The sequence below is a fragment of the Fibrobacter sp. UBA4297 genome, assembly GCF_002394865.1.
Lineage (GTDB): Bacteria > Fibrobacterota > Fibrobacteria > Fibrobacterales > Fibrobacteraceae > Fibrobacter.
This window is the reverse complement of record NZ_DGUZ01000021.1, coordinates 1-40,737: the sequence shown is the minus strand read 5'-3', so window position 1 is coordinate 40,737 and position 40,737 is coordinate 1. Positions and strand designations below refer to the sequence as shown.

The following is a 40,737-nucleotide window of genomic DNA, read 5'->3' as shown; positions in this document are numbered from 1 at the left end:
ACATAGAACATAGAACATAGAACATCTCTCTTACCTTTAAGTATTTCTAAGCTCTGCCGACTGCGTCGTAGGTGCTAGTATGCGCCGTCGCCCTTGAACACGACCTTGAACGTCTTGAGGATGAGCTTGAAGTCATCGACTAGCTTTCCGTCTCGGCGGATGTAGTCGTTGTCGAGGCGCATCTGTCCTTCGAATGGAATATTGCTGCGGCCGCTGACCTGCCAAATGCAGGTGAGTCCCGGAGTCACGGAAAGACGCATGCGGTGCCACGGTTCGTATTCGGCCACTTCGGACGGAATAGGCGGGCGAGGTCCGACAATGGACATATCGCCTTTGAGAATGTTGATGAGCTGCGGCAGTTCGTCGAGGCTGAACTTGCGGAGGACATGACCGAACGGGTAAATGCGAGGGTCGTTCTTCATCTTGAAGGTCTTGCCGCCAGTTTCGTTCATGGCCATAAGTTCTTTTTTGCGTTCTTCGGCGTCAGCGTACATGCTGCGGAACTTGTACATGGTGAACAACGCGCCGTTCTTGCCTACGCGCGTCTGCTTGAAAATAATAGGACCTTTCGGGTCGCTGATTTTTACGGCGAGTGCGCAGAATAGAAGAAGCGGGGAAAGTACAATCAATGCTGCGGATGTGCAGGTGACGTCCACAATTCTCTTGATGATGTGCCTGAAGCGAATCTTGTGCGGGTGCACCCAGATGTCAGAAAGGTTCAAACGGTTGAGCGTGAAGAAACTTCCGTTGGTGCTGTTGAATTCCTTCAGCTTGTCATCCATTTCAAGGTTGTCCTTTTCCTGGTAGCCGGTGTAAAGGTATGCTTGGAAAATCGGAGCCTTGGGCTTGTGACGGAGCGCCTGGATAAGGCCTGCGTCGTTGAGCTTGTGTAGGATTTCTTTACGGATGTTTTCAAGCGTACTCATGTCGGAATTCAAAAGAATGATGCCGATACCGCTATTGTCGGAGAGGTACCCTAGCACGTCAATGAATCGCAGGTGCGAGAACATTGTAAGTACGCTAATTTTCCAAGTGTTTTCGACAATCTTCGAAGGGCGGCCCCAACCAAGCATGTCGAACTGGTGCGAATAAATTTTGATGAACAGGAATGGCTTGCGTGTTCGGTTGGCGCGGAGAAATTCCTCGTTCAACCTAGCCTTGAAGAGTCGGGCTGGGTAAACGATATTCTTTAGCTTTTGTTCGTTTAGAATCGAACCAATTGTCGGATTGATGTTTTCCTGTTCCATGTGCCTAAATATATAAAAATGGGGATTGCTTTTTTTGGGTGCCATTTTTTAAGCGTTGTAAATCAATGTTTGCAATACGGACTTTTTTTATTAGATTTTTCATAGAAGGATAGAAAATGATATTTAAGCTTTTAGGGGCAATTGTCTTTGCGGTAATTTTTGCGGGATGCCAATCGGATGGGGGACCAACCGAGGTTTTGCCGTATTCGGGAATGCAGAGGCAAATGTTGCTTGTCGAGGGGTCCAAGGATACTGTTATACTGGGCACAAATAAGAACGGTGCCAAAATAGACGAATCTCCGGAAATGGAAGTCTTGCTCGACTATGATTATTGGGTGGACGTCCATAAGGTAACTTGTGGTGAATTTAAGTCGGTCATTGATGAATCGGTTGTTGAAAATCGCATCGATTGTGGCCCGGATAGCTTGCCTGTTGTCAATGTGACTTTTTTTGATGCCGTTCTCTTTGCGAATGAAAAAAGTAAAACAGAAAATTTGGATACTGTCTATGAATATTCTAGCGCGGAATTTGATAAAGATGGACATTGCGTGAATCTTGCAGGTTTCTCGTTCCATCTTGATAGGAGCGGTTTTAGGCTTCCGACCGAAGCGGAATGGGTTAAGGTAGCTTCTCAAAATAATTGCTATGCAGGCACGTCTAGTACAAATGATGTCAATGAATGTATTATCAAGGGCGTAATTCCCGATGTTGCTTTTTTGGACAAAGTCGAAAATTTTTTGGTGACAATACGGGGTGCATGAAGTTCTTTTTGTGGCGGACAGTACTGGAAAACTTATTCAAAGTGTAAAAGCGCCTTATGGCTATGCTTTTGATCATCCTGAATGGGTGATTGGGCACGTGAACCAGAATGTCGTGTCGTCCGTCTTGAGGCTCCTGAAATCATTGAACGTTTAAATGGGCTGACCCAGAAATACAGCAATTTCACGTTCTTTGACCAGCACAAGATGGGGAAACACGATTATCTGAAAGGCATGAATTACGATGATGACCACCTCTGTCGTGCGGGTGCCGAGCAAATAACCCACCGTCTGGATTCCCTGTTGAAAACATTGGACTGATTTTTTCTACATTATAGCGCGTAAAATTTAAAATGGAGACGCTATATGTTGCGTATTGGTTTAATTGGCACGGGTACCGTTGGTGGTGGTGTCATTCAGATTCTTGAACAGAAGATTGCCGAATATAAGGAAAAGCTTGGCGTTGAGTTGGAACTCTCCTGCATTTGCGCCAAGTCCGAAGAAGAAGTGGCCCCGTACAAGGCCAAGGGCTACAAGGTCTCGACCAATGCCGACGAAATGATTGCTGGCGACGATATTGACGTGCTCGTGGAACTCGCCGGTGGCTACAACATGCCGCGCAAGTGGATTCTCGCTGCTCTCGAAAGCGGTAAGCACGTGGTGACGGCCAACAAGGCTCTCCTCGCCAAGTACGGTCACGAAATTTTCCCGCTTGCTGCTAAGAAGGGCTTGCATGTCCTGTTCGAAGCTGCTGTTGGCGGTGGCATTCCTATTATCCGTAGCCTGCAGGAAGGTTTCGTTGGCTCTACGGTCGAAAGCCTGAGCTGCATCATTAACGGTACTTGCAACTACATCTTGAGCCGCATGGCCGAAGAAGGTCTCGACTTCGACGTCGTCCTGAAGGATGCACAGAAACTCGGCTTTGCCGAAGCAGACCCGACTTTCGATATCGAAGGTATCGACTCCGCCCACAAGACGGCCCTCCTTGCTAGCCTTTGCAGTGGCAAGCGCGTGGACTTCGAAAAGATCCACGTCACCGGTATTTCCAAGATTACCGCCCAGGATATCGCATTTGCTAAGGAACTTGGCTGCTGCGTGAAGCTCCTCGGTATCTACCACCGTGACGGTGACCGCGTGGACGCCCGCGTCCATCCGTGCTTTGTCCCGAACACGAACTTGCTCTCTAACGTGAACGGCGTCATCAATGCTGTTTACCTCAAGTGCGACAACCTCGGCGAAACGGTCCAGACTGGAGCCGGTGCAGGCCGCCTTCCGACCGCATCTGCAGTCGTGGCCGACCTTGTGAGCCTCGCTCGTTCTACCGACCAGGGCAGCCGCAAGGCACTCCCGATGGGCTGGTTCAACGTCGAAAACTCTGCAACGCTCGTTCCTATCTCCGAAACTAGCGCCCGCTACTACCTCCGCTTCACGTCCCGTGACGCTTGCGGTGTGCTCGCCAAGATTACGAAGATCCTTGCAGACAACAACATCTCTATCGAAACGATTATCCAGAAGAACGTGAACGACCCGGGCAAGGTGTCCATCGTCGTGATTACGGAAAAGACTCTCGATAGTAAGCTTTCCAAGGCTGTCGATGCTGTGAATTCTCTTTCCGAAATCGTTGAGAAGAGCCAGGTCATCCGCTTCCTCGCTTAATTAAAGGTCGTATATGATTCGCGCAACTACTATGGAACGAATTCTCTTAATCCTCTCGGATTTTGCAGCTTTGTCGATTTGCTTCGCCTTGGCGTTTTGGGTTCAGTTCCATAGTGGCCTTATCGTAGACAAGTTCGACCCGAGCAAGACGTTCGCTAGCTATTGGCAGTACGGGCTTGTCTTGAATATTGGGTGGCTTACCTTGTTTGCCTTTGCCGGATTGTATCGTTCCTGGCTTTTGTTATCAAGAACACACCAGGTGCTGCGTGTTCTTCGCGCTGTTGTAATCGGTGTGGTCTTGATTATAGTTTGTCTATTCGGTGCCGAGTTCATGGGGAAGGTCTTTACGAACCAGCCGCTCAATGAAGGCTACCTCTATGGCTCCCGGTTCCCGTGGATTTTTATTTACGGCGGACTTGCAATTATGCTTGTCGCCCTGTTCCGTATGCTCATCTATGTCTTCTTGCGGGCTTTGCTCCGTAAGGGCTATGGGGCGAACAACATCCTCGTGCTTGGCGCTACTGAAGCGGGTAAAAAGATTGCCCGTGACTTGGCGAGGACTCCGGCTCGTGGTCAGCGTGTTGTCGGCTTTGTCGATGAACGCTACCAGGTCTTGCCGAAAAAGTTTGCGAAGGTTCCTGTTCTCGGCAAGTATTCTGATTTGCCTGCACTTGTCAAGAAGTACAAGGTGAGTGGCATTATCATTGCGCACGAAAGTACGTCTCCGCAAGAGATTATGCGCGTGCTCGTCTGGGTTTGTGAACTCCCGCTCCATATTTACATTGTTCCTGAATTGTATAGCGTTGTGAATGGACGCTTTAAGGCGAACCTTGTTTACGGTTTTGAGCTGCAGGAACTTTTTGCGTTTACAATGCCGCCTTGGCAGGTTCGCGTCAAGCGCATTATCGATATTGCTTTTGGTTTGTTCCTCGGGCTTTTGTCGCTCCCGGTTTGCCTATTTGCAGCCATTGCAATCAAGCTCGATGACCATGGTCCGGTTTTCTATTCGCAGGAACGTATTGGTCTTTATGGCAAGCCGTTTACGGTCTACAAGTTCCGCACGATGCGTACCGATGCCGAAAAGTTCGGTGCCCAGTGGGCGACCAAGAAGGACCCGCGCATTACACGAATTGGCCGCTTCTTGCGCAAGACCCGCATTGATGAACTTCCGCAGATTCTTTGTGTTTTGAAAGGCGACATGAGCATGGTGGGCCCGCGTCCGGAACGTGCCGTGTTTATTGGTAAGCTCCGTGAACAGATTCCGTTCTACATCAGCCGCCTCAAGATGAAACCGGGCCTCACGGGCTGGGCTCAGGTTTGCCACCATTACGATACGAGCATCGAAGACGTGCAAATCAAGCTCCAGTACGATATGTACTATTACGAGAATATGAGCTTGCTTTTGGACTTCCAGATTCTTGTACGAACAGTTTACGTTGTTTTAACCGGAAAAGGCGCACAGTAATGTACGGCGATAATTCTACTCCAGTATTCCCAACCGAAGATGCTTTGACCATGATCCGCCTCGCGCTTGCCGAGGACGTTCGCACGGGCGATGTGACCAGCGAATGGACCATCCCTGCAGACCAGAAACAGCATGCCCGCCTCATCGCAAAAGAAGATGGCGTGCTCGCCGGCCTTCCGATTATCGAACTCGTGTTTCAGGAACTCAAGGCAAATGCCAAGGTGACGCTCCACAAGAAAGATGGCGACGTTGTGAAGAAGGGCGACTTGATTGCTGAACTCGATGGCACGACGCACGAACTTTTGACGGGCGAGCGCACGCTCCTGAACTTCATCCAGCAACTTTCCGGTGTGGCAACGGTTGCCCACACGTTCCAGGAAGCTTTGAAGGGCGGCAAGACCAAGGTGCTCGATACCCGCAAGACGATTCCGGGATTCCGCACTTTGCAGAAGTACGCCGTTCGCGTCGGTGGCGGTTCCAACCACCGCATGGGCCTCTTCGACATGGTGCTCGTGAAGGACAACCACATTGCGGCTGCCGGTGGCGTTCTCGAAGCTCTTGAAGTCGTCAAGAAGAACAACAAGCAGGGCTTGATGGTCGAAATGGAAGTCGAAAACTTCGACCAGCTCCGTGCACTCCTCAACAAGGGTGTCGATGTCATCATGCTCGACAACATGAGCAACGAAATGATGGCCGAAGCCTTGAAGATTATCAAGGAAAGTGGCGACAAGTGCCTCGTGGAAGGTTCTGGCAACATGACTCTCGAACGCGCGAAGCAGATTGCAACGCTCGGTCTCGACTTCATCTCTGTCGGTGCCCTCACGCATAGCGTCAAGGCCCTCGACATCTCAATGAGAATTTAATTCGAATTTGTTATGGCGGGCGTTGCCCCGCCATCTAGCTGTCATGCTTACAGCAGAATTGTCATGCCCGCCACCGAGCGGGCATCTCCTTTATTATTCTCCTTTACTATATTTCCACTATACAGACGCTTTATGGGAGTTTTTATGCGTTGTTTAGTTACTGGTGGTGCTGGATTCTTAGGAAGTCATCTTTGCGAAAGACTTTTGAATGACGGTCACGAAGTCATTTGCCTAGACAATTACTTCACAGGCCGTATGGCTAACGTTGCCCACCTGCGCGACAACCGCAACTTTGAACTCATCCGTCACGATGTGACCGAACCGATTCTTTTGGAAGTGGACCGCATTTTCAATTTGGCATGCCCAGCAAGCCCGATCCATTACCAGTTCAACCCGGTAAAGACCATCAAGACAAGCGTCATGGGTGCTATCAACATGCTCGGTCTCGCAAAGCGCGTGAAAGCCCGCATCTTACAGGCGAGTACCAGCGAGGTTTATGGTGACCCGGCTGTACACCCGCAGACCGAAGACTACTGGGGAAACGTGAACCCCATCGGCATCCGTAGCTGCTATGACGAAGGCAAGCGCGTCGCCGAAACGCTCTTCATGGATTACCACCGTCAGAACAAGGTCGATATCCGCATCGTCCGCATTTTCAATACGTACGGCCCGCGCATGCTCCCGAACGACGGTCGCGTCGTTTCGAACTTTATCGTCCAGGCGCTCAATGGCGAAGACCTCACCATCTACGGTGACGGCAGCCAGACCCGCAGTTTCTGCTACGTGGACGACCTCATCGAAGGCTTTGTCCGCATGATGAACCAGGACAAGATTATCGGACCGGTGAACATCGGCAATCCTGGCGAATTTACGATGCTCGAACTCGCCAAGGAAGTGCTTGAACTCACGGGTTCCAAGAGCAAGATTGTCTACAAGCCGCTCCCGGGTGACGATCCCAAAATGCGCCGTCCGGACATTACGCTTGCCAAGAGCGCTCTCAAGTGGGAACCGACAATTCCGCTCCGCCAGGGGCTCGAAAAGACAATCGTCTACTTCGATAACTTGCTTAAGTCGAAGTAACCATTTATCTTAAATATTTGACGTTCATTCTCTACTTTAGAGGAGCCGTCGAGACTCCTCTTTAATTTTTTCAATAAAGTCTTAACTTTGGTGTAAAAGAGAGAAATATGATCCGCAAATTATTGATGGTACTTTTGTTTTGTTCGTTCTATACTTGGGGTGAGGAATTAAATCCGGTGCCACAAGGCGTCGTTCCTTTGTTTTCTATCCCCCCGCAGGAAACCCCTTACGATTCTGTCAATATCGGATACACCATTACCAACACGACATTTGCAGATACTCTCGAAAACGATGTCTTGAACAAGCCTAAAGAAGTTTATCCGTTTTTTGTCTTGGGCGAGGTGTTCGGTTTTAACGGCTTTATCTGGGCGTGGGACCGCTATGTTTTGGACAAAAGTTACGCGCGCACGGGGCCGAAATACTGGAAACGCAATTTTAAGGAAGGATGGCAATGGGACCACAACCATTGGGCGATTAATTTTTATGGGCACCCGTATCAAGGGGCTACTTATTACAACTTTGCGCGTGGCGCGGGTTATGGCTTTTATGGTAGCCTCTTGTTTGCCGCCCTCGGTAGCTACACGTGGGAAATGTTTGCCGAGACGGAATACCCCTCCATCAATGACTTGATTGCAACTTCAATTGGCGGCGCTGTCTATGGCGAAGTCCTTTACAGGCTCTCGCGAAAACTTTATGGCGTTGATGAATCTCCCTGGTACAATCAGGTTGGCGCGTTTGGAATGGCGCATTCTGCTTACTTACAAAGGAAAATGTTCGGCAACCGCGATGTCTTTACGGGCAACACGCCGATGGATTTCTCTATTTTCTTGGGAACGGGCTCGCATTTCGGGAATATCTATCGCTACGGTGGCCGCAATGAGGATGATTTGGACCAACGCTGGGACGATAAGCATGTCATGTATGGCGCCGAAATTGAATATGGCAAGCCGTTCCGGAAGGTCAAGCGACCGTTTGATTATTTTACTTTGCTCACTCGCGGTGAAGTTGGTCCCGATGGGACGCTTTTTCAGCTTGATGTGACGGGGAAACTCACGAACGCCGGTGTGCATGGCCGTGGCCACTGGGTGGATTTTGCAACGTATTTAGACTATTGTACGTTTTATGGCGACTTCGCAACGGTCGGTACAATCTCTATCGGTACGGGTATTGACTTTTCACTTTGGCTTTTGCCTAAGTTGCGGTTCCGCATGTACCACCAGATTTATTTCATTTTGCTCGGCACGACGGATATGGGCTATGACGACTTGATTCGTGAGGTGCATCCAGAATATGAATCGGACATGGACAATTACCAGTACAATATGGGGGCAAAGTACGTGCTTGGGGTTGAAGTCTCAATCGGGAAAAAGTTCCGGTTCAAAAACAAGATGATAGTCGATGTGCTGCATACGATTCCGGGCTCGTTACCGCACTATGGTGCTGATGGCTGGGATATGTTGCTGATGAACTATACCTCGGCAGAATACGATTTGACAAATAAAATTGCGTTGGGCGGTCGTTTTGATACCTATGCCAAGGTTGCCGCTTATTCCTCGGAATTTTTTGAACCCATGAGTCGCGGCGTATTTGCATACACTCTGTACTTCTGCTACAAACTGTTTTAAAAATCTAGCCTTCTTGTTGTTACTGTCTTTTGTCGTCCCGGACTTGTTCTCTTTGACCACTTAGAGCTTCAGCTCTTATGTGGTCATGATCCGCGAATGGGGACGGAGCGGAATCGCCATCTTGTAATAAAAAATTACTTCCTTCATCAATAATTGACATTCATTCTACTTTTTACTAAGATATCAATATAATGAATGACCTTCCTTTTCATAAAAATGCGAATATCCGCACTGCGGATTTTTCGATGCTGAATTTTTTGCGTCAAGCAAACGTGTTGCCCGATAAAATTGCCATGTTTACCAGTCTTAAGGAATTCGGGCTTGAAAATTATGTAAAAGTCCAGGCGGCAGTGCTCCTCTTGGTGAAACGCGGTTCCGTGGACGTTGAACTTGACCTTAAAACCTACCACCTCGAAGCGGGCGCCTTGTTTGTCGTGTTCCCGGAACAGGTGCTGCGTGCCAAGAATGCTTCTGCCGATTTTGACCCGGAGTGCATTGCTTGCTCCAAGAATATGATTGATGAATTGATCATTCGCTTTGATGACAATACGCGATTGATTTTAAGGTTCCGTGAAAATCCGCTGCAGCATCTCGACAAGGGAAAGTTTGAACAACTGAATTCAAGCTTTGAATTTTTGAAGAAAAAGTTTGAAACGACGGAAACCAGCGCTTGCCGCTTGCAAGTTCTCAAGAATCATCTGATAGGACTTTTGTACGAATGCATCGGCTTTGTCGAAGAACCGATTACGACGGATGTCGTCAAGAGCCGTGGCCAGGTGCTGTTCTCGCAGTTCATTGACCTTGTCGTCGAAAAGCATCGCGAACAACATTCCGTGAAATTCTATGCCGATGAACTTGGGATTACGCCGAAGTACCTCTCAGCCGTTGCCGAAGAGCAGACTGGTAAAAATGCCAAGCGCTGGATAGACGAGCATATCGCTCTCGATGCAAAGGTGCTGTTGCGCTCGTCGTCCCGAGACATCCAGAAAGTCTCCAAAATTCTGAACTTCCCGGACGTTTCTTTCTTTGGAAAATTCTTCAAGCGCCTCGTCGGAGTCTCGCCCAAAGCCTACCGCAAAACCGCTGAATAAGTTAGCTAAACCAATGTTGTCATGCCCGGCCTCGACCGGGCATCTCCTTTATTTACGATAATTTAACAGATTGTCTATAATCAATCTCCTTCGTATGTTGTAATTTGCAGGAAGAATAATTTTAAATTGCGATCTGATTATGAAATTCCGAAAAGTCATCTTATTCACATTGCTTTTTGCTTCACTTTTCTTCTTCGTCGCCTGCGACAAAGAAGTTTTCTCGCGTAAAGAATATTACGATAGTGGTGAAATAGAGTCTATAACAACATTAGATCAGAATGGCAAAGAGGATAAGTTTATCTCGTATTACAATAATGGGAAAATAAAACAAAAAGGACAATATAAAGCAGGTCGAAAAGAAGGCCCCTGGAAAACATGGCACGAAAATGGAAAATTAAAATTAGATGAATACTATAAAATTGGTCTTATAGAGGGACTATTGAAAAAATGGTTTGCAAATGGACAATTGCAATTAGAGTGTATGTATAAAATCGGTATTTTGGATGGCATTTGGAATGAGTGGTATGATAGTGGAGTGAAGGCTATAGAAGGGACTTATGATGATGGAAAAAGGAAAGGAACCTGGAAAACGTGGTATGGCGATGGTACATTGAAGGATGAAAAGCTATATGAAGAAAAAGAAAGGTTAGGATTATGGAAATCTTGGTTTCCAAATGGCCAAATCATGTTCGAAAAATATTATGCAAATGGTCTGATGGATGGTGTTTGGAAAGAATGGAATAGTAATGGACAACTGTTGTCAGAAAAGAAATATAAAGCAGGAACATGTGATGGTGTTTGGAAAGAGTGGTTTGAAAATGGCCAGTTGAAAACAGAAAGACATTACAAGGATGGCGCTTTAGACGGTGCCAAGAGGGAATGGTTTGAAAATGGTCAGTTGAAAACGGCAGAGTATTATAAATCGGGTGAGCCTAATGGCGTGTGGAAAGTATGGTATAAAAATGGTCAATTGGCGTCTGAAATAAATTACAAATTCGGTAACATGGATGGCTTATGGAAATCTTGGTATGAAAACGGGAAAATGGAACTTGTCGAATATTATAAATCAGGTGAACCTAATGGCGTATGGCAATCTTGGTATCCAAATGGACGATTGAAATCTGAGGCATATTACAAGCACGGAAACAAGGAAGGTTCTTGGAAAGAATTGTATGAAAATGGACGATTAAAAGAGCTTACGTCGTATAAATCCGATATGAAAAATGGTGTATTCAAATCTTGGTCTAGAGATGGACAATTGGAATGGATCAAAAATTATAAAGCAGATATGCTTGATGGTGTTTCGAAACAGTTCCGTTCAAATGGAAAAGTGGCGTATGAAACTACTTATAAATTAGACAAACTCGATGGTCTCTGGAGAGAATTCTATGAAAGCGGAGAGTTGAAGAAAGAAGGTAACTATGAAGTGGGATCGTTGGATGGCGTTTGGAAGGAATTTTATAAAAATGGACAAGTTTCGCTGATCGGACAATATTTATTTGGTAGGAAGGCTGGTATATGGAAAGAATTTTATGAAAGCGGACAATTGAAAAGAGAAGGTAAATACGTAGCGGGTGAGTTAAATGGCGTCTGGAAGGGATGGCGCCCAGATGGAAAAATTGCTTTTGAAGGATCTTATACTTCTGACGGTAAAGATGGTTTGTGGCGCGTATGGTATAAAAGCGGAGGAGTTGCTATCGAAGGGTTTTATAAATCGCACGCCAAAGATGGCCTTTGGAAAGTCTATCTTGAAAATGGTCAATTGGCGTTTGAAGGCTCTTACGAAAATGGCAAACCCAAAGGAATTTGGAAAGAATGGCTTAAAAATGGACAACTGAAAAGAGAGTTTGATTATGATGCAGTAAAGAGAAATTTTGGAAACGAAAGATTTGCAAATAATCAATCGAAAACCGCAAAACATCAAATAGAAAATAATCAAGTGGTGATGCCTTTGAATGTTGTAAACGAAGAATTTTATCGAAATGAAAAAAAGATTAGGCCTCGTCCGATGCGAAAAAAAAATAATGAGTAATAAACCAATGGGCTCAAAGGAACGTAGGACAAAAGATAAATTAATGAATGTTTTACCATGGAACTTTTACCCATCCACCTTATTCAAATTAGAAGAATGAGTGTCTTTAAATTACAGTCTAATTATGAAACTAAAACTATATCTCTCGATTGCAATCCTTATCGGCTACAGCTTATTCCTTGCTGCAACCTATAATAATGTACGTAAGGAATACGATGATGGCGAAATAAAATCTATAACAACGTATCGTTGGAATGCTAAAAATGGTAGGTTTATCAGCTACCACAGTAATGGTCTTGTCGAAGAAGAAGGTCAATATAAATATGATAGCCTTGACGGAATATGGAAAAAGTGGAGCTTTGAAGGAAGATTGCTAGAAGAAAAAAGTTATAAAGCCGGTCACCGCGATGGCGTATGGAAAATGTGGGATATATATGGAAATTTGCAAAGGGAGGAACAATATAAAGATGGCGAACTTGATGGCGTGTGGCGTTCGTGGAATGAAAAAAATGTCTTAGAAACCGAAGGCTTCTATAAATTAGGCAAAAAAGAAGGTCTATGGAAGATGAGGTACGGAAATGGAATATTGAAAGAAGAAGGACTTTATAAGGACGGTAAACGCGAAGGTCTATGGAAAGAATGGTTTTCGAATGGACTATTGGAGTCTGAAGGATACTATAAAGAAGGTCGTAGAGAAGGCGTTTGGAAAATGTGGCCTCAAAAAAACATATTGTGGCCGCTAAGTGGAAATACGAGGTGGAGAAAAATTGGTGCCTATAAATCTGGTGTGAAAGATGGCACTTGGAAATTATGGGATGATGATGATAAATTGATAAGAGAGATAAACTATAAGGATGGTATTCTTGACGGTGTATGGAAATCTTGGTATGAAAACGGACAATTAGAATCGGAAGGAATCTATAAACTTGATGAACCGGAAGGAATCTGGAAATCATGGTATAAAAATGGAAAGTTACAGGCTGAAGGTTGTTTTAAAACGGGTTTACTGATTTCTTATAAAAGTTGGTTTAAAAATGGAAATCAAGAAATGGTGGAATATTTTAAGGGGAAAAAAAGCTATAAAGAATTTTATTTAGGATGCTTATATCGTGCAAAACTCAATTTGAATCTTCCTATTTATTGTGATGATGAATTTATTCGTGATGGCGAGTATCAAGAATGGTATGAAAACGGTAAAATGAAAGAATTTGGAAACTATAAATTCGGTAAGCAAGATGGTCTCTGGAAATCATGGTATAAAAACGGAAAGTTGCAAGAAATGGGAACATATAAAGATGGTTACAAAGATGGCGTATGGAAAACTTGGTGTGAAAATGGAAAATTGGAATCGACTTGGCAATATGATGCAGAAGTGGAAAAAAGACCAAAGAAATATTTGGGGGGGCTTTCTAGGCCCCATAAGATAAAAATGTAGTCATTCCCGCGCCTGCCCTCGCGCCTGTCCTCGCTTGACGGGGATGACGGGGAAAGGCGGGAATCTCCTAAAAGAATTTATAAACTTGCAATAAACGACTTTGCCTATGAACCACAAAACTTTTATTTCCTTTATAATTCTTTTCTTCCTCGTCGCCTGTGGTGTCGAAGAGCATAAAAAATATTACGATAACGGTGTATTAAAATTCGTTACAACTTTTTCTAAAAATGGCATGGATGGCAAATACATATCGTTTTATGAAAATGGAAATCAAAAAGAAGTTCGTCAATATAAGGATGGTGTGCCGAGTGGAACTTGGAAGTGGTGGCTTGAGAATGGACAACTAAAAGAAGAAAGATTGTATGGAAACGGTGTGCAAAATTTTGAGAGGAAAGAATGGAATGACGATGGAAAACTTGTCTTAGAAGAGAACTATAAAAATTGTATTAAAGATGGTGCTTGGAAGGAATGGTATGCAAACGGAAAAATAAAACAGGACGGCTTTTATAAAGCCGGAAAAATGGAGGGTGTGTGGAAATCGTGGCGCGAAAATGGGCTTTTGTGGTATGAAGAGAATTATAAGTCTGGTAGGCTTGATGGAATTTCGAAAGTATGGTATGAAAATGGAAACTTGAAAGAAGAATCGAACTATAAAGCTGGCGAACAAAATGGCTATACCAAATGGTGGCATCCAAATGGACAATTAAGAGTAGTTGAATTTTATAAAGATGATAGGAGAGTTGAGGAAGATTCATCAATATCATGGCATGCAAACGGGAATGTGGCTAGCAAAAAAATTTGTAAAGAAACAAATTGCGTGTATCAAGAATGGCATGAAAATGGAAAACTTGAAGAAGAGGGGAATTATAAATATGGTAAGAAAGAAGGAATTTGGAAAACTTGGCATAATAATGGCCAGCTTGCAGGCATACGAAAGTTTAAATCAGGTGAAACGGATGGACCTTACAGATTTTGGCATAAAAATGGAATGGTAGCATATGTAGGAACTTATAAGAACGGAATGGAAGTGGGAACATCAAAAGGATGGCATTCTAATGGTCGTCTGAAAGCAATAGGGTTTTACAAAAATGGAGATAAGGTGGGAACATGGAAAGAATGGTATTCGAATGGCCGACTGAAATCAATAGATTTTTATAAAAAAGGCGAAAAAAGCGGAATCCATAAAGAATTGTATGAGAATGGAAAATTGAAAGAACTTGGTTTTTATAAAAATGGTGAGAAAAATGGATGCTGGAAATCTTGGAACGAAAAAGGGCTTTTGATAGAAGAAGCAAATTATGAGTTTGATAAGTTGAATGGAACTTGGAAATGTTGGTATGAAAATGGCCAATTGAAGGAAGATGGTTTTTACAGTTCAAGCAAAAAAATGCAACGCTGGAAATATTGGCATGAAAATGGTATGTTAAAGGAGGAAGGACGGTATCATTTAAACAGAAAGAGTGGTTGCTGGAAGTCTTGGAATGCAAACGGAGAATTGGAATCAGAATGGTGTTATGATGGAGGAACGAAATTAAGTAAAAGCGAATATAAAAAACGAATTAAAAAGTATCAAAATATGTCCTTAATACCAATTCAGTAACCGATAGGTGATATTTATTGGTAGGTCTGGAACGAAACTCATGTCATGGCGCTTGTCACCCCAGTCACTGTGCCGGGGACGGCATCTCCCAAAAGAAGTTTATAATTTGCAATAAACGATTGTTTCTATGAAAAACAAAACTTTCATCCTCTTCGCCATCCTCCTCTTCTCTCTCCTCGCGGCTTGTGTCGAGAAGCGCAAAGAGTATTATAGCGACGGTGTGCTTAAAGAGATAACGACGTATCGCAAAGGTGTTAAAGATGGCCCGTACATCTCGTATTATAGAGATGGAAAAAAACAAAAAGAAGGCTTATATAAAGATGACAAGCAAGATGGAGTTTGGAGAGAATGGCACGAAAATGGGCGCTTGGCATTTGAAGGTTTTTATTATGCAGGGATGCGTGACAGTGTCTGGAAATGGTGGCATAGCAATGGACAATTGTCGAAAGAAGAGTTCTATAAAGGTAAAATTTATAGTTATTGGGTGCAGAATTGTCGAAAAATTTCGGACTGCAAAGAAAACTTTATTCGTGATAGCGTGAGCCGGGAGTGGTATGAAAACGGGGTGTTAGAATCGGAAAACCATTATAAAGATGGTGTGCAATTAGGTGTTAGTAGGAAATGGAATCGTGATGGCTGTTTGTCTGTTGAAGGGCATTTCAAAGAAGGAAAAAAAGACAGCATTTGGAACACGTGGTCTAATGGATATTTGTTTTCGGAAGCAAGTTATAAACTAGGCCAAAGAGATGGAACTTGGAAAATGTGGAATGTTATAAATGGGCAATTGCGAAGCGAACGAAAATACAAGTCTGACAAAAAAGAGGGGTCTTGGAAATCTTGGTATGAAAATGGACAACTAGAGACTGAATCTTTTTATATATCAGATAAACTTGATGGAACGAGTAAAAAATGGTTTAAAAACGGAAAACAGAAAGAAGAGAGTTTATACAAGTCGGGCTTGCTTGATGGTGCTTGGAAAGCGTGGTATGAAAATGGACAATTGAAAGATGAGCGATTCTATAAAAATGGTGAGTTTGATGGAATATGGACGGAGTGGTATAGCAATGGTTGCCTAAAATCGAAGGTTATTTACAAGGACGGTAAGCGTTATGGAACTTGGAAATGGTGGTACGAAAATGGAAAATTGCAATGGGAAGATAATTACGTATTAGACAGAGCTCATGGTGTATGGAAAAGGTGGTATAAAAGTGGAAAATTAAAATCCGTATTTTATTATAGAGACGGCAATTTAGAAGGTGTTCGGAAAGCGTGGCATGAGAATGGAAAAATCGCCGAGGAAGGACATTATAATGCAGGAAAACTGGATGGCGTTAGGAAAACGTGGCATAAAAACGGGCGCTTAAAGGCAGAAGAGTATTATGAAGATGACATGCCTGTTGGCGTTTGGAAAGTGTGGAATGAAAATGGAGAATTGAAAGAGGAAGAAACCTATAAAGATGGCTTTAAAACATCTGTTCTCGACAAAACCGTTGCTAGCGATGATGAACGCGGGCTAAAGAATGCTAGAAGACGTTCTGCTCCAATGGGACCTGCTATAATGAGAGTATGGAAAATTCCAGAAGATTCCCTGAAAATTCAGCAGTCTAGGAAATCTCGTCCTACAGGAACTTTAAGGACGATTCTGGAATTAGAAAAAAAATAAAATCTGAATGAATCTCTACACCTTCATCACATCGATTTGATTGACGATTGCAGTCACGGCTTCGATGTGCTTGTTGATGTTTGATATAATCACATCGTTGTCATTGGTCATATTAGGAATGCGCACGCCCGGGAACATCTCGTAAACTTGTTCGTGACTCTTGGGGTAGTTTCCGGTCGCAAGGAAATAAACACCGTAAAGCAATGGCAAGAGCGTCGGCATAGAACGCACGTAAATCACGTGCGGATTGCGTTCTTCCTTGAGGTAAAGGAATGCACGGCGCAAGTGCACGAGCAACCCGCGCAGTTCGCGTTCGCATTCGATGCGCAGTTCCGCGAGGTTCGGGTAAAAGTCTGCAAGCGGCGCTTCGCCACAAATCGTTACATTTCGGCTCTTGATATGCAAAAATTCCAGCGGGAACACGTCTTGTGAAGTCTTGATTTCGTAACGGGTAAACACATGGTTGAACTCGATGTTTTCACGCTTTGCCTTGGCTGTGAGCTTTTGCAGCGGGAGCAAGTCTTCGACGGAATTGGACTTTAGAATAAAGCTGACGGTCCACGTGGATTCCAGCGCAGAGAACCCTTCCATAAGGCAGTCGCCGTGAATGAACGCCGAAACGAGGTTGTCGCCGAGCGCTTCTTCAAAAAGCTTCGGCCATTCTGAATTCTGAAATTCTGCAACGCTTAAAATCTTTCTCATAAGGGAACCTCTAAATTACCAGCTTCCGCCGGAGCCGCCACCGCCAAAGCTGCCTCCTCCAAATCCACCGCCGAAGCCGCCCCCAAAGCCGCCTCCGCCAAAACCGCCAAAGCCCCCGCCGAAGCCGCCGCGGTGGTGGCCGCGACTGCTGTTGCTGAGCGCGTTTCCTAGCAGGAACCAAAGGCAACCGTTTCCGCGTCCGCCGCCGTTTTTCGAAACGAGCAAGAACAGAATCACGAAAATCACGAGTACTAGCCCAAACGGGTTGTTTTCTTCTTCTTGCGGAAGCTGGTCGGTGTTGACCTCAAGCGTAATGCCTTTTTCTTTAGCAACGATTTGCGCAATTTCCCAGGCGAGCGTTATGACTCCTTGGCCGTACTTTTCAACTCTAAATGCTGGGACAATTGTCTTTTGCTGGAGTCTTTCCACGAGCACGTCGGGCAAGTAACCTTCAGCGCCGTAGCCGACTTCGACACTGCGCTTGTGCTGTTTCATTGCCGCAAAAATCAAGACGCCTTCGTTCGATTTGCCGCCAATGCCCCAACTTTCGGCAATGTTCAAGGCATAATCTCTAAAGTCCGCAAAGCCAATGTCATGGATAAGCGCCACCGCAAGTCCAAAGCCAGCCTTCTTGTAAAGCTCTTCAGAAAGTGCGTTGATGAACTGCACTTCTTGCTTCGTGAGCAGGCGGTCTTCATCGTACACGTAACTGTTTTGCGGACGCTTTGGGAGCCCGGCCTTGTTTACGCGAAAACCTGCCGCAACAGGTATTGCGAGCAACAGAATGAACAGTATCGATAAAATTCTTTTTTTCATAGAAAAAAGCCGCCAAACAGCGGCTTTGTAAAGATACATTTATAAATTGTCTAAAATTGCATCTGTTGGTTTTGTGACCACGTGAATTCCATCAATTATTTGCAGAGCGGCAACAGCTGCTTCTGGAGAGGGCTAAAGTCCGTCTTCTTGATAGCGCTGATGGTTGCATCAACTTCATTCTTGCCGACACCTTTTGCCGTTGTGAAAAAGTTGACCTTGTCGCCTTTGATTGAAATGGTAAAGTCAAAAGACGAAATGAACCCGAGCCTGCCTCTAAAGGTGTTTTCAATTTCTACGCTGAGCTCCGGTGCTGCAATTTCTTCATCGTCTGTAGCAAAGATGGATTTTTTAGAAAGTGCGTTTTCAAGAGCGTTGCAAGTATTTGCAATCATGTCGCAGTTGAGCTTGACTTCGCAGCGGGAGATTCGCACGCGGTAAGGAACTTCAAGCGCGTTCTTGAGGCCTGCCTTTTTCAAGATTTCGTACGGGAGGTTCGGCTCCACGGTGATGACATACGGGCCTTTGTCAAAGTTTACGTTGCGCAACTTGAACGTTGCAATACCGTTTTTCTGAGTGCGGCGTTCCGAAAGCGTCTTGCTTTGGCGAGCAACAAGCGGAAAACTTGGTACAGGGCCAATCGAATCCTTGACAATCACATTCCAGGAAGGCATTTCTGCTTTGGTCAGCTCAAAGTTCGGTTCGGTTGTCGTTGTAATCATGATGTTGGAAAGCCGCTCGATAAGAGTGTTCTCGATTTCCGGAAGGCCGTGCTGCAGGCGGTGACTGTCGTTGAGCGGATAGACATCGGCGAGCTGGAGCAAGTAGAAGTTGTATTCGTTGACCTTGTCTTCGGCCTTTGCCAAGTCGTTGGCTGCGTTGATATAAACGCGCGTGTTGATTGCCTTGCGGGCGGATTTTTCAAGCTTGGCAATTTCCTGCTGGAGCGTTTTCAAACGGAACTGAAGGCTTGCTGTGAACTCATCCATATCGAGCGTTGCCGTTGCCTTAAAGCCTTTATCCATTTTTATGGGAACAACCTTGACGCCCTTAAGAACGACGTTGCTCTTCACATTGCTTTTGGACCTGTAAGTCTCGCCAAGGACGCTTTTGCCGTCGTTGATGTCTTCGTACTTGGTCAAAGTCTGGGTGGCAGAAACTTGCGACTTGATTTGCTTTGCAACACCTGCCATGGCTGAATTGTTCGCATCTTCTTGCGATACCGTGGAAGTCGCTGTGTAAGTGACGATTTTTCCGGCCAGTGCGGGAACTACGGCGAAACAGGCGCAGAGGATAAGGCTTTTAATATTCATTACTAGTTCAGCTCCATCAAAATCAACTTACGTGTGATGTTGTTTTTCTTGGTCTCGGCGATAGGCTTGAAAATCTGACGGATCTTGGAATAGACTTCCTGGGAATCCTTGTACTTCAAGGGATTGGCGTAGATGACGAAATCCAAGGTCTTTGCGGTCATGACGTTTACCTTTACAGAGCTGAAGTTGCTCTTGAGACCCTTCATGATGGCGTCGTGCAAGTCTTCGGTCTGGCTGTCGGAGTATTCGCCTTTGATATTGACGACCACCTTGTACTGGGTGCCCTTGGCGAGGTCCATTTTCCAGTAGCCGAGAATCTTCTGTTCGAGACCGGGCATGGCCTTGCGGACGGCGGCTCCGATGTTTGAGTTGATGTTGATTTTGGAGGTGTGTCCGTTGTTGCGCACGACAGAGGACTGTGAACCGAGGAGACGGGCGGTCGAGGTTTCGTAGGCGGATACTTCAACGGAGACTTCGTCGTTTGTTACTTCCGGAGTGTACTTGATATAGATGTCTGCGTCCAGGGCGACACTTGCGAGGTAAGACAAGTCGTCCTCGGTATTGGCGATGTCGCTTTGCATCTGGAGAATGCTGTTCAGTTCGGCTTGTCCATTGAGCGACTTGACTTCGTAGTTCTTTTTGGTGAGGTAGCCGTTAATGGCTTCTGCCGTGGTGCGGGAGTACGGGCTTTCGGCGGAAAGGTCCGGGACTCCGTCCTTGAGCGTCAAATTTGGGGAAACCATGATAATCGGTTGGCCAATATCCTGGATTGCACTTGCGTTTGCGTAAGTTTCTGTCGCAGCTTCAGTTGCAGCCGTTGCTTTTTGGCCCACAGCCTGGGCTGGAGCGCTTGCGTTGAACGCAGTGGGGGCGGTTGTAGCCGATTTTGCGGAGGTCGTGCCAAATCCGTCCAGTTCGTTGTAGGCACTTTCTGCTCTTTGACGCGTGGCGGCATTCTTTTGACGGATGTCGGAATCGTTTTGTTTTACGGCATGCGGCGCGGAACAGGCGGTTTCGGCCAAGAGAAGTGCTAAGCAGAGTGATGGAATCAAGTGTCTCATAGAACTAATGTCTCTTTAAATGTTTTCCTTCTTTTTATACAAATAATATACAATGTTTTGTCTTCAGAGGCGAACAAATCGTACAAATTGTAAAATACTTTTTTTTAAAGTTGCTATCAAAGAGAAATTAGGATATATATACCTATGGGGCTACATTTATTTGTAGTTTAAAGAGAGTGTTAGTAGGTTCTTCACATGAGTGAGGTTGAATATGAGCGAAAAATGGATCTGGTTGCCCGACTGGGCCTCAAATCTCGGGATTTGGGAAGACGATCTGATGGACGTAGCTCCTTCGGCTATCCATAACTATGTGCAGTACGGCCAAATGGCTGATTTTTTGGAAAAACCGGAAAATATTCCGGAATTTAAGAAGTCTTCGACCGTTGTTGCCTGGGGACTAGGCGCCTTGTCGCTTATGTGTTCAACGTCGGGACCGCAAAAAGGGCAAAAGTGGATTTTGCTTTCTCCGTATGCCGATTTTTGTGATGAAATAGGCAACTGGACCGTTCCGAACCTTCATTTTATGGCTCACCAGCTCGAAACTACGACAGAGCCTGCGCTCAAGGCTTTCATGGAGCTTTTTGAGGATGACTTTGGCGACTGGCAGGACGACTGGTTTAGGGAGGCGAAAAAGTATAGCGCGGAATCCCTTGCTAAAGGGCTAATGTTCCTCGCATCGCACCGCGTTGAGTCGGTCATCCCGAATAGTGAAAATATACAGGTGCTTTACGGGCGACTGGATACGACCGTTCAGCCGGAATGGACGCTTAAGCTCAAGGAATTTTTGCCCAACGCCGAATTCAAGGAGCGCCCCAAGGCCGGTCACTGGCCGCCGATGCTGTTGCTATGAGAAGTCCTTAGTCATTGGTCAATGGTCACTGGTTTTATAATCGCACCAACGGTGCCAAGCTTTAGACTATTGACTGATGACCAACTACTAATAACTCATTTAAATTTTTTCTGAATTCTTGATAATGCAAATAGCGCTACAAGGTAAATTACAAGGAACCAAAGCAACGCTTTCTCAAAATTTTCGCCTACAGATGTGTAGAACGTGCTCCTCGTCTTGAGGGGCATTTTTCTTTGGATGACACGCGTTTCAAAAATGTCCGTGTTCTGGTCGTAGTGACCGTACTGGTCGATGAAAGCCGAAACTCCGCTGTTCGCAAGGCGTGCGACCGGATAACCGTATGTGACTGCCAAGTGGCGTACGATGTTCAGGTGCTGGAAGGGGGCGGTGCTGCGTCCGAACCAGCCGTCGTTGGTAATGTTCACCATCAGTCTAGAACCTGCCTTGATGGCGTCTCGGATGAGATCTCCGAAAATGGCGTCGTAGCAGATGTACGGTGTCCAGTTATAAGGCCCGTAAACGGGAGTCTCTTTTCCGGGAACAAAGTCGCCTTCGCCAAGGTCCACGTAATTGAGAATGGGGAACACGTCGTCAAACGGAATGCGTTCGCTAAAAGGTACGAGATGTTTTTTGATGTAACGCTTTGGGAAGTATGGGTCGTTTGGCGTAAAAAGAAATGATGCGTTGTAAATTTCGAATCGGCGAGGGTTGTTGATGTCGGCTGAAACGCGCTTGTAGTCGAGTGCTCCGGTAAGGATGCTTGCGTTCTTGTTGTCCGCCATCTGGTGCAATCGGTGAATGACTTGCGGCTGCCTGCGGATGTGGTCCGGGATTGCGGTCTCGGCAAGGAGTATGAGATTTGTGCCATTGGGAGTGCTGTCCATCGCCATGCTGAACGTCTTGGTGATGATGGAATCAAAGCGGGCTTTGCTCCACTTGGCGCCTTGTGCAATGCTTGGCTGCACCATCGCGATAGAAGGATTTTCTGGAGCGTTTGCGTTGTAGTACGGGGCTGCTTCTGGTGATGAAAGTACGCAACTGCCGTGTATCAGGAGCGCAAGGAAAATGACAAACGGAACCGCGAAAAGTGCGAGCTTCTTGCGTCCTTTTTGCAAAAAGGCATAAGCGACAACCTGGTTCGATGCAATGATTAGAATCGTGTAGCCAAATATGCCGATGATGGAAAGCGCTTGAATGAGCTCAATGTGGTTTCCGAGCGTGTAACCGAGATGGTTCCATGGGAAGGCGAAGTCGCCTGTAGTGCGATGAACTTCGATGGAGGCGTAAAAAACGGGGAACAGGATTAGTAGATATGCCTTGCCCTTGATTTTTAGATTCTTGGCGGTGCTGTAGGCGAAGGCCGCGAGAATGTTGAACAGGCTCAAGTAGGCGATGAGGAGGATGAGCCCAAGGAAAATAAGGCCCGAGGGGGCCGTTTCCACGTTCATCACATTGCGGATCCAATAGTAATTGACGGCATTGTAGACCATGCTTGCCCAGAATGTCGCAAATACAGCCGTTTCGCGATTGTACTTGTTGAGCATGATGAACCAGGGCACAAGCAGTACGAGAATGGCGGGGCCGAGCGGGAGCGGCGGGAATGCGAATGCGACAAATCCCCAGGAAATCGTGGCGAGTGCAAGTGCTATGCGTGCGTCTTTTTGCTTAAAGAGCTTCACGTTCCAGCGAGCAAAAAGCGAGAACCAGTAGAGTGCCATCGGAATGAATGTCGCTACGATTTGGAAAAGTCCGGCATGGCTGCGCGTGAGGTAATCGAGCGCAAGGAACGCAAAGACGATGATGCCGTACGTGTTCATGAATCGCGCAAAGGGGCGGCGTGCGTTTTTGAAAAACAGAAACGGGAGGGCGGCAATGATGGGCAACAACTGCGGAATCTGAACGTAAAGCCCAGGCGTGTCGGGACGCAACAAGAACAATACAAATTCAACGGCTACAAGAATTGCAGTGTAAATCTTGTACGCACGCGGAAGAGTTTTGAGGTTGTTTAGTAACTGGTCAATGGTCATTAGTTATTAGTTGGTAGAACTCAGAGCTTAGAACTTAGTGAATAAAGACTACGGCTACTTTCGTCTCTCGTCTGTAGCCGCAACGCGGCGTTCTTTCGTCTATTTTACAGTCCGCTTTTATCTTGGGGATTGAACACGAGCACGAATTCGCCTTTGGGCGGGTGCGATTTGAAGTGCGCAGAAATCTCTGTCGGCGTTCCGATGAGATGTTCTTCGAACTTCTTGGTAAGTTCACGCATGAGTGCAATCTTGATATCGCCAAAGACAAGCTTGATTTCTTCGACGAACTTGTCGATGTTGTGCGGGCTCGCGTAGAAAATCTGGGTCGCTTCTTCGTCTTTCAGCTTCTCGAGCAAGTGGATGCGTTGGGCGCTCTTCTTTGGAGAGAAATACTGGAACGTAAAGTGGTCGGTCGGCATGCCGCAAGAGACGAGTGCGGTAATCATTGCGCACGGTCCCGGGATGGCGCGCACGTCAATTCCTTCGCGGACGCATTCGCGCACGAGGTTGAATGCCGGGTCTGCAACGCCGGGCGTTCCTGCATCGCTTACGAGGGCGATGTCGCCGGTGTTCTTCAAAAAGTCGACGTACTTGGGCGTGACCTTTTCTTTGTTGAAGTCATGGTAGGCTTCCATGGGCGTCGTGATGCCGTAATTGTCAAAGAGAATTCTCGAATGGCGGGTGTCTTCGGCAAGGACGAGGGGAACTTCCTTAAGGATGCGCACAGCGCGGTAGGTGATATCTTCCATGTTCCCGATGGGAGTCGCTACGATGTATAAAGTATGCATATTGCTCTATAAAATAGTAAATAGAACTTAGAGCTTAGAACTTAGAGCTTAGAACTTTGCTTTTTCCTCTAAGTTCTGCCAACTAAGTTCTAAGAGCGAAGCGGGCTAAGTTCTGCCAACTGCGGCGAAGCCGCTAATAATCGCTCACGCTGTTTAAATCTGTGAGTCTGTTCCCGTTGAGTTCAAATGCCAGGCGCTGTACAAGCTTGCGGTGCATTTCTCGGGACGCTTTGTTCACGAGGTCTGCACGGAGACGCCCATATAAGATTGCGTTAATGTCTTGCTGTTCAATGAATTCCACGTGGCGTACGAGAGTCCCGTTGCAAAAAACGCGTGCCGAAAGTTCGTATGTCCAGGATTCGTTAACCGGGAGGATGGGCCAAAGCGGGATGAGGACTCCGATATTCCAGGCAGAATTTGGTTCGTTCTGTAGGACTGTCGCCTTGATTCTGGCTTCGCCACGGCATGTGTTGCGCGGAAATTCTGTTTCGCTGGCGGCCTTTGTGTATGCTCGGAGTAAATCTTGCGAGAGCTCTAGCGTGTCGCCCCCGTATATAAAGGGAATGTTCCCGAAAAAGCTGAACTTCTCGTCTGTCAGGGGGACGCCTTCAAGATCGCCCTGCGTGAGTTTCATGGCGCATCCTGATAAAAATGCCGTGAAAGCGAGGGCTGAACATAAAAACTTGACGATGGAGCGCATGTCTCAAAGATATAAAAAAACGAACAGTATTGATTTTATTATGATTGAACCCATGAACTTGCCCGCTTATTTTATTAGTGACGCTCATTTAGGAATCGACCCGCCAGGTGCAGTCCCCGACAGGGAGCAAAAATTGATACAGCTTTTGTCTTTTTGGAAAGGGAAGGCGAGCCATGTCGTTGTGGTGGGCGACCTTTTTGAATTCTGGTACGAGTACAACTATTATATAGCGTCGGCACATTTCAGGCTGTATCGCGCTTTTGCGGAACTGGTGGAATCTGGTGTGAAAGTCCATATTTTACAAGGAAACCACGATTTTGCTTACGGAGATTTTTTCCCGAAGCATCTAGGGGTGGCGGTCCATAAGACGCTCGTTCTCGAAATTCAGGGCAAACGCGTGTTCGTTACCCATGGCGATGGTGTGCCCAAGTCCGACCGTGGTTATCGCTTTATGCGCAAGGTCTTGGATTTCCCGTTTAACCGGTTTCTTTTCAAGCAAATCCACCCGGACTGGGGGATGTCTCTTGCACGCTTTGTCGGGCGAAAAAGCCGTAAAATCGGTGAAACCCGGGATATCAAAGTCGAGGAATATTTGGAGTGGGGCAACCGCATGTTGAAAAAAGAAAACTGCGACTACTGCATCCACGGTCATCATCACATCTCGGGAATCTGGAATATGCCGAACGGCATTGTCGCATCCCCCGGAGAGTTTATAAAAAATCCCACCATTCTCTGCATGGAAAATGGTGGGTTGAAATTAGTTTCGCTTTAAGCGGAGCTTTCGCTAGAAGTTATTCACCGGATTCGCTTGCTCGGCCTTCGGTGGATTTGACCATCTTTTTGCTGGAGTTTTCGCCCCAAAGCTTAGCCACAAGGTCAATGCTTGCGAATTTCTGCCAATATTCTTCTACCCAGCACCAGTGGTGAACTACACCCTTTTCGTCGGTAATCGTCCAATTCTTGTGTACCGAGAAGGTCATTTTCTGGGCCTGCGGGGTATAGTAAGGATCGGATGATGTTTCCGGTTCAAGGGTAATCGTCCAGGTCTTGCCTGCAGTTCGCTTGTAAATCGCGACATTGAATGCAATAAGCAAGGCCAAGAAGATGAGGGTCCACTTGAAGTTCTTCTTTGTCAGCAGGTATATTACCAGCAGAACTAGCAATATACTGAGTGCTGCAAAGTTGTAATGGGTCGGATAAAATACTTTGAAAACTTCAATCATTTTATCGTACCTCTAGACCTTTTGAAGAATTACTTCTTCTTTGCGGCCTTCTGCTGTGCAACGAGAGCTGCGACGCTGAACGTGAGGACGTTCTTGTCGACCTGGCTTTCAGTACGGAAGCTCTTGAGCGGAAGAGCGATGCCGTGAGAAGAAAGCGTGCCCATGAAGGATGCGTTAGCATGGCTTGCAATGGTGCGGACGTTGATGAAGCCCTTGTTCTTGCTGAATGTGAGCTTGAAGGTCTTCTTGGCAGCATCGTATTCTGCAACCATCGTCTTGTTTTCCTTGGTATTCAGAGCATTCTTGGTGTTGTGGTCAAAAATGATGGTACCACGGGTGTCAATGGAGAGCATGGTCTTGTTGCCCACTGCATTACGGCATGCGAGGGTGGTCCATTCGCCCTTCTTCTTTGCGCCCTTAGCGGTGAAGACATACTTGTTGCCTTCCTTGACGAGCGTGTATGCACCGGTTGCAACCGGGAGGCCGATGGCATTGAATGCACCCTTGAAGTAAAGGAACTTAGACTTGGAGCCGATGATTCCGTTGATGAAGCGGAAGGATGTGGACTTCGGAGTCTTGATCGGGGTGATTGCAACACGCTTGCCGACCGGGTCAACTTCGACGTCTACGTAAGGACCGACATCGACAGTGCGGCCATCTTCAGTCTTGGTCTGAGTGGCAAGCTTGTCGAGCTTGAGGGCCTTGACAGCTTCTTCCGGGAATCTGATGAAGCCGCGAACATCCATTTTAACGATTACGTTTTCCATTTACACCTCTTTTGTTTGTTTTTCTTGATTGACGATAAAATAAAAACTTATAGTCCAAATGTCAAAGATTTTCACGAAAAAAACAAGTACAAACGATAAAAATATCTTTTTCGTAACCAATAACATTTGTTGTATAAAAAATAATAATAAAAAAGTAAAATATTGCAACAAATGAAAAATTTTTTTCTTTATTTGCGCAAAATCACGTTAAAAATGGCTTCAGATAGGGATTTTGAGCCTCGCTTTGATAAATTAACGCCTTCAAGAGCTTGCTTTATTGAGCTTGTACGGTCGTTATATCGGGCTCTATCCAATAGAATCACTATGTTATTAGAGGTGGAAATGTCTTTTTTTTCGATCTTTACGTCTGCTCTGACAAGAAATTTTGGGTAAAGGAGGCGGTATTTGTCAGAAATCGCATCGGCAATGCTCCAAACAGGGTCAATCAAAATTGTAATATTCTCTTTTTTGGCCATTTTTGTCGCTAGAATGGCGCCTGTGCCACGGCCTGCGACGACTTTTGGGGCGTTTCCGTTTATTTGCGATGCGCATTCGTAAATCATCTGGGCGTCGGATTCGAAAGTCTCTTGTGACGGAGTTCCCTTGTTTTCGCCGCTACCACGGTAGTTGAATGTGGCGGCTGCAAATCCTGGAAGGCTGTCGAGTTCGGCGAGGAACTGGGCGGCGTCTTCGTCGGCGTCGGGGTAGTAAAGGAGGACATTGTTTTGTTCGTTTCCAACAACGAAACCTTCGAGTTTAGTGCCGTCGTCAAGTGTGCAGTTGATTGCTCTAGCCTTATCTGCAATGGCGGTGCGCGCTTCGTTGTGCGTGATGGCGCGGGGGAACGCGTTGCGGCGTTCGGTTAGGGCAAGGTAAAATACCATGCTAATATATATAAGGAGGAGGATTCCTGCGTAACGTAAAATGCGGCTAAGTGTTCCCAGGGCGAGTTCTTTTATTTTCATGGAATAGTTAATAGTTGTTCGTCATTAGTCAATAGTTAATAGTGAATTTAGAAAAAATAGGGCTTAGAACTTAGAATGTTGTTGACGTTCTGCATGAAATAACTGGATGCATGAACTGAGATTCTGCATAACGAAATATTATAGGTGTTGCTCGAAGTGCAAAAGCGTAGGTCGAGAGTCGCGGCCAAGAGTGTGCAAATTTATTCAAGCATAAGCCATTTATGGACTTGTATTTGATAAATGCAGCTACGGACGCGAAGCGTCAACCTTGCATGGTTATACTTAGGCTTGCTGCAATGAAAAAACACAAATGCATAAGGCGAGCGAAGCGGGGCCGCTTGCGGGCCCATTTCCGAGCCGCAGCATTTTGTGTTATGGCCCGAAGGGCCTATAACACAAAAGGACTTCCGGTGGAGTACAACCGGAAGTCCGAGGGATGGGATTGGGTGTTCCTTTAAATTAAGCTATTTTTTTTGAAAGCGTATCACTTCAAAAACAAAAAGTGTTCTCGAAGTGTTCTTTTTTTTGTTTTTTTTTATGGAAACCGCCTTTTTTACAGGATGTTTTCAAAAACAGGTGTTCCCAAAAAAATCAAAAAAAATTAAATTTCCTTTTGATGAACGTATATGCCTACTACAATTATCGAAAGTACCTCCAGGACTACTACGATTACCGTAAGTCTGTGCAGAGGTATTTCTCGTACCGGTCTTTTGCAAAGAAGGCTGGCTATTCCTCGTCCGGATTGTATCTGGATTTGATTCGCGGTCGTAAGTCGCTTACCCAGCAGATGATTCCGAAGTTTATCGAAGCTCTCGGACTCAACGAAAGGGAAGGCCGCTATTTCACCTTGATGGTGGATTTCACGCATGCAACGACGGCTTCTTCGAAGCAGCAAATCTTCGACCAGATGTCGGCGCTTCTCCCGCGTACCATCAAGAACTTGACCAAGAACCAGCAGGAATACTACAGCAAGTGGTACTACGTTGTGGCGCGCGAAGCTCTTGCCGTCTTGAAAATCAACGACAAGAACATTCAGGAACTTGCGCTTTTCTTGAACCCGAAAATTACTCTCCCGCAGGCAAAGCAGACTATCCAGCTCCTTCTCAATCTGGGACTTATCGAGCTCGGCGAAGATGGATTCTACCATTCCGTAAACAAGGCAATTACGAATGGCAGTGAAATCGCCCCGCTTTTCGTTCATCAATTCCAGAAACAGATGATTGACTTGGGCAAGGATGCGCTAGATCACTACAGTACGGAACGTAGAAATGTATCTTGTATGACGATGAGTGTGTCGGCACAGGGATTGGAAAGGATTATTAGCAAGATAGACTTGTTCCGCAAGGAAATTGTGGACATTGTCCGCTCGGATGAGGGAGAGTCTATGGTTTGCGAACTGAACATCCAGTTCTTCCCGCTGAGCAAGGAAAAGATGAATCTTCCACCGGAAACGGACGCCGAGGGAGGTGAAGATGAAGTTTGCTAAGTCATACATCGGACTGCTGGTGGCGGTTTGTGCTTGCATGTTTGCTTGCACTAACGAAAATGACAATTTTGCAGGGACTGTCACGGATACGGGCAACACAATTGCTCTTGGTGGCGTGGTGACTCGTACAGATGGTTCTCCTGCTGTATCCGCCATGGTTCGCATTGCGCGTGAGCCTTCTGTTGGTGATACTTTAACTGAGATGGAATACATTGAAACGGAGACGGACTCGCAGGGTGTGTTCTCTTTTGATTCCGTGTTTGCGGATACGTTCCAGCTTGCCGTTGTTGACGCCAAGTATCAGGAAATTTCGTACAAGCCGCATGCGACAAAGTCTGTTGCTGGCTCTCTGGATAGCATTAGGCTTGAAAAGGCTGCCGTGTTTAGTAGCGTTCTTTACTATAAAGACGTGACTGAACCGTCGGTCTCGGTTGGCGATCATTTCAAGGTCTACATGCCGGGTACGCCGTTCTCGCAGAGCGTTTTTGCCGGGGATTCCTTCTCGATGCTGATTCCTGCAGGCGAATGGTGGCTTGGGTTCTGCCCGGGCGATCCGCAGATTGTGGCTCGCCTTGCTGAATCTGGCGTTGCAGACTCGTTAATTTATCGTACATGGAGCATGGACGGCAAGGTGAAGTCTGGGGATACGGTTTCGAAGGGACCGTTTATCTGGAGCACGACGATGGAAGTCGATTCCCTGATTAAGCTTGAAGAAAAGAAAGCGAAGGAACCTTACTTGTCTGGCGTTGTGAAGTGCAACGATTCTGCCTGCGCAAATGTTCAGGTGCAAATGATTACGGATTTGTTCGGCTTTGGCTTTGTTGAAGGCGATTCCGTAAGCTTTGTTGCCCAGACGGTGACGGACGATTCTGGACGCTGGATCTTGCCCGCTCCAGAAAAGGTTCCGTATGACAGCCTCCGCATGGAATACCGCTTGCTGGGAGAAAACGGAACGGTTGAACTTGCTGGCGTGAGCCGCTATGTGAATGCTTCGGAACTCAAGGACTTAAGAGATACGCTGTCGGTTGGCCAGACGACGCTTTTGAAGCCGTCTGTGCTTGTTAGCGGTGTTATGCTTGCTGTTGACGATGCCGATACGACAAAGGCGAGCAACTGCATGGCGAACAGCGTGGTTGTCGGCTTGAAGGGCACGAGTCATTTTATCCGTGAAATGGTTTGCAATATGCTGCAAATCGACAATCTCCCGGCGGGCAGTCAAGACATCGTACTCTATTCTGGCGATCCTAAGGTTGTGAAGACTCTCCAGAGTGCGGGCGTTGGTTTTGACGAATACGTGAGAATTACGCATGTGCAGTTGCCGAAAAACGATACATTGGACCAGCAATGGATGACTTTTGAGCCGGTAACTTTGCAAACTATGAAATAATTTTTCAAATACCCCTTGCAAAAGGAAAAATTATTTTCTAAAATTGGTGCGCACTGATGAGCTATGGTGTAACGGTAGCACAACAGATTCTGACTCTGTTTGTCTAGGTTCGAATCCTGGTAGCTCAACTAAAAAACTCTTTGCTCTTACTCCTGAGCAGAGAGTTTTTTGTTTTGTGCGGCGGCAGAATGCCTCGAGATGCCGCCGGATGTGCGAAATTTGGAAAAAGTGCGTTTTTTACGTGAAAAATTAGGGAAAAATGCGGAAATATACGTAATTTTGTATATAAATTAATCGAAATTGAATAAAGAGGGTGTTTTTTTGCGGGTGTTTTGTAATGTTTTTACTGAAGAAAACACTTGAGTATGGGCTAAATTTGGGAAAAATCAAAAAATATTACAGATAAAGTTGAAAAATTACGTGAAAATTTGATGATATGGATTAAGTTTCACGTAAATTGGGACATTTTTCAAAAATTTGGATTTCTTACAAATAATTTAGTTTGTTTGTGCTGGCTGATTTGTCGGTTTTTAAAGGGCATTTTTATTGAGTTTGGAGAGTCAATGACTAAGAACTATTGACTAATGACTAAATTTGTGTCATGGAATTTTTCGACTATTTTGAAGAGGTTTATGGCGAGCGCTGGCCTGCGTTGCTGGAATCGCTGAAAGGCGAAGGCTGTGCAACGAAGCTCCAGTTTGACGATGCTCTGGAGCCGTATTTTTTGGATGAAGCCTCGGTGTTTGCGGCTAAGGCGCTTGCGGTAGAACCTGGAATGGATGTGCTCGACATGTGTGCTGCCCCGGGTGGTAAATCGCTCGTGATTGCCTCGATGCTCAAGGGCATGGGCTCGCTCCAGTGCAATGACCGCTCGCCGGATAGGCGGTTGCGCTTGCAGCATGTGCTCGAAAATTCCTTGCCGGAATCGTGGCGTTCGATAATCAACGTCACGGGCTACGATGGCGTGAAGTTCGGCATGCACAAGAAAGAATGCTATGACCGCATTTTGCTCGATGCGCCGTGCTCTTCGGATAGGCATGTGCTGAATTCGCCGTCGCATTTGGAAGTGTGGTCGGTGAAGCGTGTTAAGCGATTGTCGGTGGAACAGGGCTCGCTGCTGGCCTCAGCTGTGGATGCGCTTAGACCGGGTGGCGAACTGATTTACGGGACTTGCGCGCTTTCGCCGCTTGAAAACGACGCTGTGGTCGCTAAGATTCTGAAAAAACGCAAGATGATGGAATTTGTTCGAATTGAGAACTTGCCGGAGGGTGCGGACCGCACGGAACTAGGCGTTCACATTTTGCCGGACAAGGCTCATGGCTGTGGCCCCATCTATTGTGCTAAGATGAGGAAGGTGTGTTAGAGCTTAGAACTTAGAACACTCCTTTTGCTCTAAAAGAAAATAACTAAGTTCTAAGAGCGAAGCGGGCTAAGTTCTGCCTACTAATCACTAACCACAAATCACTAAATACTAATAATTGCTATATTGCTATTGGTAAATAGGAGAATTTTTTTATGGCAGCTTTGAATCTTACTGCAGAATCCTTTGATAAGGTTATTTCTTCGGGTCAGCTTGTGCTCGTTGACTTCTGGGCAACCTGGTGCCGTCCGTGCATGATGATGGGTCCGGTGGTTGAAGAACTTTCCAACGAATTTGACGGTCGCGCCATTGTCGCAAAGATCAACGTCGATGACGAAGGCGTTTCGGACATTTGCGCCCGTTTTGGCATCACGAACATCCCGAACATGAAGTTGTTCAAAAACGGTGTCGAAGTGGGTAACGTCGTCGGTGCCGTGCCGAAGAACACGCTCAAGAACGCCATCGAAAAGAATCTCTAATCGCTTTGGAAAATGCGTTTAAAAAGAGCTCGGTTTGATGTGCCGGGCTCTTTGTTGTTGACGGGTTACACTAGTTTTCTACATTTGGAATATGCTCACGAAACGTTTAATTGTCTGCTTGGATGTCCGTAACCGCAAGGTCACGAAGGGTGTAAAGTTTAAAGGTAATATCGACATTGGCGACCCTGTAGAAATGGGTGCGCGTTACAGCGATGATGGTGTCGATGAACTTGTCTTTTACGATATCACGGCGAGCGCCGAGAACCGCCCGTGCGACATGGAAATGATTCGCCAGATTGCAAAGCGCGTGTTTATCCCGTTTGCAGTGGGTGGCGGTATCCGTAACTTGGACGACATGCACGAAGCGCTCCTCGCAGGTGCAGAAAAAGTGAGCGTGAACAGCCTTGCTGTGCTCCATCCAGAAATCATTGCCGAAGGCGCGAAGGCTTTTGGACGCCAGTGCATCGTGCTTGGCATGGATGCGAAGTTCGTGGGCGTTTCGGACAAGATTCCGAGCGGTTACGAAGTGTTTATTCGCGGTGGCCGCCAGGCGATGGGCATCGACGCTTTGCAGTGGGCAAAGCGTGCCGAAGATCTCGGCGTTGGTGAAATTTGCTTGAACTCCATCGATACGGACGGCGTTAAGAACGGCTACGAACTCACGATTACCGACATGATTGCAAAGGCTGTGCAAGTGCCTGTGATTGCAAGTGGCGGTGCAGGAACTCCGGCGCACATCGTAGACTTGTTCCGCAAGACGAGTGCCGATGCGGCACTGGTCGCGTCGATGGTGCATTTTGGCGATTATACGGTCCCTGGTATCAAGGGCGAAATGCTTGCTGCCGGCATCCCGGTGCGCAAGAAGATGAACGGCGAGGTGTAAGATGAATCCGGAAGTTGCCGTCAAGATTTTTGAAGCCGGCAAGAGTGCCGGGGCTGACTTTGTTGAAATTTTTGAAGAAGAGACCCGCAGTTCAAGCCTCGGCTTGAAGGATCGCCAGATTGAAACGGCGACCGCGGGTACCGAGTATGGTATCGGCGTTCGCCTTTTGTACGGGACGGAAGTCCTGTACGGGTTCACGAGCGACGACAGCGAAGAAGCTCTCGTGAAGCTTGTGAAGACGCTTGCGTTCGGGCGCATTGCCGCAGCAGCGGGGGCGGAAGGCTCGGCTGCAAGGCCGTTTGAATTTGCGCCTGAAAAGCGCATTTGCGATTTTAACATGACGGCTTACAAGGATCCGCGCGTGCTCGGACAGGCCATGAAGCAGGATTTCTTGTTCCGTGCGGACAAGACGGCCCGTGCGCTCTCGCCGAAGATTGCTCAGGTGGGCGCCAGCGTGACGGACAGCTGCACTTCGATTTCGCTTATGAATAGCGAAGGCTTGCATCTGGAAATGACTCGCGGTCGTTTGCGTGTAAACGTGAACGTGACGGCAACAGACGGCACGGAACGCTTGACGACGCACGAAGCTCCGGGCGCTCTTGGCGGTTATGAACTTTTAGCAAATTATTCTCCGGAAGCTTTAGCAACGGAATGTGGCGAGCGAGTGCTGCGCATGCTCGATGCCGGTTACATCACTGGCGGGCAAATGCCGGTCGTGATGGGCAATGGCTTTGGCGGCGTGATTTTCCATGAAGCTTGCGGTCATCCGCTGGAAACGGAATCCATCCGTCGCAATGCAAGCCCGTTCTGCGGAAAGCTTGGCGAAGCGATTGGTCAGCCCTGCTTGACAGCCATTGACGATGGCACGATGGATGGCGTGTGGGGTAGCCTCAAGTACGATGACGAAGGAACGCCGACACAGCGCACGACGCTTATCGAAAACGGTATCTTGAAAACGTACATGAGCGACCGTGTGGGCGCCATGGAAGTAGGTGTTGAACGCACCGGAAGTGCCCGCCGTGAAAGCTACAAGTATGCGCCTGTAAGCCGTATGCGCAACACGTTTATCGCACCGGGCAAGGATACGCTCGATTCCATGATTGCAAGCGTGGATAACGGTCTCTATGCAGCCCGCATGGCAGGCGGTTCTGTGAACCCGGCAACAGGTGAGTTCAATTTTGCTGTCGATGAAGGTTACGTCATTCGTAACGGCAAGATTTGCGAACCGGTCCGCGGAGCAACGCTTATCGGTAAAGGCCACGAAATCATGCCTCGCATTAGCATGGTCGGTACTGACTTTGAACAGGCTGCAGGCGTTTGCGGCGCTTCTTCGGGACATGTGCCGGTGACTGTCGGTCAGCCCTCCATCAAGGTGGACCAAATATTAGTTGGAGGGCGGTAGTCGCGCTCCCAACGAAATTGGAACATTCCCATGAAAATGGAAAAGCCCTCGCAAGAGGGCTTTGAAGTATTATGGGTTGTCATCACGAGTAAAGTACAAAAACATTTCGAATAAAACAAGAAAGTTGTGTAAAAAAGAAACAACGGCATCTCAGAAGAGGTGCCGTTGTTTTGGTGTATGGGATGTTTGGTTTTGTATCTATAAGATAGTTTAAATTGGAATAGTGTGGATTGTTTTTAGTACATTTCCGATGTAAAGGATTACAACACTTACAACGTATATTTTTGCTCTGAGTGGAACTTTTTGTTCCGATTTGGAACGGCCTTCAAAAAAAAACTTACAAAAAGAATACGTAAATACGTGTTTTATATTGCAAGTAAGAATGTTTTAAACTATTTTTCTTGCTAGAATTTCAAAAGAAGGATGAAAAACAATGAAAAAAATACATCTAACACGGTTTGCCGCTATGGCAACAGTCGCTCTGATGGGGTCTACCGCAGCCTGGGCTGCATCGGGAGCCGATGCAACGGGTTCTACCTTGACGTTGCGGTCGGACTCTGAAACAGGTGCTGTTTCGATTGTTGAGGGGGAGTTCAGTGGGATTAATAAAATTGTAGTTGACCGTGATGCAGCTGCAAAAACGTACTCCACTCTTATGCTTCCGGTGACCGTTAAGGTGAACGAAGCTGTTGAACATACTGCGAATGAAGGAAAGGTGGTAGCAGCTTATTACCCGACGAACTACAATTCGGAAACGTTCACGCTTGACATGCAAAGTACCGATGAAATTGTAGCGAACACGCCATACATTGTTAAGGTCTCGGGTACTCCTCAAAGATTTGATTTCAAAAAAACTTCAGATTCTTATAAAATTGTGTCTACCGGCGATAACGAACATGCTACTACGTTGAATAGTACTTGCTGGCAATTCACTGGTTCATATGTGCGAAATAGTTGGGGATCTGCGGCAAACCTTTATGGTTTCGATGCTGCTGATGGTGTTTTTGTTAAAGCTCTCAGCGCGACAATTTATCCGATGCGTGCTTACTTGACCTGTAAAAATGCTAGCCCTGTGAATGCTTTGGGTAAAGTGGCTGCCTCAGAACCTCTCCCGGATGTCATCAAAGTTCGTTTCTTGGACAAGGACGGTGGAACATTGTCCATCGGCAAGATGAACACAAGAACGGGTGACATCCAGATGCAGGATCACTACTACGACCTCAAGGGCCGTAAGCTGAATGGCAAGCCCCAGAATAAAATCATGTACGTCAACAAGAAAGTCATTAAGCACTAATCAAAAGGAGCAAAAATTATGAAGAAAAAAGAATACGAAACTCCTAAGATGGATACCATTGATTTCGAATACAAGACAACCCTTTTGGCCGGTTCTGTTAGGGAAAATGTTATCTTTGGCATGAATAATGACGATGTTACAGATCCCAAGGCTTAAGCCTTGAAACGTTCCCTTGACGAAATGTTCTGTGAACTCCTGCGAGTCGCTCTCGGGCTCTCGCAGGTTTTTCCGTATATACCGACCGACAAGGAGTGGCAAGCGCTTTACTCAATGGCGCATCGCCAAACATTGTTAGGGGTCGCTTATAATGGGATAACGCGATTACCCAAGGAATCTCAGCCTCCGCATCTGTTAACGCTGCTTTGGGCAAGAGATGCCGAAGCTATCCGTGGCAAGAACCGCCTTTTCTATCAGGAATCGGCCCGTTACACGCAGCTGTTTGCCGAACGCGGGTTCCGAAGTGCCATCTTGAAGGGCCAAGCCAATGCGCGTTTGTATCCTGATCCATTTTCGAGGCAACCCGGCGATATTGACATCTATGTTCCCGGTGGTTACGATAAGGTTCTGGAGTTGTTACAATGTCTTGGGATTCCAAACCTTGAACATCTGACGCCTGATTATCACGACATTGAATTTGTAAATGAGAAAGGCGTCCTTGTGGAAGTCCACCACAAGCCGACTTCTGCAACATACGCCATTCGGTTAAATAAAACCTACAATGAAGTTCTAAAAGTTCTGGAGCCGGAACTTGAGAACCTTACGCTTACGCCCGAAGGCTTTTACAGCCCAAGTATCCGGTTTGCGCTACTGATGCAGCTTGTTCATTTGTACAAACACGCCTTGCTTTCTGGAGTAAGCCTTAGACATTACATGGATTATTATATGCTGCTGACCCATTCTACGGAGGCCGATCGCCAATACACGTGGGAGTTTGCCCAAAAAATCGGTATGAAAAACGGTTGTGCTGCTATTATGGGGGTCTTGGGGCGTGTATTCAAGTTACCTCAAGACAAAATGCTTTGCAGGCCAAGCAAATTTTACGGTAGGATCCTGTACAAGTCAACATTTGCAGAGGGTGATTTCGGTGCTAAAAAAGCTTATAATCGTAATGTGCTTAGGCGTTGGTTCAACGACCGCGTTCAGAATTTGCGCATATTCCCGATTGCTCCCCGGTATTACATTTATAAAGAATCTAATTATTGGAAAAGTACAATTTTGCTTATTCCCGAGCGCATTCGACGCCGTAAAATAGCGCTTTAATATAAAATAAACTTTTATATGGCGGAGTCTTTTTTTTGCTAATTTGTAAATTGAAGAAACGCCTTGAATTAGTTACCCGATGAATAAGTTCTTTTTTAAAGTTGCTGAACATTTATTTGCAGTAGACGCCGCTGATGATATATTATCGCAAATGGATAATTATTCGCCATTTGCAGTGAATTCAAGCGATGTGTCTTGTGAAAAGCCTGTGTTTTCGCTTGCTGTGCAAGAGGCTTCTGTGCCAGCGTTTACCGAGGAAACCCGCCAAGAAGATGAGGGACAGTCCATTGTATGTGGGCGTACGGCAGAAGGCTTGCCGGTATTTGATTTTTTGCTTTTAGGGAAGTCTACGGGCGTGCTTGTTTGCGAAAAGGATTTTAAGCATGCAGTGCTGTTTTTAGGCGATAAGGGCAATGGTGCGAATGCTGCGAGTGCGGCGATTACCGGAATGCGCCAGTTTGCGCTGAACAATGCGCTGATGGTCTTGTACGCCCTTGCAACGGCTGGGCTTGGCACGGCTCTATTCCATGCGGCGAGCGTGAGCTATAAGGGGCTTGGTTATTTGTTCTTGGGCAAGAGCGGTACGGGCAAAAGTACGCATGCAAGGCTTTGGCTCAAGTACAATGAGGGCTCCGAGCTATTCAATGACGACAATCCGGTTGTGCGCTTGTTCGAAAAAGATGGAAAAAAGTTTGCGGTTGCCTATGGCTCGCCGTGGAGCGGCAAGACGCCTTGCTACAAGAATGTCAAAATGGAAATAGGTGCGTTCGTGCTTTTGTCGCAGGCCCCGTTCAACAAGATTTCTCCGCTGAAGGGTGTGTCTGCGTATGCGGCGATTGTGCCGAGTATATCGGGAATGCGCTGGGACAAGAAAATTGCCGATGGCTTGCATATGACGCAAAACGGGCTTGCTTCGAATGTGCCGGTGTGGTATCTGGAATGCTTGCCGGACGAAGACGCTGCAAAGCTTTGCTGCCGATCGGTTGCTCGTGAGATTCAATGATGGATTCCTCGAAAAAAAGTGATGCGCTCATCATGGCCGAAGCGGTGCGTTTGGTGGGCGAGGGCGTGAGTGTCACATTCCCGGTGAATGGCTGTAGCATGTTGCCGTTTATCGTGGGCGGTTGCGATAGCGTGATTCTAGAAAAGCCTGAGAATCTGCGTGTAGGTGATGTGGTGCTGGCGCATGCGATCCCGGATAATGTCGCGCTTTTGGAAAATGCAGAAAAACGTTATGTTATCCATAGAATCGTTGCACTCTCGGGTGAAAATGTGGTGCTCATGGGGGATGGAAACCTTGTGCAACGGGAATACTGCAAACGTTCCGAGGTCTGTGCCAAGGTGGTTTGCGTCGTCAAGCCGAATGGGAAAAAATGCTTGCAAGGGACATTTGCCGAAAGGAGTGCTGCGAAAATTTGGTATATTCTGTTACCCTTAAGGCGTTATTTACTTTGGTTTTATAGGAAGATGAAAAAATGAAAATCAAGAGCGGTTTTGTATTGCGCGATGTGTGTGGCGAACAGGTTATTATGGGCGAAGGTCTTGGCGCTTTGGATTTTGGCCGCCTTTTGTGCCTGAACGAAACGGCCGCGTGGCTCTGGAAAAAGGCTGAGGAAATGGGCGAGTTTACTGTGGAAGCGCTTGCTGTTGCTCTTTGCGAAGAGTATGAAGTGAGCGAAGAACAGGCTCGGATCGATGTTGCTGCAATTGTCGGCGAATGGCTAAAGGTGAACGTGCTCGAATGAAGTATGTCGCTTGGCTGTGGCGCGGGACGAAAGGCTTTCGCGTAAATATCGTCACCCGCATTTTGGCGGGGGCTGCACGCGTGGTGTGCGGCCTTTTGATGATATGGCTCAGCAAGCGGTTTATAGACGAGACGATTCTCACCGGGACGCAAGACGACATTTTGCAGATGATTTTGCTCTTGGTGCTTACGGTTGTGGGGACGATAGTCCTTAGACTTTTGTATTTCTACATGACGGCTTCTGCTTCGGTCAAAAAGACGAACTCGCTTAGGTTGTTCTATTTTGGCACGTTGTTCAGGCGAAAGCTTTTTGACGGTCATGAACTGCATTCGGGCGATGTAACGTCGAGACTTTCGAAGGATATTGAGACTGTATCCGCCTCCATTATTGATACGCTCCCGCAGATGGCAGTGACCGGAATTCAGCTTGTGGGCGCGTTTTTGCTGATGCGCTGGTTCGATGCGCGGTTGGCGTGGGCATTGTTGTTGCTTACCCCTGTGTTGCTCGTGGTGGGTAAGCTGATTTCTCGGCGCTTGCGCAATATGACGCTTGAAATTCGCGAAGGCGAAAGCCGCATCCAGATGCAGGTGCAGGAGGGCGTGGAGTACAATGCCGTTTTGCGCTCGCTCGAAAGTGAAAACTGGGTGTCGGAACGTCTTGGCTTAAAACAAGATAAGTTGGAAAACGACGTGATGCGTCGGACGCGTTTTACGACGGTGGCCCGCTTTGTGATTGGCTCTGCGTTTGGGCTGGGTTACCTGCTTGCCTTTATTTGGGGCGGCCTTGGGTTGCGCAATGGGACGATTACGTTTGGCGTGATGACGTCTTTTTTGCAGCTAGTCGGGCAAATCCAGCACCCGATTTTGACGTTGCTTGGGATGGTGCCGCAGCTGGTGCATTCGACGGCGAGCATTGACCGCCTGGATGAACTGGAAAAAGGTGTTGATGGGCATTCGGGGCTTGGGCGCGATGAAAAATCGCAGTCGGGTATGCGCAAGGAAATGCTTTTGGAATCGCCATTGGAAATGCGCGGGCGGCTCGGGGTGCGTTTGGACAACGTAAGCTTTGGGTATAAGGGTGGGGACCGCGAAATTGTATGCGGGTTCACGCACGATTTTAAGCCGGGGAGCAAGAATGCCGTCATGGGCGAGACGGGCAAGGGCAAGACGACTTTGTTCAGGCTTTTGCTCGGATTTGTAAAGCCCGATTTTGGCAGGATTGAACTTTATACGGAACGCAACGATAGCTTGACGGCTGGACTTGATGCGGAAATGCGCGGCTGTTCGGTTGCTGTTTCGGAGGCAACGCGCTCGAATTTTGTGTATGTGCCACAGGGCAATACATTGATGAATGGCTCTGTGCGGTACAATCTGCAACTTGCAAAACCGGATGCAACCGATGAAGAAATGAAGCAGGTTTTACATATAGCCTGTGCTGAATTTGTGAATGAATTGCCGGATGACTTGGATTGCGAAATCGGCGAACGCGGGCATGGGCTTAGCGAAGGCCAGGCGCAGAGAATCGCGATTGCCCGTGGGCTTTTGCGCCCGGGGAATATTCTGCTGTTTGATGAAATCAGCTCTTCGCTTGATGAGGCGACCGAGGCGGAACTTTACCGTCGGCTGTTCGATGCTTTCCCTGAAAAGACGATGATTTTCGTGACGCATAGGACTGCCGTTTGCGAAATGTGCGACGAAACCGTCAGGCTGTAGGGCTG

The 40,737-nt window shown here is 46.8% G+C and carries 36 protein-coding genes, 1 tRNA gene and 2 pseudogenes; 28 read left to right on the top strand and 11 right to left on the bottom strand.

Going from position 1 to position 40,737, the window contains the following annotated elements:
• Positions 1-74: 74 nt before the first annotated feature.
• The gene (locus B3A20_RS12150) at positions 75-1,247 is read right to left on the bottom strand and encodes a sugar transferase (RefSeq protein WP_290765212.1); all 1,173 of its coding nucleotides are present in this window, start codon (positions 1,245-1,247) and stop codon (positions 75-77) included.
• Positions 1,248-1,363: 116 nt separating this feature from the next.
• Between B3A20_RS12150 and B3A20_RS12145 the strand changes: the two are divergent.
• The 12 genes and pseudogenes from B3A20_RS12145 to B3A20_RS12090 all read left to right on the top strand — a co-directional run.
• Positions 1,364-1,882 (top strand): annotated as a pseudogene (locus B3A20_RS12145) (SUMF1/EgtB/PvdO family nonheme iron enzyme); the annotation flags it as partial.
• A 252-nt stretch (positions 1,883-2,134) separates the two neighbouring features.
• Positions 2,135-2,326: pseudogene (locus B3A20_RS12140) on the top strand (hypothetical protein); the annotation flags it as partial.
• Positions 2,327-2,371: 45 nt separating this feature from the next.
• Complete coding sequence (locus B3A20_RS12135) at positions 2,372-3,661, top strand: homoserine dehydrogenase (protein WP_290765205.1); 1,290 nt, start codon at positions 2,372-2,374, stop codon at positions 3,659-3,661.
• Between the two features lie 31 nt (positions 3,662-3,692).
• Positions 3,693-5,126 carry a sugar transferase gene (locus B3A20_RS12130; RefSeq protein ID WP_290765202.1) on the top strand — a complete coding sequence of 478 codons (1,434 nt, stop codon included), beginning with the start codon at positions 3,693-3,695 and terminating at the stop codon, positions 5,124-5,126.
• Positions 5,126-5,989: a carboxylating nicotinate-nucleotide diphosphorylase gene (gene nadC, locus B3A20_RS12125; RefSeq protein ID WP_088630674.1), complete on the top strand. Its 864-nt coding sequence runs from the start codon at positions 5,126-5,128 to the stop codon at positions 5,987-5,989. The genes B3A20_RS12130 and nadC overlap by 1 nt, the downstream gene beginning before the upstream one ends.
• A gap of 144 nt (positions 5,990-6,133) precedes the next feature.
• Positions 6,134-7,069 carry a UDP-glucuronic acid decarboxylase family protein gene (locus B3A20_RS12120; protein ID WP_014546896.1) on the top strand — a complete coding sequence of 312 codons (936 nt, stop codon included), beginning with the start codon at positions 6,134-6,136 and terminating at the stop codon, positions 7,067-7,069.
• A gap of 107 nt (positions 7,070-7,176) precedes the next feature.
• On the top strand, positions 7,177-8,694 hold the full coding sequence (locus tag B3A20_RS12115; RefSeq protein WP_290765197.1) for a DUF3943 domain-containing protein: 1,518 nt from the start codon (positions 7,177-7,179) through the stop codon (positions 8,692-8,694).
• Positions 8,695-8,939: 245 nt separating this feature from the next.
• The gene (locus B3A20_RS12110; RefSeq protein ID WP_290765195.1) at positions 8,940-9,785 is read left to right on the top strand and encodes a helix-turn-helix domain-containing protein; all 846 of its coding nucleotides are present in this window, start codon (positions 8,940-8,942) and stop codon (positions 9,783-9,785) included.
• A gap of 139 nt (positions 9,786-9,924) precedes the next feature.
• Positions 9,925-11,817, top strand: coding sequence for a toxin-antitoxin system YwqK family antitoxin (locus B3A20_RS12105; RefSeq protein ID WP_290765193.1), 1,893 nt, complete (start codon positions 9,925-9,927; stop codon positions 11,815-11,817).
• 124 nt (positions 11,818-11,941) lie between these two features.
• Positions 11,942-13,252 (top strand): toxin-antitoxin system YwqK family antitoxin, encoded by a 1,311-nt coding sequence (locus tag B3A20_RS12100; RefSeq protein WP_290765191.1) that lies wholly within the window; start codon positions 11,942-11,944, stop codon positions 13,250-13,252.
• Positions 13,253-13,358: 106 nt separating this feature from the next.
• Positions 13,359-14,852, top strand: coding sequence for a toxin-antitoxin system YwqK family antitoxin (locus B3A20_RS12095; protein WP_290765188.1), 1,494 nt, complete (start codon positions 13,359-13,361; stop codon positions 14,850-14,852).
• A 127-nt stretch (positions 14,853-14,979) separates the two neighbouring features.
• Positions 14,980-16,515 (top strand): toxin-antitoxin system YwqK family antitoxin, encoded by a 1,536-nt coding sequence (locus B3A20_RS12090; RefSeq protein ID WP_290765185.1) that lies wholly within the window; start codon positions 14,980-14,982, stop codon positions 16,513-16,515.
• A gap of 15 nt (positions 16,516-16,530) precedes the next feature.
• Here B3A20_RS12090 and B3A20_RS12085 read toward each other — a convergent pair whose 3' ends face one another.
• From B3A20_RS12085 to B3A20_RS12070, 4 genes are all read right to left on the bottom strand, one after another.
• Positions 16,531-17,217, bottom strand: coding sequence for a hypothetical protein (locus B3A20_RS12085; RefSeq protein ID WP_290765182.1), 687 nt, complete (start codon positions 17,215-17,217; stop codon positions 16,531-16,533).
• Positions 17,218-17,232: 15 nt separating this feature from the next.
• Positions 17,233-18,033 (bottom strand): TPM domain-containing protein, encoded by an 801-nt coding sequence (locus B3A20_RS12080; RefSeq protein WP_290765180.1) that lies wholly within the window; start codon positions 18,031-18,033, stop codon positions 17,233-17,235.
• A 95-nt stretch (positions 18,034-18,128) separates the two neighbouring features.
• On the bottom strand, positions 18,129-19,343 hold the full coding sequence (locus B3A20_RS12075) for a hypothetical protein (RefSeq protein ID WP_290765178.1): 1,215 nt from the start codon (positions 19,341-19,343) through the stop codon (positions 18,129-18,131).
• Positions 19,344-19,345: 2 nt separating this feature from the next.
• Positions 19,346-20,404 (bottom strand): hypothetical protein, encoded by a 1,059-nt coding sequence (locus B3A20_RS12070; RefSeq protein WP_290765176.1) that lies wholly within the window; start codon positions 20,402-20,404, stop codon positions 19,346-19,348.
• A gap of 211 nt (positions 20,405-20,615) precedes the next feature.
• On the opposite strand from B3A20_RS12070, the gene B3A20_RS12065 reads away from it, so the two are divergent.
• Positions 20,616-21,254: an alpha/beta fold hydrolase gene (locus tag B3A20_RS12065; RefSeq protein ID WP_290765174.1), complete on the top strand. Its 639-nt coding sequence runs from the start codon at positions 20,616-20,618 to the stop codon at positions 21,252-21,254.
• A gap of 95 nt (positions 21,255-21,349) precedes the next feature.
• On the opposite strand, the gene lnt is transcribed toward B3A20_RS12065, so the two are convergent.
• The 3 genes from lnt to B3A20_RS12050 all read right to left on the bottom strand — a co-directional run bounded on the left by lnt (position 21,350) and on the right by B3A20_RS12050 (position 24,703).
• On the bottom strand, positions 21,350-23,281 hold the full coding sequence (gene lnt, locus B3A20_RS12060) for an apolipoprotein N-acyltransferase (RefSeq protein ID WP_290765171.1): 1,932 nt from the start codon (positions 23,279-23,281) through the stop codon (positions 21,350-21,352).
• 104 nt (positions 23,282-23,385) lie between these two features.
• On the bottom strand, positions 23,386-24,069 hold the full coding sequence (gene rsmI, locus B3A20_RS12055; protein WP_014546905.1) for a 16S rRNA (cytidine(1402)-2'-O)-methyltransferase: 684 nt from the start codon (positions 24,067-24,069) through the stop codon (positions 23,386-23,388).
• Between the two features lie 133 nt (positions 24,070-24,202).
• Positions 24,203-24,703: a hypothetical protein gene (locus B3A20_RS12050; RefSeq protein WP_290765165.1), complete on the bottom strand. Its 501-nt coding sequence runs from the start codon at positions 24,701-24,703 to the stop codon at positions 24,203-24,205.
• Positions 24,704-24,809: 106 nt separating this feature from the next.
• On the opposite strand from B3A20_RS12050, the gene B3A20_RS12045 reads away from it, so the two are divergent.
• Complete coding sequence (locus tag B3A20_RS12045) at positions 24,810-25,541, top strand: UDP-2,3-diacylglucosamine diphosphatase (protein WP_290765162.1); 732 nt, start codon at positions 24,810-24,812, stop codon at positions 25,539-25,541.
• Between the two features lie 19 nt (positions 25,542-25,560).
• Here the strand turns inward: B3A20_RS12045 and B3A20_RS12040 are convergent, their stop codons facing one another.
• The 3 genes from B3A20_RS12040 to B3A20_RS12030 form a co-directional block, all read right to left on the bottom strand.
• Positions 25,561-25,992 (bottom strand): hypothetical protein, encoded by a 432-nt coding sequence (locus B3A20_RS12040; RefSeq protein ID WP_290765159.1) that lies wholly within the window; start codon positions 25,990-25,992, stop codon positions 25,561-25,563.
• 29 nt (positions 25,993-26,021) lie between these two features.
• Positions 26,022-26,759: a hypothetical protein gene (locus B3A20_RS12035; RefSeq protein WP_088660516.1), complete on the bottom strand. Its 738-nt coding sequence runs from the start codon at positions 26,757-26,759 to the stop codon at positions 26,022-26,024.
• Between the two features lie 188 nt (positions 26,760-26,947).
• Positions 26,948-27,724: an alpha/beta hydrolase gene (locus tag B3A20_RS12030; protein ID WP_290765153.1), complete on the bottom strand. Its 777-nt coding sequence runs from the start codon at positions 27,722-27,724 to the stop codon at positions 26,948-26,950.
• 616 nt (positions 27,725-28,340) lie between these two features.
• Here B3A20_RS12030 and B3A20_RS12025 point away from each other — a divergent pair.
• From B3A20_RS12025 to B3A20_RS11960, 14 genes are all read left to right on the top strand, one after another.
• Entirely contained in the window at positions 28,341-29,210 is an 870-nt protein-coding gene (locus tag B3A20_RS12025) for a TIGR02147 family protein (protein WP_290765821.1), read from the top strand.
• Entirely contained in the window at positions 29,197-30,597 is a 1,401-nt protein-coding gene (locus tag B3A20_RS12020; protein ID WP_290765150.1) for a carboxypeptidase regulatory-like domain-containing protein, read from the top strand. Before B3A20_RS12025 ends, B3A20_RS12020 begins: the two co-directional genes overlap by 14 nt.
• A gap of 57 nt (positions 30,598-30,654) precedes the next feature.
• Positions 30,655-30,725 (top strand) — tRNA-Gln (locus B3A20_RS12015).
• Positions 30,726-31,198: 473 nt separating this feature from the next.
• Positions 31,199-31,960 carry an RNA methyltransferase gene (locus tag B3A20_RS12010; RefSeq protein ID WP_290765147.1) on the top strand — a complete coding sequence of 254 codons (762 nt, stop codon included), beginning with the start codon at positions 31,199-31,201 and terminating at the stop codon, positions 31,958-31,960.
• A 152-nt stretch (positions 31,961-32,112) separates the two neighbouring features.
• On the top strand, positions 32,113-32,436 hold the full coding sequence (gene trxA / locus B3A20_RS12005; protein WP_088629436.1) for a thioredoxin: 324 nt from the start codon (positions 32,113-32,115) through the stop codon (positions 32,434-32,436).
• A 91-nt stretch (positions 32,437-32,527) separates the two neighbouring features.
• Complete coding sequence (gene hisF / locus B3A20_RS12000) at positions 32,528-33,319, top strand: imidazole glycerol phosphate synthase subunit HisF (protein ID WP_088639193.1); 792 nt, start codon at positions 32,528-32,530, stop codon at positions 33,317-33,319.
• 1 nt (position 33,320) lies between these two features.
• A complete protein-coding gene (locus B3A20_RS11995) occupies positions 33,321-34,721 on the top strand; it encodes a TldD/PmbA family protein (protein WP_290765140.1) in 1,401 nt (466 codons plus the stop codon).
• A gap of 433 nt (positions 34,722-35,154) precedes the next feature.
• Positions 35,155-36,015 (top strand): hypothetical protein, encoded by an 861-nt coding sequence (locus tag B3A20_RS11990; RefSeq protein ID WP_290765138.1) that lies wholly within the window; start codon positions 35,155-35,157, stop codon positions 36,013-36,015.
• Positions 36,016-36,033: 18 nt separating this feature from the next.
• Entirely contained in the window at positions 36,034-36,171 is a 138-nt protein-coding gene (locus B3A20_RS11985) for a hypothetical protein (RefSeq protein WP_290765136.1), read from the top strand.
• A gap of 3 nt (positions 36,172-36,174) precedes the next feature.
• Positions 36,175-37,275, top strand: coding sequence for a nucleotidyltransferase domain-containing protein (locus B3A20_RS11980; RefSeq protein ID WP_290765134.1), 1,101 nt, complete (start codon positions 36,175-36,177; stop codon positions 37,273-37,275).
• A 79-nt stretch (positions 37,276-37,354) separates the two neighbouring features.
• Complete coding sequence (locus tag B3A20_RS11975; protein WP_290765131.1) at positions 37,355-38,278, top strand: hypothetical protein; 924 nt, start codon at positions 37,355-37,357, stop codon at positions 38,276-38,278.
• Positions 38,275-38,754, top strand: coding sequence for a S24/S26 family peptidase (locus B3A20_RS11970; RefSeq protein WP_290765128.1), 480 nt, complete (start codon positions 38,275-38,277; stop codon positions 38,752-38,754). The genes B3A20_RS11975 and B3A20_RS11970 overlap by 4 nt, the downstream gene beginning before the upstream one ends.
• A complete protein-coding gene (locus tag B3A20_RS11965; protein WP_290765125.1) occupies positions 38,751-39,020 on the top strand; it encodes a PqqD family protein in 270 nt (89 codons plus the stop codon). Before B3A20_RS11970 ends, B3A20_RS11965 begins: the two co-directional genes overlap by 4 nt.
• A complete protein-coding gene (locus B3A20_RS11960; RefSeq protein ID WP_290765122.1) occupies positions 38,993-40,732 on the top strand; it encodes an ABC transporter ATP-binding protein in 1,740 nt (579 codons plus the stop codon). Before B3A20_RS11965 ends, B3A20_RS11960 begins: the two co-directional genes overlap by 28 nt.
• Positions 40,733-40,737: the final 5 nt, after the last annotated feature.

Bases quoted from the DNA above. Each gene is read 5' to 3' on its own strand.
- B3A20_RS12150 (WP_290765212.1), bottom strand. From the start codon at position 1,247: ATGGAACAGGAAAACATCAATCCGACAATTGGTTCGATTCTAAACGAA.
- B3A20_RS12135 (WP_290765205.1), top strand. From the start codon at position 2,372: ATGTTGCGTATTGGTTTAATTGGCACGGGTACCGTTGGTGGTGGTGTC.
- B3A20_RS12130 (WP_290765202.1), top strand. From the start codon at position 3,693: ATGGAACGAATTCTCTTAATCCTCTCGGATTTTGCAGCTTTGTCGATT.
- nadC (WP_088630674.1), top strand. From the start codon at position 5,126: ATGTACGGCGATAATTCTACTCCAGTATTCCCAACCGAAGATGCTTTG.
- B3A20_RS12120 (WP_014546896.1), top strand. From the start codon at position 6,134: ATGCGTTGTTTAGTTACTGGTGGTGCTGGATTCTTAGGAAGTCATCTT.
- B3A20_RS12115 (WP_290765197.1), top strand. From the start codon at position 7,177: ATGATCCGCAAATTATTGATGGTACTTTTGTTTTGTTCGTTCTATACT.
- B3A20_RS12110 (WP_290765195.1), top strand. From the start codon at position 8,940: ATGCTGAATTTTTTGCGTCAAGCAAACGTGTTGCCCGATAAAATTGCC.
- B3A20_RS12105 (WP_290765193.1), top strand. From the start codon at position 9,925: ATGAAATTCCGAAAAGTCATCTTATTCACATTGCTTTTTGCTTCACTT.
- B3A20_RS12100 (WP_290765191.1), top strand. From the start codon at position 11,942: ATGAAACTAAAACTATATCTCTCGATTGCAATCCTTATCGGCTACAGC.
- B3A20_RS12095 (WP_290765188.1), top strand. From the start codon at position 13,359: ATGAACCACAAAACTTTTATTTCCTTTATAATTCTTTTCTTCCTCGTC.
- B3A20_RS12090 (WP_290765185.1), top strand. From the start codon at position 14,980: ATGAAAAACAAAACTTTCATCCTCTTCGCCATCCTCCTCTTCTCTCTC.
- B3A20_RS12085 (WP_290765182.1), bottom strand. From the start codon at position 17,217: ATGAGAAAGATTTTAAGCGTTGCAGAATTTCAGAATTCAGAATGGCCG.
- B3A20_RS12080 (WP_290765180.1), bottom strand. From the start codon at position 18,033: ATGAAAAAAAGAATTTTATCGATACTGTTCATTCTGTTGCTCGCAATA.
- B3A20_RS12075 (WP_290765178.1), bottom strand. From the start codon at position 19,343: ATGAATATTAAAAGCCTTATCCTCTGCGCCTGTTTCGCCGTAGTTCCC.
- B3A20_RS12070 (WP_290765176.1), bottom strand. From the start codon at position 20,404: ATGAGACACTTGATTCCATCACTCTGCTTAGCACTTCTCTTGGCCGAA.
- B3A20_RS12065 (WP_290765174.1), top strand. From the start codon at position 20,616: ATGAGCGAAAAATGGATCTGGTTGCCCGACTGGGCCTCAAATCTCGGG.
- lnt (WP_290765171.1), bottom strand. From the start codon at position 23,281: ATGACCATTGACCAGTTACTAAACAACCTCAAAACTCTTCCGCGTGCG.
- rsmI (WP_014546905.1), bottom strand. From the start codon at position 24,069: ATGCATACTTTATACATCGTAGCGACTCCCATCGGGAACATGGAAGAT.
- B3A20_RS12050 (WP_290765165.1), bottom strand. From the start codon at position 24,703: ATGAAACTCACGCAGGGCGATCTTGAAGGCGTCCCCCTGACAGACGAG.
- B3A20_RS12045 (WP_290765162.1), top strand. From the start codon at position 24,810: ATGATTGAACCCATGAACTTGCCCGCTTATTTTATTAGTGACGCTCAT.
- B3A20_RS12040 (WP_290765159.1), bottom strand. From the start codon at position 25,992: ATGATTGAAGTTTTCAAAGTATTTTATCCGACCCATTACAACTTTGCA.
- B3A20_RS12035 (WP_088660516.1), bottom strand. From the start codon at position 26,759: ATGGAAAACGTAATCGTTAAAATGGATGTTCGCGGCTTCATCAGATTC.
- B3A20_RS12030 (WP_290765153.1), bottom strand. From the start codon at position 27,724: ATGAAAATAAAAGAACTCGCCCTGGGAACACTTAGCCGCATTTTACGT.
- B3A20_RS12025 (WP_290765821.1), top strand. From the start codon at position 28,341: ATGAACGTATATGCCTACTACAATTATCGAAAGTACCTCCAGGACTAC.
- B3A20_RS12020 (WP_290765150.1), top strand. From the start codon at position 29,197: ATGAAGTTTGCTAAGTCATACATCGGACTGCTGGTGGCGGTTTGTGCT.
- B3A20_RS12010 (WP_290765147.1), top strand. From the start codon at position 31,199: ATGGAATTTTTCGACTATTTTGAAGAGGTTTATGGCGAGCGCTGGCCT.
- trxA (WP_088629436.1), top strand. From the start codon at position 32,113: ATGGCAGCTTTGAATCTTACTGCAGAATCCTTTGATAAGGTTATTTCT.
- hisF (WP_088639193.1), top strand. From the start codon at position 32,528: ATGCTCACGAAACGTTTAATTGTCTGCTTGGATGTCCGTAACCGCAAG.
- B3A20_RS11995 (WP_290765140.1), top strand. From the start codon at position 33,321: ATGAATCCGGAAGTTGCCGTCAAGATTTTTGAAGCCGGCAAGAGTGCC.
- B3A20_RS11990 (WP_290765138.1), top strand. From the start codon at position 35,155: ATGAAAAAAATACATCTAACACGGTTTGCCGCTATGGCAACAGTCGCT.
- B3A20_RS11985 (WP_290765136.1), top strand. From the start codon at position 36,034: ATGAAGAAAAAAGAATACGAAACTCCTAAGATGGATACCATTGATTTC.
- B3A20_RS11975 (WP_290765131.1), top strand. From the start codon at position 37,355: ATGAATAAGTTCTTTTTTAAAGTTGCTGAACATTTATTTGCAGTAGAC.
- B3A20_RS11970 (WP_290765128.1), top strand. From the start codon at position 38,275: ATGATGGATTCCTCGAAAAAAAGTGATGCGCTCATCATGGCCGAAGCG.
- B3A20_RS11965 (WP_290765125.1), top strand. From the start codon at position 38,751: ATGAAAATCAAGAGCGGTTTTGTATTGCGCGATGTGTGTGGCGAACAG.
- B3A20_RS11960 (WP_290765122.1), top strand. From the start codon at position 38,993: ATGGCTAAAGGTGAACGTGCTCGAATGAAGTATGTCGCTTGGCTGTGG.